The organism is Streptomyces sp. NPDC085944 (genome assembly GCF_040686295.1).
In the GTDB taxonomy this organism is placed as follows: domain Bacteria; phylum Actinomycetota; class Actinomycetes; order Streptomycetales; family Streptomycetaceae; genus Streptomyces; species Streptomyces salinarius.
On sequence record NZ_JBFBJX010000001.1, the window covers coordinates 416,483 to 471,900 of the forward strand.

The window sequence follows — 55,418 nt, forward strand, 5'->3', positions numbered from 1 at the left end:
GAAAGGCCCCCACCGTGGCCGCCAAGCCAGTGGACCGGCGAGCCAAGCGCCTCGTCGTGCTGGTCTCCGGATCCGGCACCAACCTCCAGGCGCTCCTCGACGAGGTCGCCGCCACCGGCGCCGAGACCTACGGTGCCGAGATCGTGGCCGTCGGCGCCGACCGCGACGGCATCGAGGGACTCGCCCGCGCCGAGCGCGCCGGGGTGCCGACCTTCGTCCGCAAGGTCAGGGACTACGGGACCCGCGAGGAGTGGGACGCGGCGCTCGCCGAGGCCGTCGCCGCCCACGAACCGGACCTCGTCGTCTCGGCCGGGTTCATGAAGATCGTGGGGAAGGAGTTCCTCGCGCGGTTCGGCGGGCGGTTCGTCAACACCCACCCCGCCCTCCTCCCCAGTTTCCCGGGGGCCCACGGCGTGCGGGACGCGCTCGCGTACGGCGCCAGGGTCACCGGCTGCACCGTCCACTTCGTCGACGACGGCGTCGACACCGGGCCGATCATCGCGCAGGGCGTGGTGGAGGTCCGGGACGAGGACTACGAAGACGAAGGTGTCGCTCTGCACGAGCGCATCAAGGAAGTCGAGCGAAGGCTGCTCGTCGATGTCGTGGGGCGGCTCGCCCGCAACGGCTATCGCATTGAGGGACGAAAGGTAGTTATCCAGTGACCGCCACCGCCGGAAGCAACAAGCGGGCCATCCGTCGCGCACTCGTCAGCGTCTACGACAAGACCGGGCTGGAGGAGCTGGCCCGCGGGCTGCACGAGGCGGGCGTCGAACTCGTCTCCACCGGGTCGACCGCCGGGCGGATCGCCGCCGCCGGCGTCCCCGTCACCAAGGTCGAAGAGCTGACCGGCTTCCCCGAGTGCCTGGACGGCCGGGTCAAGACCCTGCACCCCAAGGTGCACGCCGGCATCCTCGCCGACCTGCGCCTGGACAGCCACCGGCAGCAGCTCGACGAGCTGGGCGTGGCCCCGTTCGACCTGGTCGTGGTCAACCTCTACCCGTTCCGCGAGACCGTCGCCTCGGGCGCCACCGCCGACGAGTGCGTCGAGCAGATCGACATCGGCGGCCCCTCCATGGTGCGCGCCGCCGCCAAGAACCACCCCTCGGTCGCCGTCGTCACCAGCCCCGCCCGGTACGCCGACGTGCTCTCGGCGGTCAAGGACGGCGGCTTCGACCTGGCGGCCCGCAAGCGCCTGGCCGCCGAGGCCTTCCAGCACACCGCCGCCTACGACGTGGCCGTCGCCTCCTGGTTCGCCGCCGAGTACGCCCCCGTCGACGAGTCCGGGTTCCCCGACTTCCTCGGCGCCACCTACGAGCGCGCCCACACCCTGCGCTACGGCGAGAACCCGCACCAGCCCGCCGCGCTCTACACCTCCCCCGAGGGCGGCGGTCTCGCGCAGGCCGAGCAGCTGCACGGCAAGGAGATGTCGTACAACAACTACACGGACACGGACGCCGCCCGCCGTGCCGCGTACGACCACGCCGAGCCCTGTGTCGCGATCATCAAGCACGCCAACCCCTGCGGCATCGCCGTCGGCGCGGACGTCGCCGAGGCGCACCGCAAGGCGCACGCCTGCGACCCGCTGTCCGCGTTCGGCGGCGTCATCGCGGTCAACCGCCCGGTCTCCAAGGAGATGGCCGAGCAGGTCGCCGAGATCTTCACCGAGGTCATCGTGGCGCCGGACTACGAGGACGGCGCCCTGGAAGCCCTCACCAAGAAGAAGAACATCCGCGTCCTGCGCGCTCCCGAGGCGCCCACCGCCCCGGTCGAGGTCAAGCCCATCGACGGCGGCGCCCTCCTCCAGGTCACCGACCGCCTCCAGGCCGAGGGCGACGACCCGGCGACCTGGACCCTCGCGACCGGCGAGGCCCTGTCCGAGGCGGAACTGGCCGAGCTGTCCTTCGCCTGGAAGGCCTGCCGGGCCGTCAAGTCCAACGCGATCCTGCTCGCCAAGGACGGCGCCTCCGTCGGCGTCGGCATGGGCCAGGTCAACCGGGTCGACTCCGCCAAGCTCGCGGTGGAGCGGGCGGGCGCCGAGCGCGCGCAGGGGGCGTACGCCGCCTCCGACGCGTTCTTCCCCTTCCCGGACGGCCTGGAGATCCTCACCGCGGCCGGTGTGAAGGCCGTGGTCCAGCCCGGCGGTTCGGTCCGCGACGAACTGGTCGTCGAGGCGGCGAAGAAGGCCGGCGTCACGATGTACTTCACGGGGACGCGGCACTTCTTCCACTGAGCGGCAGGTACCTGGCGGCCCCGTACATGGAGTCGTCCCCCTCCCCCGATGCCCCTCGGGGTCAGCACTCCCCAGTCCGACAAGGGGCAGCGTACGGGGGGCGGGTGAGGGCAGCCCAAGCATGCGGATACCCCGGCGGGTCGGTGACCCGGCACGGCGAAACGGCGGCCTGCGGCCCCTCCGAGGAGGGAACCGGAGGCCGCCGGAGAGCGGGCCCGGGGAGCGGGTCACGCCGGTGTGCGGGCCCGGGCGAGCGGGTCAGCAGGGGCGCAGCGACCAGATCGGGTCCCAGGTCGCCCGGCCCGCCTCGTAGGCCGTCGACGTCCAGCGGACGCTGCCGTCCCTGTTGAAGAACTTGGCGACCGTGCCCGGCGTCTGGTTGTTGGTGAACGGGCCGTCGCCGGTCCAGTTGGTCAGGTTCCACGTCTGGCACTTGTAGAAGTCGAACTTCGTGCCGTTGACGATCATGCACAGGTGGCCGTAGCCGCAGGCCAGGTCGCGGGCGCCCAGGGTCTTGGGTGCGTCCGTCACGGTCAGGCCCTCGTACTCGACCGCGTCGGCGGTCACGCGCAGGGGCTGCGGGCTGTCGGCCAGCACCTGGCCGGCCTTCTGCTGGAGGCCGGTCACCCGGGTGCCGTCCGGGCCGTCGGCGGCCGTGGCCGCCACCGTGGAGGTCGCGGCCAGGGCCGTGGCCGCGACGAGGAGAGCTGCGGGCTTGACGATGTTCATCGTTGTTCCCCCGTGAACGTCGGAGTCGTACCGGTCGCACCGCCGAAGCGGTGTGCTCACACCGTCCCCCGGACGACCGCCGCGCGGTACCTCGGAATTCTCAGGGTCACTTCCCGCCCCGGGGGGTGTACTCCTTGAGGCGGTGAGCGACGCGGTCGGCGTAGTCGCGGTACTTCGGGGGAACCCCGCCCGCGTCGTTCACCTTCCGGTACGACGTCCGGTACGCGACGGCGACCAGCACCCGGCGGTCGCCCGGCAGGCCGGCGTCGAGGCGGGGCGTGATCCAGCACAGGTAACGGCCCATCGCCGGGATGGACTCGGCGGGCGGGAACGGCGGCTCGGGCACGGTCTCGCCCGGGGTGCCGTCCTCGTTCATCCACCAGCGCAGCACGCTCGGCGTCCAGCGGGCGATGCCGTACTCGTCCTTGGCCGGGTCGGCGAGATCCGGGTCGAAGTCGCTCTCGACCTTCAGCATGGCCGCGATCAGCGCCGGGCTGACCTCATCGTGTCCGCAGTCGTGCGCCGTCTCCACGATCAGCAGGCGGTAGGCGGGCGGCACACCCCGGTCGGTGCGCAGCTCGGCCGCGCCGTAGGAGGCGGCGGCGACGGCGCTCGCGGTGCCGCCGGGACGCGCGCCCGCGCCGGGCTCCCGGCCGTCGCCGGCCCAGCGGGAGAGGCCGTACCCGAGCGCGGCGACGGCGAGAAGTCCCGCGGCCGCGCCGGCCAGGGCCCGGCGCCGGGGGCGGGCCCGGGGCCACAGCGACGCCCTCGCCGGGCCGCCCGCGTTCCCCGTCGCGTCCGTCACCCGGCGCAGCAGGGCGTCGGTGCCGATCCGGTCGGCGTGCGTACGGGTCAGGCACGCCCGTACGACCTCCCGCCACGGCGACGGCAGTTCGGGGGACAGCCGCAGCTCGTGGGCGCCGCGGGAGTAGGCGACGGCGGCGTCGCGGCGGGCCGTCGGGGTGCCGCCCGGCAGCGGGAAGGACCCGGTGAGCACCAGGTGGGCCAGGACGCCGAACGCCCAGACGTCGGCCGAGGGGCGGATCCGGCGGCCGCGTTCGCCGATCTCGGACCACATCAGCTCGGGTGGGGTGTAGTCGGGGGTGGAGAAGGCGGGTGTGTAGGCGTGGGTGCCTTCCAGTTGGGCGGCCATGTTGAAGTCGGCGAGCCGTACCGAACCGTCTTTCATCAGCAGTACGTTGGCCGGTTTCAGGTCGCCGTGCACCCAGCCCGCCCGGTGCAGCTGGTGCAGGCCCTCGCAGACCTGCGCGAGCAGGACGGGCCCGGCCGGCGGGCGGGGCGTCGCGGCGAGCAGCGCGGACAGCGAACCCTCGGCCCGCTCCAGGACGAGCACGGTGGCGCCGTCGAGCCGGGGGCGGCCGGGGTCGTCGACGGTGAGGGTCTCGTACATCCGGATCAGCCGGGGCCGCCGCAGCCGGCGGAGCAGCCCGACCTCGCGCTCGATCAGGTCCCGCAAGTGCGACAGCTGCCGAGGGGTGCCGGTACCCGTGGGCAGGAACTTCAGTGCCGCCGTCTCCGGCGGGCCCGGCCCGGCGTCCACCCGGCGGGCCGCGTACACGCTGCCGAAGGCGCCGGTCGCGATCGGCTCGCGCACCTCCCAGCCGCCCACCCGGTACCCCCGGGGCACCGGAACGGCGTACGGCTCGGTCATCGCAGCGCCTGTCCGGACGGCGCCGCGAGGACCACCAGGTCGTCCTCGCGGACCAGGTCGAAGCGGAGCGCCAGGGAGACCAGCGACTCCTTCTTGCCGTTCAGCCGGGGACCGGGCTCGGCGCTCTCCGGGCCCGGCTTCAGCCGTAACTTCACGGCGAGGTAGTCGATGTTCCACTGCACCGACGTACGCGAGGCGGCCGGCCAGGCCGGGCGGAGCCGTTCGACGACCTGGTCCACGGTCGGCAGTGGCGCGTGCGGCGCCCCGCGCAGCCTCGGCTCGCACAGCGCGGCCAGCACCGCGAAGTACCGCTTGGTGCGGTCGACGGAGAAGGCCGGGGCGGTCGGCTCGCCGTCGGTGCCGTCCTCGCCGCGCAGATAGTCGTGGCGCGGCGCCCACACCTCGAGGGGCAGCAGGTCGCCCGCGGCGGGCAGCACGATCCGCGAGAACTCGAACGGCACCGGGGCGTCGAGGCGGCCCGGCGCCACCTTGATGTGCTCGCCGGCGCCCTCCGGGTTCTCCACCACGTAGGTCTGGTGGGCGGAGAGGTTGCTCACGGTCCAGAAGGTGCCGTGCGCCGTGATCTCACCCGCTCTGCGGGACACCCCGTCGTGCCCGATCAGCAGCCCGCCCTCGGGCACGGACCGCCCGAAGACGAGGCGTTCGCCGGGCGCGAGCCGGTACTGGGTGCTGGCGTTGTCGTCCCCCGTGGTCGGCGGAGGTACCACGATGATGCTGTACAAGGTGCGTCTCCCCGTGCCTGACGGCTACCCAGGCCAGACTAGGGCGACGCACCAGGGCCGTGCCCCCCTCGTACGGGTGAGACACGGCCCTGCGTGGTGATTGGCGCGAAAGCGCTCCGTGCCGGTCAGTAACGGGGGCGCTTGAACCAGGCCGCGCCCTTCGCGTTGCCCACGAACACGGCGATCAGGATGCCGAACACGAGGTGGACGATGCCCGCGATGGTGAACGGGTACAGGGCGAGGATCGCGGTGAGGATGCCGAAGACCAGGGCGGTCACGCGCAGGCCGTTGCCGCCCGAGTTGAACTTGGCGGCCAGGAACGCCGCCCAGACGCCCCAGACCAGCGCCAGGACCATGAAGCCCCACAGGACACCCGTCGGGTAGTCGGCCAGCTCCTCGAACGCGGCGTCGTCCTTGGCCTGGTCCACGGCCGCTGCCGAGATGCCGAACAGTGCCGTGCCGATGACCTGGAAGCCCACCATGATCCAGAGCAGCACTCGCGCGGTGTTGACCGTACCGGGCATGGTCGTGGGAGCGGCACCGTACGGCTGCTGCACGGGTGGAGCCTGCGGGTAGCCGTAGCCGGGCTGGCCCTGCTGCGGCTGCTGCTCGGGGTAGCCGTAGTTCGGCTGCTGGCCACCCTGCGGCGGGCCGTAGGGGTTGTTCGGATCGCCGAAACTCATGGCGGGTCTTCCTCCGTCGCTGTCAAGTGCGGGGACGACGCGCGGCTGACTCGGAGGAAGTTGTTCGAAGCGGTTCGTCCCCCCGGTACGGCCCCGCGGCACTGTGCTGCCCAATCGTTCTTGACCGAACTCTTACTTGTCCAGCCCGTCCGCGATGCGTTGTGCAAGTGCAACACCGCCGATCATGATCGGACAGGGCCGGACGTGTCCCGTGGCGTCCCGAAGCGTCCCCTCGCGGTGCCCGCATGCCGACCTGATTGGAACCCGGGGCCGGTCATCCGCGAGGATGGGGGCATGACCGCCCAGATTCTCGATGGCAAGGCCACCGCAGCTGCGATCAAGTCCGAACTGACCGCCCGCGTGGCGGCGCTGAAGGAGAGGGGTGTCACACCCGGTCTCGGCACCGTCCTGGTCGGCGACGACCCGGGCAGCCAGAAGTACGTCGCAGGCAAGCACCGCGACTGCGCCCAGGTCGGTATCGCCTCCATCCAGCGCGAACTGCCCGCGACGGCCACGCAGGAGGAGATCGAGGCGGTCGTCCGCGAGCTGAACGAGGACCCGGCCTGCACCGGGTACATCGTCCAGCTGCCGCTGCCCCGGGGCATCGACGAGAACCGCATCCTCGAACTGATGGATCCGGACAAGGACGCGGACGGCCTGCACCCGATGAACCTGGGCCGCCTCGTCCTGAACGAGCCGGCGCCGCTGCCCTGCACCCCCAACGGCATCCTCACCCTGCTGCGCCGCTACGGCGTCGAGATCAAGGGCGCCGAGGTCGTGGTCGTCGGCCGCGGTGTCACCATCGGCCGCCCGATGCCGCTGCTGCTCACCCGGCGCAGCGAGAACGCCACGGTGACCCAGTGCCACACCGGCACCCGGGACCTGGCCGCCCACCTCAAGCGCGCGGACATCGTCATCGCCGCGGCCGGCTCCCCGCACCTGGTGCGGCCCGAGGACGTCAAGCCCGGCGCGGCGGTCCTCGACGTCGGCGTCTCCCGCAACGCCGAGGGCAAGATCATGGGCGACGTGCACCCCGGTGTGGCCGAGGTGGCCGCCTGGATCTCCCCGAACCCCGGCGGCGTCGGCCCCATGACGCGGGCCCAGCTGCTCGTCAACGTGGTGGAGGCGGCGGAGCGCAGTGCCGGCTGAGGACACCAACTCACCCGAACGGCGGGGCGACACGGGGACCCCGGCCCCGGAGGCAGCGGCGTCCGCGCGGACCTCGGACGGCGCCGGGGCCGCGGCAGCCTCCGCGGGTGCCACGCGCGAGGACGAGCTCACCGTCCGTGACCCCGTCAGCGCGCCCGACGCCAAGGGGCGGCCGCTGCGTGTCACCCGCCGCTTCCCGCTCTTCACGCGTGACACGGCGCGTCCCGAGGGCGGCGGCCGGGCCGCGGCCCGCGACGCCCCGGCACCCGCCCGGCAGTGGCCGGTGCTCGCGGTGGTGCTGCTGGTCGGCATCGGCCTGCTGCTGACCGCGCTGGACGTCTTCCGCTGGGGGACGCTGCTCGTCGGTGCCGCGCTGCTGGCGGGCGCCGCGCTGCGCTGGGTGGTGCCCGACGTCGGCATGCTCGCCGTGCGCTCCCGTTTCACGGACATCACGACCTATGGCGTCCTCGGCCTCTCCATCGTCCTGCTGGCGCTGATGGCCCAGCCGAAGCCGGTGCTGGAGATCCCGTTCCTCAAGGACACCCTGCACTTCACGGTCAGCTAGCGCCGGGCGCCCTCCCGGCACGACGGCCCGTCCTCACCCCCGTGGAAGGACGGGCCGTCGCCGGGACCAACCCTCCTGCACGGGGAACGCCCCGTTCAACGCCTGTCAGGGCGCTGTGGCACGGAAGTGACCGTTCCGCTACTCCGCTACGCGGCTCGTTCCCGGGGTTCCGTACCGGGCGGGGCGACGCCGGTGGGACACTGGACCACGGGTCGGTGGCGTGCGACTGTGCACGCTCACGGCCTCTGTGCTCCTGTGCGCCCCCACCCCGGGAACTGAGATCCTGACCGGGCGCATCCCTGTGGGTAGCCAGAACCAGGTGCCGCGCGCCGGACTCCGCACGCGGCCACCAGCGGGGGAACGACCAGCACGTCACCGGGGGAAGAGGGGGAAGCAGTGCCTCGTTGGAAGGCCTTGCCGGATGAACTCGATCCGCAGATCAGGGAGTTCACCAGCCAGTTGCGTCGGCTCGTGGACCGCAGCGAGCTGAGCGTCGCGTCGGTGGCCGACGCCACGGGCTACAGCAAGACGTCCTGGGAGCGCTATCTGAACGGCCGCCTGCTGGCGCCCAAGGGTGCCATCGTGGCCCTGGCCGAGGTGACGCGGACCAATCCGGTCCACCTGACCACCATGTGGGAGCTGGCCGAGCGTGCCTGGAGCCGCTCGGAGATGCGCCACGACATGACCATGGAGGCCATCCGGATCTCCCAGGCGCGTGCCGCGCTCGGTGAACTGGGCATGCCCGCGGCCAAGTCCGGCAACTCCGCGGCCAAGTCGGGCGGCGGCGACCGGAGCGGCGGCGCGACCGGCGGGGGAGGCCGGACCGGCCGCCACGGCGGTGGAGCCGCGGCCGCGTCCGGGATCGCCGGCCCCGCCGGGGTGTCGCCCACGCTGCCGCCGACGGTGCCGGCCCAGCCGACCGCCGCCGACAGCCCCGACTCGGTCCTCGGCGCGGTCCGGGGCGGCGGCGGCCCCGGTGCCTGCGCCCCGCCCCCCGGCGGAGCGACCGAGGGCAACTCGTGGGGGCTCGCCGGATACCGGGGGCCCGCACCGACCGGCGACCGCACGGCCCGGCCCCGGATCGGTACCGCAGCGGCGGCGAGGCCGGTCGGGCCCGGCGAGACCAGCGTGCTCGGCCCGGTCGCCGGCCCTGCGGGCACCGGCCCGTCGGGCACCCACGGTGAGCCCCCGCACGGCGGCCGCCCCCGTTCGTCCGGCCGGCCCCCGGGCGGTGGCAACAAGCGGATGACGACGCTCGTCGCGGGCGTCGTCGGCGTGCTCGTCGTGATCGCGGGCGCCTTCTTCCTCCTGAAGGACGGCGGCGGCAAGGAGAACGAGGGCGCCAAGCCCTCCCCGTCGCCCACCGTGAGCAGCGAACCGAAGCTGCCGCCCGGCGTGAAGTGCGGCGGCGACGCCTGCACCGGCAAGGACCCGGAGGTCATGGGCTGCGGCGGCGACCTGGTGACCACCGGGGCGACCGCCGTCGTCGGCACGGCCTCCGTCGAGGTGCGGTACAGCAAGGTGTGCGGCGCCGCGTGGGCCCGTGTCACCCAGGCCGCGCAGGGCGACGAGATCCGGGTGAACGCCGGCGGTGCGAACGAGCAGCGGGCCACGGTCGGCAACGCCGGGGACACCGTCGCGTACACCGCGATGGTCGCCGTGGACTCCGCGGCCGACGCCACCGCCTGCGCGACGCTGGCGTCGGGCACGCAGGGGTGCACCAAGTAGCCGGGCACCCGGGCAGCGGGCAGGAGGCGCAGGCGCCGGGCACCCGGGCGGTGCGGGGGGCAGGGCAGCGAGGAGGGGGGCAAGGCGGCGCGAGGGGGCGGACCGAGAAAACTTCGCCCTCGGCAGGCATGCCCCGCGGCGTCACGGGCACGCGAGAAGCACCCCCCACGGGAGTCCGGCAACGGTATCCCCGAGCGGCGGTCGCCTTCGTCCCCCCTCTCCCGGACAGGCGGCCGCCTCTTCTTCGCGGAGATCCCGTTCGAGTTCCCCGTCCTGCTCGGCCGTCCTGTGGGCCGGGCCACACCGACCCGGACGTGCCGGACACCACGGGCGCGATAGCCTGACGGCTGGATCGATCTCTTGATACCAAGAGATCGATCAAACGCCCGGGGCCGGGACGCCCCACCCGCCAGCTGTCATACGGAGAACGCCATGACTCGCACTCCCGTGAACGTCACCGTCACCGGCGCGGCCGGCCAGATCGGTTACGCCCTGCTCTTCCGCATCGCCTCCGGCCAGCTGCTCGGCGCGGACGTGCCGGTCAAGCTGCGCCTCCTGGAGATCACCCCGGCGCTCAAGGCCGCCGAGGGCACCGCGATGGAGCTGGACGACTGCGCGTTCCCGCTGCTCCGGGGCATCGAGATCACCGACGACCCGAACGTGGCCTTCGACGGCGCCAACGTCGCCCTCCTCGTCGGCGCCCGTCCCCGCACCAAGGGCATGGAGCGCGGCGACCTCCTCGAGGCCAACGGCGGCATCTTCAAGCCGCAGGGCCAGGCCATCAACGACCACGCCGCGGACGACATCAAGGTCCTCGTCGTCGGCAACCCGGCCAACACCAACGCCCTGATCGCCCAGGCCGCCGCCCCGGACGTACCGGCCGAGCGCTTCACCGCCATGACCCGACTGGACCACAACCGCGCGCTGACCCAGCTCGCGAAGAAGACGGGCTCGACGGTCGCCGACATCAAGCGCCTGACCATCTGGGGCAACCACTCCGCCACCCAGTACCCGGACATCTTCCACGCCACCGTCGCCGGCAAGAACGCCGCCGAGACCGTGAACGACGAGAAGTGGCTGGCCGACGAGTTCATCCCGACCGTCGCCAAGCGCGGCGCCGCCATCATCGAGGCCCGCGGCGCCTCCTCGGCCGCCTCCGCCGCCAACGCCGCCATCGACCACGTGTACACCTGGGTCAACGGCACCGCCGAGGGCGACTGGACCTCCATGGGCATCCCGTCGGACGGCTCCTACGGCGTCCCGGAGGGCATCATCTCCTCCTTCCCGGTCACCACGAAGGACGGCTCGTACGAGATCGTCCAGGGCCTGGAGATCAACGAGTTCTCCCGCGCCCGTATCGACGCCTCCGTCAAGGAGCTGTCGGAGGAGCGCGAGGCGGTCCGCGGTCTCGGACTCATCTGAGCCGACCCCCGACGCCCGCACGGGCCCCGTTCCGGTTCAGACCGGGACGGGGCCCGCGCCCGTTTCCGGAGCCCGCGAAGTCCCGTTTCGCCCCTTTCCTTCGTGATGCGCCACACTTTCGGCCATCGATTCGGCATGCAATCGGGGCCGCGGGGCAGGGGCTCCCGGTCCCCGAGAGCGGCACACGGGTGACGCAGGGGGATCGATCAGGAACGGAAGGCAACACCGACCATGGCGAACAGCACGCACACCCCGGCGGAGCAGGCGCACCGGACCATCCACGCGGGAGGCGAGTGGCTCGCGGCGTCCTCCGGCGCCACGCGCGAGATCCTCGACCCCGCGGACGCCCTGCCGTTCGCCGTGGTCGCGGAGGGCGACGAGAAGGACACCGACCTCGCGGTGGCCGCCGCCCGCCGCGCCTTCGACGCGGGGGACTGGCCGCACACCCCGGTCGCCGAGCGCGCCGCCCTGCTGCGCCGCGTCGCCGACCTGCTCGTGCGCGACCGCGAGAAGCTCGGCCTGCTGGAGAGCCGCGACGCGGGCAAGACCGTCGAGGAGGGCCGCGTCGACGTCGACTGCGTCGCCGACGCCTTCCGCTACTTCGCCGACCTCGTCGCCGGTGAGGCCCCGGGCCGGGTCGTCGACGCGGGCTCGCCCGACATCCACAGCGTCGTCGTGCACGAGCCGGTGGGCGTCTGCGCGATGATCACACCCTGGAACTACCCGCTCCTCCAGGCCAGCTGGAAGATCGCCCCGGCGCTCGCCGCCGGCAACACCTTCGTGATCAAGCCCAGCGAGATCACGCCGATGACGACCGTCGCCCTGATCGACCTGCTCGTCGAGGCCGGCCTCCCCACCGGCGTCGCGGGCATCGTCACCGGCCCCGGTCACACCGTCGGCGCCCGCCTCGCCGAGCACCCCGACGTCGACCTGGTCTCCTTCACCGGCGGCCTGGCCAGCGGCACCAAGGTCGCCCAGGCCGCCGCCGTCACCGTCAAGAAGGTCGCCCTCGAACTCGGCGGCAAGAACCCCAACGTCGTCTTCGCCGACGCCTGCGAGACCGAGGAGGGCTTCGACACCGCCGTCGACCAGGCCCTCAACGCCGCCTTCATCCACAGCGGCCAGGTCTGCTCCGCCGGCGGCCGCCTCATCGTCGAGGAGTCGGTCCGCGACCGCTTCGTCGCCGAACTCGCCCGCCGTGCCCGGAAGATCCGGCTCGGCCGCGGCACCGAGGACGGTGTCGAGTGCGGCCCGCTCGTCTCCGAGCAGCAGCGTGCCAAGACCGAGGACTACGTCGCCTCCGCGCTCGCCGAGGGCGCCGAACTCCGCTGCGGCGGCAAGCGACCCGAGCCGTCGCCCCAGCGGCCGGAGTCCGGCTACTTCTACGAGCCGACCGTCCTCGACCACTGCCACCGCGAGATGCGGGTGGTACGGGAGGAGGTCTTCGGGCCGGTCCTCACCGTCGAGACCTTCCGCACCGAGGACGAGGCCGTAGCCCTCGCCAACGACACCGAGTACGGTCTGGCCGGTGCCGTCTGGACCGCCGACGCGGGACGGGCCCGCCGGGTCGCGGGCCGGCTGCGGCACGGCACCGTCTGGATCAACGACTTCCACCCCTACCTGCCGCAGGCGGAGTGGGGCGGCTTCGGCAAGAGCGGCGTCGGCCGCGAACTCGGCCCCGCCGGCCTGGCCGAGTACCGCGAGAGCAAGCACGTCTACCAGAACCTCGCGCCCAAGCCCGTCCGCTGGTTCTCGGGCTGACCCTCCCGCACCCGTTCCCCCCGTCGCACCCCGTCCCCACGCCCCACTGGAGTACCTCCATGCCCGAAACCACCCAGGTCTACGACTACGTCGTCGTCGGCGGCGGCACCGCGGGATCGGTGATCGCCTCCCGCCTCACCGAGAACCCGGACGTCACCGTCGCCGTCGTCGAAGGCGGGCCGAGCGACGTCGGCCGCGACGACGTGCTGACCCTGCGCCGCTGGATGGGCCTGCTCGGCGGCGAGCTGGACTACGACTACCCCACCACCGAGCAGCCGCACGGCAATTCGCACATCCGGCACAGCCGCGCCCGCGTCCTCGGCGGCTGCTCCTCGCACAACACCCTCATCGCCTTCAAGCCGCTGCCGTCCGACTGGGACGAGTGGGAGGCCGCCGGCGCCAAGGGCTGGGGCGCGGTGCAGATGGAGGCGTACTGGGCGCGGCTGCGCAACAACATCGTGCGGGTCGCCGACAAGGACCAGAACGCCATCGCCAAGGACTGGATCGAGGCGGCCGGGACCGCCCTCGACGTCCCCGAGGTGGTCGGCTTCAACGACAAGCCCTTCCACGAGGGCGTCGGCTTCCTCGACCTCGCCTACCACCCGGAGAACAACAAGCGCTCCTCGGCCTCCGTCGCCTACCTGCACCCCCACATCGAGGCCGGCGACCGGCCGAACCTGACGCTGCTGCTGGAGACCTGGGCGTACCGGCTGGAACTGGACGGCAACCGCGCCACCGGTGTCCGGGTGCGTACCGCGGACGACGGTGAGCAGCTGATCAGTGCCCGTCGCGAGGTCGTGGTCTGCGCCGGCGCGGTCGACTCGCCGCGACTGCTGATGCTGTCCGGCATCGGGCCGCGCCAGGACCTCGAAGCGCTGGGCATCCCGGTCGTGCACGACCTGCCGGGCGTCGGCGAGAACCTCCAGGACCATCCCGAGTCGGTCATCGTGTGGGAGACGGAACGGCCGTTGCCGGAGAACTCCGCGATGGACTCCGACGCTGCGCTGTTCGTGCGCCGCGATGCCACGCAGGATCTGCCCGATCTGATGTTCCACTTCTACCAGATCCCGTTCACCGACAACCCCGAGCGGCTCGGCTACCAACGGCCCCCGCACGGTGTGTCGATGACGCCGAACATCCCCAAGTCCCGCGCCCGCGGCCGGCTGTACCTGAAGAGCGCCGACCCGAACGACAAGCCCGCCCTCGACTTCCGGTACTTCACCGACGAGGACGGCTACGACGCCCAGACGCTCGTCGACGGTGTGAAGATCGCCCGGGAGATCGCGCGGACCGAACCGTTCGCGAGCTGGCTGAAGCGGGAAGTGTTCCCGGGACCCGACGTCACCGACGACGATCGGCTCAGCGAGCTGCTGCGCAAGGCGCACCACACCGTCTACCACCCGGCGGGCACCTGCCGGATGGGCGCCGCCGACGACCGCCTCGCCGTCGTGGATCCCGAACTCAGGGTCCGTGGCCTGGAGGGCGTGCGAGTCGTCGACGCCTCCGTCTTTCCGACCCTGCCCTCCGTGAACCCGATGACCGGCGTGCTGATGGTCGGCGAGAAGGCGGCTGAACTGCTGGCCGACTCCAGTGAAGGGAACCAGATCTGATGAGCGGCACACCCATGACCGAGAAACCCGGATCCGGGGCCGAACCCGGCAAGGACACGGCGCCCGTGGACCCGGCGGGGCAGCCGCCCGTCTTCGGCGTGCGCAACCTGTGGAAGGTCTTCGGCCCGAAGGCCGAGCGGGTTCCCGGCAACCCGGAGTTCGCCGGGCTCTCCCAGACCGAGCTGCGCACCCGCACCGGCTGTACGGCGGCCGTCCGGGACGTCTCCTTCGATGTGCGCAAGGGCGAGGTCTTCGTCGTCATGGGCCTGTCCGGCTCGGGCAAGTCCACTCTCGTGCGCTGTCTGACGCGGCTCATCGAGCCGACGTCCGGCACGCTGGAGATCGACGGCGAGGACGTCATCGCCATGGACAGGAGCCGGCTGCGCGAGCTGCGCCGGCACCGTGCCGCCATGGTGTTCCAGCACTTCGGCCTGCTGCCGCACCGCTCCGTCCTGGACAACGTCGCCTACGGCCTGGAGATCCAGGGCATGCCCAAGGAGCAGCGGCGCGCCCGGGCCATGGAGATGGTCGCCAAGGTCGGTCTGGAGGGCCTGGAGCAGCGCCGGCCGGTCCAGCTCTCCGGCGGTCAGCAGCAGCGCGTGGGCCTGGCCCGGGCACTCGCCTCCGACCCCGAGGTGCTGCTCTTCGACGAGCCGTTCAGCGCGCTCGACCCGCTGATCCGGCGGGACATGCAGGAGGAGGTCATCCGCCTGCACGACGAGGAGGGCCGCACCATGGTCTTCATCACCCACGACCTCAGCGAGGCCCTGCGCGTCGGCGACCGTATCGCCCTGATGCGGGACGGCGAGATCGTGCAGCTCGGCACCCCCGAGGAGATCGTCGGCTCGCCCGTCGACGACTACGTCCGCGACTTCGTGCGTGACGTGCCGCGCGAGCAGGTCATCACCGTCCGTACGGCCATGCGCCCCGGCGGCTGCGGCGGCCCCGACCACCCCGGCGCCCTCACGCCCGACACGGTCGTCGTCGACGCCGTCGAAACCGTCGCCCGCACCGGCCGGCCCGCCTGCGTCGTGGAGGCCGGCGAGTGCCTGGGCCAGGTCGACCAGGTGGCCCTGCTGCGGGTCGTGGCCGGACTGGACCGCGAGGAGGTGGCCGCGTGATAGACGACATACGCAGGCCCGCCTTTCGAGGCCGGGGGTGGAGCGCGTGAGTGCCGTCGTCACCCCCGCCCCGCCGGTCGATCAGGCGAAGGACCCCGTCTCCGCCGAGCCGAGTTCGGTGCTGCGCCGCCCTCTGGTGCGCCGACTGCTGCCGCTGGGAGTCGCCGCCGCCGTCCTCATACCGCTGGCGGCCGTCCTGTGGGGCAGCGGGACCTGGCCGTCCGAGCTGACCGTCGACGTCAAGACGCCGCTGGACGACGCCTACACCTGGGTCGTGACCAACCGGGAGACCAACCCGGTGTTCCTCTACTTCCTGCTGCACCTGAGCAACTGGTCCGACAGCTCGGTCACCTGGATGACCGACCTGCTGGAGACCGTCGGGTGGTTCCCGGTGATCGTGGCCGCCGTGCTGCTGTCCTGGCGGATCGGCGGTCTGCGGGACCGGCGCGGGCTGAGGCTGGCGGGCGTCACACTCGCCGCGTTCGCGGTGTGCGGTGTGCTCGGCATGTGGGAAGCCACCATGGAGACCCTCGCCCTCATGGCCGTCGCGGTCGCGGTCTCCGCCGTGATCGGCGCACTGCTGGGACTCGGCGCCGGCCTGTCGGACCGCTTCGAGCGGATCCTGCGGCCGGTCCTGGACACCATGCAGATCATGCCGGCGTTCGCGTACCTGCTGCCGCTGGTGCTGCTGTTCGGCATCGGCGTACCGTCCGCGCTGATCGCGACGATCATCTACGCGGCGCCGCCGATGGCGCGTCTGACCTCGCTCGGCCTGCGCGGCGCCGACCCGTCCGTCATGGAGGCGGCGAAGTCGCTGGGCACGAGCCCGGTGCAGCGGCTGCTGACCGCGCGGCTGCCGCTGGCTCGCAAGGAGGTCCTGCTGGGCCTGAACCAGACGATCATGATGGCGCTGTCGATGGTCACCATCGCCGCCGTGATCGGCTCGGGCGGCCTCGGTGAGGAGGTGTTCCGCGCGCTGTCCACCGTCGACGTCGGCGGGGCGCTCGCCGCGGGCATCCCGATCGTGCTGCTGGCCATCTGGCTGGACCGCAGCACCGCCGTCGCCGGCGAGCGGCTCGGCGAGGGCGCGGCCCCGTCCGGGTCCTCCTGGCTGCACGGCTGGCGCGCCTGGACCGCGGTGGCAGGCTTCGGTGCCGTGCTGGGCACGGCCGGCTGGCAGCTTCTGATCGCCAAGTGGCCCGAGGAGTGGGAGCTGAACATCGCCCCGCCCGTCAACGACGCGGTCGGCTGGTTCACCGGCCACCTGGCCGAGGGCGTGCCCGTGCTGGGCGGCACCCGGACCTGGGCGGACAACTTCACCATCTGGATCCTCGACCCGCTTCGGGACGGCCTGACCGGTGTGCCGTGGTGGCTGCTGGTCCTGCTGGCCGCCGGGCTCGCCCTGCTCGCCGGCGGCTGGGGCGCGATGGCGACCGCGGGTCTGTCGATGGCCGGTGTCGGCGTGATCGGCGTGTGGACCAACTCCCTGGACACCCTGTCGCAGGCGATCGCGGGCGTCGTCGTCACGCTCGTGCTCGGGTTCCTGATCGGGGTGGCGGCGGCCCGCGTACCGCTGCTGGAACGCATGCTGCGGCCCGTCCTGGACACCATGCAGACCCTGCCGCAGTTCATCTACCTGATCCCGGTGGTGGCCCTGTTCAACGTGGGCCGTTCCGCCGCCGTCGCCGCGGCCGTGCTGTACGCGCTGCCCGCCGTCGTCCGGATCACCGTGCAGGGCCTGAAGCAGATTGACGCCGCGACGCTGGAGGCGTCCCGCTCCATGGGCGCGTCCGCCTTCCAGCAGATCCGCCAGGTGCAGGTGCCGCTGGCCCGGCCCGCGCTGATGCTCGCGCTCAACCAGGGTGTCGTGCTGGTGCTCGCCATGGTCATCGTCGGCGGTTTCGTCGGCTCCGGCGCGCTCGGCTACGACGTCGTCTACGGCCTGCAGAAGAGCCAGCTCGGCGTCGGCCTCTCCGCCGGTGTCGCGATCGTGCTGCTGGGGCTCGTCCTGGACCGCGCGACACAGCGGCCGGGCCTGAAGAGCGGCACGCACTAGGCCGGCCCGCACGCCCGTCCCCCGTCCCCAACCCGGCTCAGCTCCCCGCAGGAACATCCTGCCTGTCCGAAACGAGAGACACGCTCACATGAAGAACGCCATGAAGAACAGAAAGCACCTCCTGCGTGCCGCCACCGCGACCGCCGTCGTCCTCGGCGTCACCGGCCTGAGCGCCTGCAGCGCCGCCAAGACGGACTCCTCGTCCTCGTCGGGCGGCAGCTCCGACCCGGTCAACATCGCCGTACCGTCCTGGGTCGGCGCCGAGGCCAACGCGGCCGTCGCCAAGTACCTCCTCGAGAACGAACTCGACACGAAGGTCGAACTCACCCAGCTCGACGAGTCGGTCGCGTTCGACGCGCTCAACAGTGGCAAGTCCGACGCCATCCTGGAGGACTGGGGCGGCGCGCCGAAGAAGGTGAAGCTGTACGTCGACAGCAAGAAGTCCGTCGTCGAGGGCGGCGACCTCGGCGTGGTCGGTCACATCGGCTGGTTCGTGCCGAAGTACCTCGTGGACGAGCACCCGGAGCTGAAGACCTGGGAGGGCCTCAACAAGAACAAGAACCTGTTCAAGACCGCGGAGAGCGGCGACAAGGGGCAGCTCCTGGAGGGCTCGCCGTCGTACACCACCAACGACGACGCGCTCATCAAGAACCTCAAGCTGGACTTCAAGACGGTCTACGCCGGTTCCGAGGCCGCGCAGATCACCCAGATCAAGGAGGACTACAAGGCGAAGAAGCCGTTCATCAGCTACTGGTGGACGCCGCAGTGGCTCAACTCGCAGGTCGACCTCGTCGAGGTGAAGCTGCCCGAGTACGAGGAGGGCTGCGACTCCGACCCGGCCAAGATCGACTGCGGTTACGCCCAGACACCGCTGAAGAAGTACTTCAGTGCCGACTTCGTGAAGAACAACGAGAAGGCGGCCCAGTTCCTGAAGAACTTCAACTGGTCGGCCGACCAGCAGAACGAGGTCGCCGCGATGATCGCCGACAAGAAGATGAGTTCGCAGAAGGCGGCAGCGGCCTGGGTCAAGGCCAACCCGGACGTCTGGAAGGCTTGGCTGCCGAAGTAGGCGGGCGCCCGGGCCGAAGCAGGCGCCTTGGGCCCGAAGAGGGCCGCTTCGCGGGGCGGTGAGCCTATGTCCGGAGTCTCGTGGCGACCTGGCGCACCGCCCGCTCCGCGTGCCGCTGGAGTCCCGGCCCGTAGGTGATCCGGGTGGCCCCGAGTCCGCCGAGTTCGGCGGGCGAGGGGCCCCGGCCGGGACGTGCGAACACGTTCATCGGCCCCCGGATCCCGGCCCGCAGCCGCGGCAGTACGGCGACGGGGGCGGCGATCGGGTACACGCAGTCGGCGCCCGCGGCGACGTAGGCCGCCGCCCGCTCGATCGCCGCCTCCGGGGCGTCGTCGCCCCTGATGAACGTGTCGATCCGGGCGTTCAGGAACAGCCGGCCGCCGGCCGCCTCCCGCACCCCGGCCAGCCACTCGGCGTGCTCCTGCGGGTCCTTGAGCCCCGCGTCGGTGGAGTCCTCCAGGTTGCAGCCGACGGCGCCCGCCTCGAGGAGCCGTTCCACCAGCTCCTTCGGCGCCAGCCCGTACCCGCCCTCGACGTCCGCCGACACGGGGACGTCCTCCACGGCGCGCACGATCCGGGCGACCGCCGCGAACATCTCGTCCGCCGGGGTCGCCCCGTCCTCGTACCCGAGCGAGGCCGCCACCCCGGCGCTCGGCGTCGCGAGCGCCGGGAAGCCGGCCGCGGCGAACACCCGGGCGCTCGCCGCGTCCCAGGGGCCGGGCAGCACGAGCGGATCGTCCGCGGCCCGCCCGTGGTGCAGCGCACGGAACCGCTCGACGCCGTCCGGCCCAGTCACCACTCCGTGCTTCTCGCGGGAATGCGGCGGGCCACCATCAGCCGGTTCCAGGTGTTGATCGTCGCTGTCAGCGCCAGCAGGTGGGCCAGCTCCGCCTCCTCGAAGTGGGCCGCGGCCTGCTCGTACACCTCGTCCGGCACGAAGCCCTCCGTCAGCACCGTCACCGCCTCGGTCAGCGCCAGCGCCGCCCGCTCCCGGGCGTCGAAGACGTCACCGGCCTCCTCCCAGGCGGCGAGCAGGTCCAGCCGCCGCTCGCTGACCCCCAGTTGGCGGGCGAGTCCGAGATGCATGTCCAGGCAGAAGGCGCAGTGGTTGAGCTGCGAGGCCCGGATCTGCACCAGCTCCGCCAGGCCCGCGTCCCCCAGCCCCCGCTTGGCGGCGGCGCCCACCGCCCGCAGCGCGGAGCGGACGCGGTCGTCCAGACGGGTCGTACGGGCCGTCATCCGTGCTGCCCCGGGCGGTAGTGGCCCGGCGTCATGCGGCAGGTCACGCCGAAGCGGTTCCAGGTGTTGATCACCGCGATGGCGGAGATCAGCTGCGCCAGCTCGGCCTCCTCGAAGTGGGCCGCGGCCTGCTCGTACACCTCGTCCGGCACGAAACCGTCCGTCAGGACGGTGACCGCCTCGGTCAGCCCGATCGCCGCCAGCTCCTTGTCCGTGTAGAAGTGCGGCGACTCCTCCCACGCGCCGAGCTGCACGATCCGCTCCACGCTCTCCCCGGCCGCGAGTGCGTCCTTGGTGTGCATGTCGAGGCAGAAGGCGCAGTGGTTGAGCTGCGAGGCGCGGATCTTCACCAGCTCGTACAGCTTCGGGTCCAGCCCCCGCCGGGCGGCGGTGTCGAGCCGGAGCATCGCCTTGTAGACGTCGGGGGCGTGCTGGGACCAGTTCAGCCGGACGGGCGGCTCGGCGGCGTAGCCCGTTGCCTGCGTGCCGTCAGTGGTCGTCTCGTCAGTGGTCGTCGTCATGCCGTCGAGCCTAGAAACGAAGCAGCCCACCAGTATGGTCCATTCCCATGGCGAATCCCTGGGCCACTCTCGGCATCGACCTCCACCTGGAACCGGCCGGTCCCGGCCTGCGCCGCGGCCTGACCGACGCCCTGCGCGAGGCCGTCCGCACCGGCCGCCTTACCCCCGGCACCCGGCTGCCCTCCTCCCGCACCCTCGCCGCCGACCTCGGCCTCGCCCGCAACACCGTCGCCGACGCCTACGCCGACCTGGTCGCCGAGGGCTGGCTCACCGCTCGCCAGGGCTCCGGCACCCGTGTCGCCGACCGCGCCGTCGTACCGCCCGCCGACACCGCCCCCCGCTCCCGCGCACCGGCCCGCCCCGTCTACGACCTGCGCCCGGGCAACCCCGACCTCGCCTCCTTCCCGCGCGCCGAGTGGCTCAGGGCCGCCCGCCGCGCCCTCACCGCCGCCCCCAACGACGCCCTCGGCTACGGCGACCCGCGCGGTCGCCCCGAGCTGCGCGGCGCCCTGGCCGACTACCTCGCCCGGGCCCGCGGCGTGCGCGCCGACGCCGAACGCGTGCTGGTCTGCGGCGGCTTCGCCCACGGCCTGACGCTGCTCGCCACCGTGCTGCGGGCCCGCGGCGTGCACACCGTCGCCGTCGAGTCGTACGGCCTGCACGTCCACCGCGACCTGCTGACCGCCGCCGGACTGCGCACCGTCCCGCTGCCGCTGGACGCGCACGGCACCGACCCCGACGTGCCCCCGGGCACCGGCGCCGTGCTGCTCACCCCGGCCCACCAGTTCCCGCTCGGCATGCCCCTGCACCCCGACCGGCGGACGGCCGTCGTCGACTGGGCGCGGCGCACCGGCGGCCTGGTCCTGGAGGACGACTACGACGGCGAGTTCCGCTACGACCGCCAGCCCGTCGGCGCCCTCCAGGGTCTCGACCCCGACCGCGTCGTCCACCTCGGCACCGCGAGCAAGTCCCTCGCCCCCGGCCTGCGGCTGGCCTGGATGGTGCTGCCGCCCGGCCTCGCCGACGACCTGACGGCCGCCCGCGGCGGCCTGGACACCAGCGGAGTCATGGACCAGCTGACCCTGGCCGAGTTCCTGACCTCCGGTGCCTACGACCGCCACGTCCGCTCCGCCCGCCTGCGCTACCGCCGCCGTCGCGACGCCCTGGTCGCCCACGTCGCCGCCCACAACCCCGAGGTGCGGGTGACCGGCATCGCGGCCGGCCTGCACGCCGTACTGCGACTGCCGCCCGGCACCGAGCAGTCGGTCGTCCGCGCGGCGGCCTGGCAGGGCCTCGGGCTGTACGGCCTGTCGGTCTTCCGCCACCCCGACGCCACCGCCGACCCGATGGACGCCGTCGTCGTCGGCTACGGCACCCCGCCCGACCACGCCTGGGCGGGGGCCCTGGAAGCGCTGGGCCGCACCCTGCCGTAGAGTCCGAACCCGTTGTCGGCCGTACACTCGATCAGTCCAACTGACGTACGGAAAGCAGAAGAACGCACAACGGGGGAGTTGCGGACATGGCGGAGACCCGGAGACGGCTGCGGTCGAGCACCGTGGTGCTCGGCGGCATGGGCGTGCTCGCGGCGGCCCTCAGCGCCTGCGGTTCGGACCCGGACCGCCGCTGCGTGGACCGCGACAGTTACGACTACCTCAACGGCTACAAGGTCGTCGCCGACAAGAACTGCACGTCGGGCTCCTCCGGCAGCAGCTCGTCCGGCGGTTCGTACGGCAACGGCGGCAAGAAGAAGGGCTCGTCGAAGTCCGTGGGCGACGCCGACTGGTACTACGACGCCGACGTCAGCAACGGCTGGGCCGACTACGGCACCTTCAGCCGGTCCGAGGCCGTCGACCGGGGCGGCTTCGGCTGCTCCGGCTCCGGCAGCGGCGGCGGCTGAGCCCGGCCGTGGAACGCCGCACCACCGACCCCCGCCCCGGCTGGCAGCAGACCGTCGAGGAACAGGGGCTGATCTACCCCCTGACCCGCTACCCCGACGACTCCCTGCGTCCCTACTGGGACGAGAGCGCCTACTACGTCTTCTCCCTGCCCGAGGTCGAGGCGCTGGAGGAGGTCGTCGAGGAACTGCACCGCATGTGCCTCGCGGCCGCCGAGCACATCGTCACCGCGGACCGCTTCGCCGACCTCGGCATCACCGACCCGCGCGTCGTCCGCGCCGTCACCGAGGCCTGGCACCGCCGCGCCGAACTCCCCTCCGTCTACGCCCGCTTCGACCTGCGCTACGACGGCACCGGCCCCGCCAAGCTCCTGGAGTACAACGCCGACACCCCGACCTCCCTCGTGGAGGCGGCGTCCCCGCAGTGGTTCTGGATGGAGGAGCGCTTCCCCGGCGCCGACCAGTGGAACAGCCTCCACGAGCGGCTCGTGGAGGCCTGGAAGAAGCAGGCCGCGCTGCTGCCGCCCGGCAACCCCCTGTACTTCGCGCACTCCTCGGACGACGAACTCGGCGAGGACCTGATGACGGTCGCCTACCTCAAGGAGACCGCTGAACAGGCCGGCCTGGAGACCGACTGGATCTCCATGGAGGAGATCGGCTGGGACCGCCTCTCCGGCCGCTTCGTCGACAACAGGCTGCGCTTCATCCGCAGCCTCTTCAAGCTCTACCCCTGGGAGTGGCTCACCACCGACCGCTTCGCCGGCCACGTCCTGGACACCCTCGACAACGGCGGCGGCACCGGCAGCACCCTGTGGATCGAGCCCGCCTGGAAGATGCTGCTCAGCAACAAGGCCCTGCTGGCCGTCCTCTGGGAGCTGTACCCCGGCCACTCGAACCTCCTCCCGGCCCACCTGGACGGCCCGCGCGACCTCGCCACGACCACGGGCTGGGTCGCCAAGCCCCTCCTCGGCCGCGAGGGCGCCGGCGTCACGATCCACGAACCGGGCACCGACCCGGCCCCCCGCCCCGAACCCTGCTGCTACCAGGAGCTGGCCCCGCTGCCCGACTTCGAGGGCAACCGCGTCGTCCTGGGCGCCTGGGTGGTGGAGAACGAGTCGGCGGGCCTGGGCATCAGGGAGTCCTCGGGCCTGATCACGGACGAGTACGCCCGCTTCCTGCCCCACGTGATCTTGTAGAGGGCCCCGCAGGGGCCTGTCAGGGGCGCGGGGCCGTGACAGGTGCGGCTCCGCCGCGTGGGCGCGACCAGCCCCGACGCGCCCGCAGCCCGCGAAGGACAAGAGCCACGCAGACGCTTCCGCATCACGGACACCCACGGCACGTCCCCACCCCACCCGGTACCCTGGCCCCGGGCCGTGACTGGCGCGCAGGGATGGGTCCAACCATCGGGGAGCGGCCCGACGAGAACACGTGCCGTGCGCCTGGGCCGACCTGAACGCTGCCTGCAACGTCCGGAGGACCCCCGTGCCCGCAGAGATCTCTCCCGAGTCCACCGCCTACCGCGCCGCGCTCGACGTCATCCGAACCGTCGAGCCCCGCGTCGCGGACGCCATCGGCCAGGAGGTCGCCGACCAGCGCGAGATGCTCAAGCTGATCGCCTCGGAGAACTACGCCTCCCCGGCCACCCTCCTCGCGATGGGCAACTGGTTCAGCGACAAGTACGCCGAGGGCACCGTCGGCCGGCGCTTCTACGCCGGCTGCCGCAACGTCGACACCGTCGAGTCCCTCGCCGCCGAGCACGCCCGGGAGCTGTTCGGCGCCCGCCACGCCTACGTCCAGCCGCACTCCGGCATCGACGCCAACCTGGTCGCCTTCTGGGCCGTCCTCGGCGCCCGCGTCGAGGTGCCCTTCCTGGAGCAGGCCGGCGCCCGCCAGGTCAACGACCTCACCGACGCCGACTGGGCCGAGCTGCGCCGGGCCTTCGGCAACCAGCGGATGCTCGGCATGTCCCTGGACGCCGGCGGCCACCTCACCCACGGCTTCCGCCCGAACATCTCCGGCAAGATGTTCGACCAGCGCTCCTACGGCACCGACCCCGCCACCGGTCTCATCGACTACGAGGCGCTGCGTGCCTCCGCCCGCGAGTTCAAGCCGCTGATCCTCGTCGCGGGCTACTCCGCGTACCCCCGGCTGGTGAACTTCCGGATCATGCGCGAGATCGCCGACGAGGTCGGCGCGACCCTCATGGTCGACATGGCGCACTTCGCCGGCCTGGTCGCGGGCAAGGTCCTGACCGGCGACTTCGACCCGGTCCCGCACGCCCAGATCGTGACGACGACCACGCACAAGTCGCTGCGCGGCCCGCGCGGCGGCATGGTCCTGTGCGACGACTCCCTCAAGGACCAGGTCGACCGCGGCTGCCCGATGGTCCTCGGCGGCCCGCTCCCGCACGTCATGGCCGCCAAGGCCGTCGCCCTCGCCGAGGCCCGGCAGCCCGCGTTCCAGGACTACGCGCGGCGCATCGTCGACAACGCCCGCGCGCTCGCCGAGGGCCTGACCAAGCGCGGCGCCACCCTGGTGACCGGCGGCACGGACAACCACCTCAACCTGATCGACGTGGCGTCCTCCTACGGCCTCACCGGCCGCCAGGCCGAGGCCGCCCTGCTCGACTCCGGCATCGTCACCAACCGCAACGCCATCCCGGCCGACCCGAACGGCGCCTGGTACACCTCGGGCATCCGCATCGGCACCCCGGCGCTGACCACGCGCGGTCTCGGCACGGCGGAGATGGACGAGGTCGCGGGCCTGATCGACCGCGTCCTGACCACCACCGAGCCCGGCACCACCAAGTCCGGCGCCCCGTCCAAGGCCTCCCACGTCCTCGACGCGAAGGTCGCCGACGAGATCGCGCAGCGCGCGACCGACCTGGTGTCCGGCTTCCCGCTGTACCCGGAGATCGACCTCGGCTGACGCTCGCCGGGCTCTAGAGGTCGATCAGCTCCTGACGAGGCTCCCCGCGCGGCGGTCCGGCACGGTACCGGTCCGCCGCGCGGCGTATCAGCAGCGTCCCCGCGACCCCCGTCCCGAGCCCGGCGGCGGCCGCCCACCACACCCCGTGCCACCCGTCGTCGTCCCCGTCGGCGCCCGTGCCGTCGGCGGTGAAGAAGCCCTCGTCGGTCATCTGCTCGTAGGCGCGCCGCGACGCCCGGTGCCAGCGGATGTCGTCGTCCGCCAGGTCCGGCGCCAGGTCCGAGCGAACCCACGGGGTGCCGTCCCCGGCCAGGAAGAACTGGTCCTGACGCAGCATCGCCACGTCGCCGCCGGGCGCCCGCCGCGTCTGCGGCCAGCCCCCGACGCCGGTCAGCCCCCACAGCACCGTGAACCGCACCGGGGGCCGCCGGCCCTCCGTCCAGGCCTCCGGGACCCGCTCCGAGCCCGTGTAAGCCGGGTCGAGCAGCCACCGCAGCCGGTCGAAGTCGGACTCGCCCGCGTGCCAGGACGCGGTGCGCCCGTCGCCCGCCCACACGACCACGGCCACGTCCGGCTCGTCGACGGCCCGGGCCCCGTCCGCCGCGGCGGCCCCCGTCACGCCCGCCCACCACAGCGCCGCGGCCCCCGCCGCCGCGCGCACCCAGCGTCGCCCCACCGCGCCCCCTCCCGCCCGTTCCCACCCTTGTTACACCCCTGGGCACGGAATGGAGCCCCCCTGTTCCGAACCCGTGCCCGACCGCCCCCGCAAGCCTGAGAGAATGGTGAACATGGCCAACGAACGTCCCCGCGTGCTCTCCGGTATCCAGCCGACCTCCGGCTCGTTCCACCTCGGCAACTACCTCGGCGCCGTCCGCCAGTGGGTCGACATGCAGGACACCCACGACGCGTTCTACATGGTCGTCGACCTGCACGCGATCACGGTCCCGCAGGACCCGAAGGAGCTGCGGCACAACACCCGCGTCGCCGCCGCCCAGCTCCTCGCGGCCGGTCTCGACCCGGACCGCTGCACCCTGTTCGTGCAGAGCCACGTCCCCGAGCACGCCCAGCTCGGCTGGCTGATGAACTGCATCACCGGCTTCGGCGAGGCGTCCCGGATGACGCAGTTCAAGGACAAGTCCGCCAAGCAGGGCAACGACCGCACCACCGTCGGCCTGTTCACGTACCCGATGCTGATGGTCGCCGACATCCTGCTCTACCAGGCCGACCAGGTCCCCGTCGGCGAGGACCAGCGCCAGCACCTGGAGCTGACCCGCGACCTCGCGGACCGCTTCAACCAGACCTACGGCGACGCCTTCACCGTCCCGAGCGCCTACATCCTCAAGGAGACGGCGAAGATCTACGACCTTCAGGACCCGACCGCCAAGATGAGCAAGTCGGCGGCCACCCCGAAGGGCCTGATCAACCTGCTGGACGAGCCGAAGGCCACCGCGAAGAAGGTGAAGAGCGCGGTCACGGACACCGACACCGTCGTCCGCTTCGACCGCGAGACCAAGCCCGGCGTCAGCAACCTGCTGACGATCTACTCCACCCTCACCGGCGCCGAGATCGCCGAGCTGGAGCGGAAGTACGAGGGCAAGGGCTACGGCGCGCTGAAGACGGACCTCGCCGACGTCGTCGTGGAGTTCGTCACCCCCTTCCGCGAGCGCACCCAGCAGTACCTGGACGACCCGGAGACGCTCGACGCGATCCTCGCCAAGGGCGCGGAGAAGGCCCGGGCCGTCGCCGCGGAGACCCTCGCCCGGGCGTACGACGCGGTGGGCTTCCTGCCCGCCAAGCACTGACCCGCGCCACCGCCCGCCGCACCGCCGGCGACCTCGCCCGGGGCACCCGACCGGGCACCGTCCGTGCGCCCCGGCATGCCGCCGTAGCGCTGCACATCACTCCGGTTGCGCCTGCCCAGGGCACGGCCGTGGCCGTACAGTCGATATCCGGATGTCCGGCCGAAGGACACACAACGACAGGAGACGAAGTGGGGACCGTAACGATCGGCGTGTCGATCGCGGTCCCGGAGCCTCACGGCAGCAAGCTCCAGCAGCTGCGCGCGGGCTTCGGCGACGCCGCTGCTCACGGCATCCCCACGCACGTCACCCTGCTGCCGCCGACCGAGGTCGACGGCGCCGCGCTGCCCGCGGTCGAGGCGCACCTGGCGGAGGTGGCGGCCCGCGGCCGGCCCTTCCCGATGCGGCTGTCCGGCACCGGGACCTTCCGCCCGCTCTCGCCCGTCGTCTACGTCCAGGTGGTCGAGGGCGCGGCGGCCTGCTCCTGGCTGCAGAAGCGGGTGCGGGACGCCTCCGGTCCGGTCCCGCGCGAACTGCAGTTCCCTTACCACCCGCACGTCACCGTCGCGCACGGCATCGACGAGGCGGCGATGGACCGCGCCTACGAGGAGCTGTCCGACTACGAGGCCCAGTGGCCCTGCACCGGCTTCGGGCTGTACGAGCAGGGCGCCGACGCCGTGTGGCGCAAGCTGCGCGAGTTCCCCTTCGGCAGCACCACCGTGCCCCCGCAGGCCGGCCGCGTGGAGACCGGCTCCCTGCCCGCCCGGTAGCCGGGAGGGCAGGGGCCGCGCGCCTCACACCGGCAGCCGCCGGAACACCGAGCGCGGCAGGTGCCGCACCGCCGACATCACCATCCGCAGCGCCCCCGGCACCCACACCGTCTCCGAGCGCCGCCGCAGCCCCAGCTCGATCGCGGTGGCCACCGCCTCGGGCGTCGTGGCGAGCGGCGCCTCCTGCATCCCCTCGGTCATCCGCGACCGCACGAACCCGGGCCGTACGACCATGACGTGCACGCCCGTGCCGTGCAGCGCGTCGCCCAGACCCTGTGCGAAGGCGTCCAGGCCGGCCTTGCTGGAGCCGTAGATGAAGTTGGCGCGGCGGGCCCGCTCCCCGGCCACGGAGGAGAGCACCACCAGCGAGCCGTGCCCCTGCGCCTGCAGCGAACGGGCGGCGACCAGCCCGGCCGAGACCGCCCCGGTGTAGTTGGTCTGCGCGACCCGCACGGCGTTCAGCGGCTCGCGCTCGTCGTGCGCCTGGTCGCCCAGGATGCCGAAGGCCAGCAGCACCAGGTCGATGTCGCCCTCGGCGAACACCTTGCCGAGCGCCGCCTCGTGGGACTCCGGGTCCAGCGCGTCGAAGGCGACGGTGCGCACCTCGGCACCGAGGCCCCGCAACTGCTCGGCGGCCGTGTCCAGGGCGGGGGAGGGGCGCCCGGCCAGCCACACCGTGCGGGTGCGGCGGGCCACCAGGCGGCGCGCGGTGGCGAGCGCGATCTCGGACGTACCTCCGAGGACGAGGAGGGACTGGGGGAGGCCGAAGGCGTCCTTCACGGCTGCTCCAGAGGGGTCGGTGGGGGCAGGGGCGTCACAGGGCGAGGCGGCGGGCCAGGTCGGAGACGAACACCCCGCGCGGGTCCAGCTCCGCGCGCAGGGCGCGGAAGTCGTCCAGGCGGGGGTACATCGCGGCGAGCAGCTCAGGCCTCAGCCGGGAGTCCTTGGCGAGGTAGACCCGGCCGCCCGCCCCCGCGACCTCCTCGTCCAGCTCGTCCAGGAAGGCCCCGAGGCCCGGCAGGCCCGCCGGAATGTCGAGGGCGAGGGTCCAGCCGGGCACGGGGAAGGAGAGCCAGCCCGGGTCGGCCGCGCCGAAGCGCTTGAGGACGGCCAGGAACGACGGGCAGCGGCGCGCGGAGATGCGCCGCACGATCGAGCGCAGCGCCTCCTCCCGGCCGTGCCCGACGACGAACTGGTACTGCACGAAGCCGCCCCGGCCGTAGACCCGGTTCCAGTGCGGGACGCCGTCCAGCGGGTGGAAGAAGGTGGAGATCCGCTGGAGCCGGCCCCGGCTCACCCGGGGGGCCTTGCGGTACCAGAGCTCGTTGAACAGGCCCACCGTCGTCCGGCTGAGCAGCCCGCCCGGCAGGAAGTCGGGGGTCGCGGGCAGGCGCGAGGTGCGGAGGGCCAGCGGCTCGCGCCGGGCGCGCGAGCGGGCCGGCAGCCCGTCCAGTGCGGACAGCGGTGCGTGGTCGCCGCGGGTGAGCACCGCGCGCCCGGTCGCCCGGCCGCGCGCGAGGAGGTCGATCCAGGCGACCGAGTAGCGGTAGCGGTGATCGGTGGCGGTCAGCCGGGCCATCAGGTCGTCCAGGTCGCCGGCCCGCTCCGTGTCCACGGACATCAGCGCCGTCTCGACCGGCTGGAGCCGCAGTGTCGCGGTGAGGATCACCCCGGTCAGCCCCATGCCGCCCGCGGTCGCGTCGAACAGGGCCGTGCCCGGGGCGACGGTGCGGACCCGGCCGTCGGCGGTGAGCAGCTCCAGGGAGACCACGTGCCGCGAGAAGGAACCCGACACATGGTGGTTCTTGCCGTGGATGTCCGCGCCGATCGCCCCGCCGACCGTCACGTAGCGGGTGCCGGGCGTCACCGGCACGAACCAGCCCAGCGGCAGCAGGACCTCCATCAGCCGGTGCAGCGAGACCCCCGCGTCGCACAGCACGGTGCCGCCGGCGACGTCGACCGCGTGCACGCGGTCCAGCGCCGTCATGTCGAGCACGGCACCCCCGGCGTTCTGCGCCGCGTCCCCGTACGCCCGCCCCAGGCCCCGCGCGATGCCGCCGCGCACCCCGCACTCCCGGACGGCGACGGCGGCCTCCTCGTACGTCCGCGGACGGACGACGAGCGCACCGGTGGGCGCCGTACGGCCCCAGCCGGTGACGGTGTCCCAGTCGGCGTCGGGGCCCCGGTCGGTGTCGCGAACGGTGTCGGCAGACATGGCGGTGACCGTATCGCCCCACCCATGCCTGAGTGAATGATTAGTTCCAAAACATTCTGAGCATCCCTGAAACGGGTGATTAATGGTATGTCGCTCCGGCGTGCCCGACTTCCCGTGCCGCGGGCGTGGACAGTGAGTCCACATGGACGACCTCGACGACATGGACCACCGGATCGTCACCGCGCTCAGGGCCTGCGGCACCGACCCGCGCGTCGCGGGCGCGGCGCGTGCCCTGTCCCGGGCCGGGGAGCACGGCGCGCTGTGGCTCGCGGCGGGCCTCACCGCGGCCGCCGTGGACGCGCCCCGGCGCACCGCCTGGCTGCGCGGCACCGCGCTCACCGGGGGTGCCCACGTCGTCAGCATGGGCGTGAAGCGGGTCGTACGCCGCCCCCGGCCCACGCACGTCGTCCCCCTGGTGCGCACCGCGGGCCGGCACTCCTTCCCCAGCTCCCACGCCACCTCGGCCACCGCGGCCGCCGTCGTCTTCGGAGCGCTCGGAGTGCGCGCCGCCTGGCCGCTCGCCGCCGCCGTGTGCGCCTCCCGGCTGGTCGTCGGCGTCCACTACCCCTCCGACGTCGCGGCGGGCGCCGCTTTGGGCGCGCTCACGGCCCGCCTCGGCGCCGACTGGATGCGCGGAGGCTCCCGTTGACCGACACGGCCGTCACCGACACCGCCGTCCTGCGCCCACGCGCCCCGGAACAGGGGAGGGAACCCGCACCGCGCCGCGGGGGCGGCGTCCTCGCCGGGCTGCTGCGCACCGCACGCCCCCGGCAGTGGATCAAGAACGTCCTGGTCGTCGCCGCCCCGGCCGCGGCCGGCGAGCTGTTCTCCGTCCACGCCCTGGTCCGGCTCGCGCTGGTCTTCGTCCTGTTCACCGCCTGCGCCGCCGCCGTCTACCTCGTCAACGACGCCCGCGACGCCGAGGCCGACCGCGCCCACCCCGTCAAACGGCACCGCCCCGTCGCCGCCGGCCAGGTCCCCGTCCCGCTCGCCCACGCCGTCGGCGGCGTCCTCGGCGTCCTCGCGCCCGTCGCCGCGGCCTGGCTGTGCCCCCCGCCCGTCGCGGCCCTGCTCACCGCCTACCTGGTGATGCAACTGGCGTACTGCGTCAGCCTCAAGCACGTCCTGGTGGTCGATCTCGCCGTCGTCACCACCGGCTTCCTGATGCGGGCCATGATCGGCGGACTCGCGCTCGGCATCCCGCTGTCGCGCTGGTTCCTCATCACCACCGGCTTCGGCGCCCTGTTCATGGTCGCCGCCAAGCGCTACTCCGAGGCCGTGCAGATGGCGGGGAAGGAGGGCGCCACGCGCGCGTTGCTCACCGAGTACACCACCGGCTACCTCCGCTTCGTCTGGCAGCTCGCCGCCGGCGTCGCCGTCCTCGGCTACTGCCTGTGGGCCATGGAGGAGGGCGGCGTCCCGCACACCAGCGTGCTGCCCTGGCGCCAGCTCTCCATGATCGCCTTCGTTCTCGCCGTCCTGCGCTACGCCGTCTTCGCCGACCGCGGCACCGCGGGCGAGCCCGAGGACGTCGTCCTGCGCGACCGCGCCCTCGCGCTGATCGGCGTGGTCTGGCTCGCGATGTACGGCCTGGCGGTGGCCAATTGGTAGCCGACCGACGCGAACTGCTGGGCTTCGCCTCGGCCGGGCTGCTCGCCTACGCCGTCGACCTCGCCCTCTTCACCTGCCTGCGCGGCCCGGCCGGCCTCGACCCGCTCACCGCCAAGGCCCTCTCCTTCGTCGCCGGCTGCTCCGTCGCCTACGCGGGCAACGCGCTGGGCACCTACCGCCACCTCGGCCGCCCCCGCGGCCTGCGCCCCTGCGCGGTGTTCTTCGCCGTGAACGCCGCCGGCGCCGCCGTACAGCTGCTCTGCCTGGCCGTCAGCCACTACGGCCTCGGCCTCACCTCGCAACGCGCCGACACGGTCTCCGGCGCCGGGATCGGCATGGTGCTGGGCACGATCCTGCGCTTCTGGGGCACAAGAACACTGGTCTTCCGGCCCGGCGACGCACCGGAAGGCCGGACGAGATCATGGAACGGGACGAGCGGGGGCAGGGTCGGATCATGGACTGGCTGAAGAAGCTCCCCGTCGTGGGACCCTGGATCGCGCGCCTGATGATCACGCACGCGTGGCGCTCGTACGAACGCCTCGACCGGGTGAAGTGGTCGCGGCTGGCCGCCGCCATGACCTTCACCAGCTTCGTCGCGCTCTTCCCGCTGCTCAGCCTCGCCGCCGCCGTCGCCGCCGCCACGCTCAGCAAGCAGCAGCAGGACAAGCTCCAGGACAAGCTCGCCGACCAGATTCCCGGCATCTCCGACCAGCTGAACATCCAGGGCCTCGTCGACAACGCCGGCACCGTCGGCGTGATCTCCGCGCTCCTGCTGCTGTTCACCGGCATGGGGTGGATCGAGGCCACCAGGGGCTGTCTGCGGGCCGTGTGGGAACTGCCCGACGAGGAGGAGAACCCGGTCCTGCACCGGGCCAAGGACGCGGGTGTCCTCGTCGGCCTCGGCGGCGCGCTGCTGATCACCGTCGGCATCTCCACCGTCGCCTCGGCGCTGGTCGGCTGGATCATCCGCACCATCGGCCTCGCCCAGGGCGGTGTCGGCGGCGTCCTCCTCTACGTCGCCGCCTTCGCCGTCGCCGTCCTCGCCGACTTCCTCCTGCTGCTGTACGTCCTGACCCTGCTCCCCGGCGTCCAGCCCGCCCGCCGCCGCCTGGTGGTGGCGGCGCTGATCGGCGCGATCGGCTTCGAACTGCTCAAGCTGCTGCTCAGCGGCTACATCCAGGGCGTCGCCGCGAAGAGCATGTACGGCGCCTTCGGCGTCCCCGTCGCGCTGCTGCTGTGGATCAACTTCACCGCCAAGCTGGTGCTGTTCTGCGCCTCCTGGACGGCGACGGGCAGCAAGGAGCAGGAGGTGGGCGAGGAGGACGCCGGGGACGACGGCGGCCCGGGCGGTCCGGACGTCAGGGACGGGTCCGGCGGCGGACCAGGTCCGGCAGCGGCCACTTCCGGTTGATCAGGAACGCGCCGCCCGCGAGCAGCACCAGCACCCCGGCGGCGATGCCGGCCGCGACCCCGACCCCGCCGGAGCCGTCCGCGGCCTGGGCACCCGCCACCGGCTTCGTGCCTGCCGCACCCTTCCCGGTACCCCCGGCCTCCCCGGAGGCCTCCGCCGACGGGCTCGCCTGAGCGGCGCTCCTCGGGGCCACCAGCTGCCCCACCGGCCGCGCCTTGCCGGCCGCCTTGAACCCCCAGTCGAACAGGCGGGCGGTCTCCTTGTAGACCTCGTTGTGCTCGTCCTTCGCCGGGTTCATCACGGTGACGAGCAGCACCCGGCCGTCGCGCTCGGCGACACCCGTGAAGGTGGCGCCCGCGTTGGTGGTGTTGCCGTTCTTCACGCCCGCGATGCCCGGGTAGACGTCGACGTCGTAGTCGCCGGCCAGGAGCCGGTTGGTGTTCTGGATCTCGAAGGGCTTGCGGGTCGTCTTCCCCTTCTTGTCCTTCTTCGTCTCGCCCGGGAACTTCGCCCGGACGGTCGAGGCGTACTCGCGGAAGTCCTTCTTCTGCAGCCCCGAACGCGCGAACAGCGTCAGGTCGTACGCCGAGGACACCTGTCCCGGCATGTCGTAGCCGTCGGGGCTGACCGCGTGGGTGTCGAGCGCCTGCAGCTCCTCGGCGTGCGCGTTCATGTCCGCGACGGTCTGCTCCACGCCGCCGTTCATGGCGGACAGCACGTGCACCGCGTCGTTGCCGGAGCGCAGGAAGACCCCGAGCCACAGGTCGTGGACGGTGTAGGTCTCCTCCTCCTTGACGCCGACCAGGCTGGACCCGGCGCCGATGCCCGCGAGGTCGGACACCTCGACCTTGTGCTTCGCGGTCTTCGGCCACTTCGGCAGCAGCGTGTCCGCGAACAGCATCTTCAGGGTGCTCGCCGGGGCCAGCCGCCAGTGCGCGTTGTGCGCCGCCAGCACGTCGCCCGACTCGGCGTCCGCCACGATCCACGACCGGGCGGTGAGGTCCTTCGGCAGTACGGGCGCCCCGCCCGCCGGCTCCACCTGCGTCCCGGGCCTGCCGAGCCGCGCGCCGCCGACCGTCGACATCGACGCCGGCGGAGTGGCCGACGGACTCGCCGACGGGCTCGGGGCGGCGAGCGCGGTGGGGGAGAGGAGGACGAGAGCGGTCAGGGCGGCGGAGGTGACCGTCAGGGATCGCCTGAGGGCCTTCTTGGGAGCGGGCACGAGCGGAAACGTACCCCCAGTGATCGCGTCGTTCCCACCCCCCTCCCCACCCCGCGCACGGATCCGGACGGCGTGCGGCGATACTGGAACCATGCCGTGCTCGTCCGGGGGACAACCCCCGGACCCCCGGCCGGTCTCGGGTGTACGGCTTTGTGAGGAAAGGTCCGTTTTTGTGAAACTCAGCCGCCCCGTCTCCTGGTTCCTGCTCGCTTTCGGGGTGTGGAGCTGGATCATCTGGATCACTTTCGTCAAAAACCTGGTCAAGGACGGCAGCGGGCTCGCCTTCGAGGACGGCGACCCCACGGCGTACTTCTGGGTGCACCTGCTGCTCGCGATCGTCTCCTTCGTATGGGGGACGGTCGTCGGAGTCATCGGGTTGCGCGGCGTGCGCGCTCTGCGCCGAACGTCATAGGCGTCGAGGACGTCACAACCGAGGGGATACGACGGCATGGTGGTCGTCTTCGTGCTGGTCGCGTTGGTGATGGTGGGCGTCCTGGTGACGGCCAACTGGTACGTGTGGCGGCGCCTGTTCCGTGACACGACCAGCGCCCCGGGCCCGGTGCGCCGGGTCGGCGCGGCGGTGATCGCCGGGGGCTGGCTGCTGGCCGTCGGCGCGCTGGTCGCCGAGCGCGCGGGCGCCCCGTTCTGGCTCCAGCGGGTGCTGGCCTGGCCCGGCTTCCTGTGGCTGGCCCTGTCGATCTACCTGCTGCTCGCGGTGCTCGCGGGCGAGGTCGTCCGGCCGCCGCTGCGGCGGTACCTGGAGCGCAGGGCGGCCGCACGGCGCACGCAGGGCGCGGAGCAGGCCGCCGCGTCCCCGGTCGCGGACACGGAGCGCATACCGGCCGGGACGGCCCCGCCGAAGGAGCAGCCCGAGGCGTCCGGGACGCCCGGGACACCGGGCCCGGGGTCCGAGGACGCGCCCCCGAGCCCCCTGGCCGTCCCCTCCCGCCGCCTCTTCGTCTCCCGCGTGGTCGCCGGTGCCGCCGCGGCGGCGGCCGCCGGCACGGTCGGCTACGGCACGTACGGCGTGCTGAACGGCCCGAGCGTGAAGCGCGTGACCGTGCCGCTGGCCAAGCTCCCGCGCGCGGCGCACGGTTTCCGCATCGCCGTCGTCAGCGACATCCACCTGGGGCCGGTGCTCGGCCGGGGCTTCGCGCAGAAGGTCGTCGACACCATCAACTCCACGCAGCCCGACCTGATCGCCGTCGTCGGCGACCTGGTCGACGGCAGCGTGAAGGACCTCGGCCCGGCCGCCGCCCCGCTGGCCCGGCTCGAGGCGCGGCACGGCGCGTACTTCGTCACCGGCAACCACGAGTACTTCTCCGGCGCCGAACAGTGGGTCGCCGAGGTGCGGCGGCTGGGGCTGCTCCCGCTGGAGAACGCCCGTACCGAGCTGCCCCACTTCGACCTCGCCGGCGTCAACGACGTGGCGGGCGAGGACGAGGGCCAGGGCCCCGACTACGACAGGGCGCTCGGCGACCGGGACCGCTCCCGCGCCTGCGTGCTCCTCGCCCACCAGCCGGTGCAGATCCACGACGCCGTCGACCACGGCGTCGACCTCCAGCTCTCCGGCCACACCCACGGCGGCCAGCTCTGGCCCGGCAACCTCATCGCCGGCGCCGCCAACCCGACGCTGGCCGGCCTGGAGCGCTACGGCGACACCCAGCTGTACGTCAGCCGCGGAGCGGGCGCCTGGGGCCCGCCCACGCGCGTGGGGGCGCCCTCGGACATCACGGTGATCGAGCTGGCGTCCCGTCAGGCCTGAGGACCGGCGTCCCGCGTCGGCTTCTTCGCGGGGTCCGGCATCACCCTCGTCATCCCGGGCAGGAAGTCCGTGAACAGCTCGTGCACCTCGCGCACCAGCGGGCGCAGCACCCGGAAACGGGCCAGCACGACGCCCCGCGCGGTGAGCCGGGCGCCGCGTTCGGCGAGGCGGTAGCTGCGCTCGCGGCCCTCGGTGCGGTCGAAGATCCAGTACAGGACGAGGCCCATCTGGGAGAGCCACATCAGCTCCGGCAGGACGTCCCGCAGCTCCTCGGGCACCTTGGTCCTCGCCCCGGCGAGCACCGCGCGGTGGATGCTGATGGCCTCCACGCGCGCGTGCTCCGACTCCGGGGAGAAGGGGCTGAGCGGGCTGTCCGGGTCGGCGGCGTTCTTGAAGAACTGCACCGCGAACTCGTGGTACGGCGTGGCGATGTCCAGCCAGACCTTCAGCACGCCCGCCAGCCGGGCCTCCAGGTCGGTCTCCCTGGCGAGCACCTCGCGGACCGCCGCCTGGTGCTCGGCGGCGATCCGGTCGTAGAAGCCCTGGATCAGGTGTTCCTTGCCGGCGAAGTAGTAGTACGCGTTGCCGACGGAGACCCCGGCCTCCTGGGCGATGGCCCGCATCGTGGTCCGGTCGTAGCCGCGTTCCTGGAACAGCCGCATGGCCGTCTCCAGGATCAGCGCGCGGGTCTGCTCGGACTTGCTGAGGTGGGCACCGTCGTCGGCGCCGTCGTGGGTCGCAGGCACGGGTCCAGAGCCTATCCAGTGGCGCAGGCGCCGTCGTCGCAGCCCGGCCCCGCGTAGATCCACCCGAGGCCCGGCTCGTAGACCCAGCCGTCGGCCCGGCGGTACCCGTTGCCACCCCACTGCCGGTGCCCCGCGCGCCACTTGGCGGCGGCCAGGACGGCTCCCCGGGCCAGCAGGGCGCCCTTGGGCGTGCTGAGCCGGTGGGCGAGCCTGCGGTAGCGGCGCAGCGCCCACAGGACGACGACCCAGGCGGCGGCGCCCCGGTAGACCTGCCCGGCGTCGCCCACGGCGGTGACCTCGTCGAGGGTGGCCCCGTGGTCGAGCCCGGGGAAGCGCCTGCGCGCCTCCTGGGACGCGGCCGGGACCAGCTCCAGCGGCACCAGCCGGGGCTGGCGCAGCAGCCAGTCCCGTACGTGGGTGCACAGGGCGCACTCGGCGTCGTAGAGGACGGTGAGCCGGCGCACCGGGGCGCCGGCCGTCGTCCCGGGAGCGGGAGCCATCGGCTCAGGCCCCGGTCGTCGGGGCCACCCAGCCCTGCGGCGGGACCGGGGGCAGCTGCTCCCGCTCCATCATCCCGCGGCGCCGGATCTTGTTCAGGACGTACACGTTGCCCAGGTGCATCACGCCGAGCACCAGCAGCACCACGCCGAGCTTGGTCGAGAGCGCCTCGAAGATGCCGCGGGTGTCGGCGATCGTGTCGTCGCCGCTCAGGTAGAGGGCGACGAAGCCGAGGTTGACCAGGTAGAAGCCGACCACCAGGAGGTGGTTGACGGCGTCGGCGAGCTTCTCGTTGCCGTGCAGGACGTCGGCGAGGAAGACCCGTCCGTTGCGGCTGAGCGTGCGGGCCACCCAGACGGTCAGGCCGATGCTGACGACCAGGTAGATGACGTAGGCGATGACGGTGCGGTCCATGCCCCACCCCTTCTTGAACGCGTTCAAAACGCTGACAGGGCTGACTCTAGACCTGTTTTTGAACACGTTCAAGCGAGCGTTCCGCTCAGGGGCGGCGGCCCAGCTCCGGGCGCTTGGAGTAGTCGGTGAGGCCGATGACGTTGCCCCACGGGTCGGCGAACTCGACGGTCCAGCCGGTGGCCACGGGGAACGGCTCGTCGAGCGGCGGCACCCCGGCCTCGCGCAGCGTCCGGGCGGCCAGACGGGCGTCGGTGACCTCCAGCCACACCCGCGCGGAGGGCCACATCGGCGGCTGCCGGCCGAACTCCTCCTCCACCCGCAGCAACAGCCCCGGTGTCTCGGCGCCGACCTTCAGCAGCGCGATCCCGGCCTCGTCGAGCCGGTAGGCGACCGGGAACCCGGCCCGCTCGTAGAACCCGACGGCCTCACCGAGGTCCCCGACGGGCAGCAGTACGTTGTCGAACCCGAGCAGTTCGTACGACTCGTCATCTGACATGGCGTCAGGCTAGGACGATCGTCGCCCGGAGCGGCTGATTGTCAGCCCTCGCCGGGCGCGCTCTTCGTCCGTCCGGCGGCAAGGATCTCGCCGACGTCCAACGTGACCTCGGCACCGAGCGAGTCGGGCAGGGTGACCGTCTCGCCGGGGGAGTGGACGCGGTGGGTGGAGTAGTCGGCGCAGTCCGGGTCGGTGAGGACGTGCAGGCGCTGGTGCTTGCGGTCGACGATCACGTAGACGGGCACCATGGCGGCGGCGTAGGCGGTGACCTTCGTCTTCAGGTCGTTCCTCCAGTTGCTGGAGGTGACCTCCAGGACGAGGCGGAAGCAGACCGGGTCGTAGCAGTTGTTCTCGATGAGGCGGTCGCGGAAGTCGGCGTCCACGACGGCAAGGTCCGGGATCGCGTAGTCCTCCGCATCGGTGGGTAGCCAGATGCCGAAGTTCTGGATCACCTTCGATTCCGTGCCATGAAGGCCCGCGGCCGCGAAGGGCAGGATGAGGTCGGTCAGGACTTCGCCGTGCGGGCCGTGCGGTGGCGGGGTCACGAGGAGCTGGCCTCCGATGATCTCGACGCGGTAGCCCGGGAGCCGGTCCATGATGCGGTTCGCCTCCGCGATCAGCGGAAGGTCGCCATGGGGCAGCTCGACGGATGCTGCGGACATCGCGTGCCTCCTAGGGGCTGGTGTCGAGGCCATCATCGTAGGACGGAGGGTAGCCGTACGGCCCGTTGCGGACGGGTTCACCCGACGGTGTGGCATATGCCAGAGGGCCCCGTTTCCAGGGGAAACGGGGCCCTCACAGCCGTCAACCGGCGTACACCGACGGTGTCAGAAGCGGCGCGTGATCAGCGCTCGCTTCACCTCCGCGATGGCCTTGGTGACCTCGATGCCGCGCGGGCAGGCGTCCGTGCAGTTGAAGGTCGTGCGGCAGCGCCACACGCCGTCGCGGTCGTTCAGGATCTCCAGCCGCTGCTCGCCGGCCTCGTCGCGCGAGTCGAAGATGAAGCGGTGGGCGTTGACGATCGCGGCCGGGCCGAAGTACTGGCCGTCGTTCCAGAACACCGGGCACGAGGACGTGCACGCGGCGCACAGGATGCACTTGGTGGTGTCGTCGAAGCGCTCGCGGTCCTCGGCCGTCTGGAAGCGCTCACGCGTCGGCTCGTTGGTGTCCTTCGTGATCAGGAAGGGCATCACGTCCCGGTACGCCTGGAAGAACGGCTCCATGTCGACGACCAGGTCCTTGAGGACCGTCAGACCCTTGATGGGCTCGACCGTGATCGGCTTCTCGGGGCTGAGGTCCTTGATCAGCGTCTTGCACGCCAGGCGGTTCTTGCCGTTGATCCGCATGGCGTCCGAGCCGCAGATGCCGTGCGCGCAGGAACGGCGGAAGGTCAGGCTTCCGTCCAGGTCCCACTTGATCTTGTGCAGCGCGTCGAGGACGCGCTCCTTCGGGTCGATCTCCAGCTGGAAGTCTTCCCAGGTCGCCTCGGCCGAGACCTCCGGGTTGAACCGGCGGACGCGGAAGGTGACCGTGATGTACGGGGAGTCGGCGAAGCCCGGCTCGGGGGCCGAGTCGTTCTTCTCCATGACAGGGGTAGCCATCAGTACTTACGCTCCATCGGCTGGTAGCGGGTCTGGACGACCGGCTTGTAGTCGAGCCGGATGGACTCGGCGCCGTCGTCGCCCACCTCGCGGTACGCCATGGTGTGGCGCATGAAGTTGACGTCGTCGCGGTTGGGGAAGTCCTCGCGGTAGTGACCGCCGCGCGACTCCTTGCGGGCGAGGGCGGAGACCGCCATGACCTCGGCCAGGTCGAGCAGGTTGCCCAGCTCGACGGCCTCCAGCAGGTCGGTGTTGAAGCGCCGGCCCTTGTCCTGGATCGACACGTTCTTGTAGCGGGCGCGCAGTTCGGCGATCTTCTCGACGGCCGTCTTGATCGTCTGCTCGGTGCGGAACACCATGACGTTGGCGTCCATGGTCTCCTGCAGCTCGCGGCGGATCGTCGCCACCCGTTCGGTGCCGGTGGACGAGCGCAGCCGCTCGATCTGCTCGACGACCAGGGACTCCGGGTCCTCGGGCAGCTCGACGAAGTCGGCCTTCTGCGCGTACTCCGCGGCGGCGATGCCCGCGCGGCGGCCGAAGACGTTGATGTCGAGCAGCGAGTTGGTGCCCAGGCGGTTCGCGCCGTGCACGGACACGCAGGCGACCTCGCCGGCCGCGTACAGGCCGGGGACGACGGTGGTGTTGTCCGCGAGGACCTCACCCTCGACGTTGGTCGGGATGCCGCCCATGGCGTAGTGCGCGGTCGGCTGGATCGGGATCGGGTCCGTGTAGGGCTCGATGCCGAGGTAGGTCCGCGCGAACTCCGTGATGTCGGGCAGCTTGGCGTCCAGCTGCTCCGGCGGGAGGTGGGTGAGGTCCAGGTAGACGTGGTCGCCCTCGGGGCCGCAGCCGCGGCCCTCGCGGATCTCGGTGTAGATGGACCGGGAGACGACGTCACGGGACGCGAGGTCCTTCATGACCGGCGCGTACTTCTCCATGAAGCGCTCGCCGTCCTTGTTGCGGAGGATGCCGCCCTCACCGCGGGCGCCCTCCGTCAGCAGGATGCCCATCCGCCAGATGCCGGTCGGGTGGAACTGGAAGAACTCCATGTCCTCCAGCGGCAGCCCGCGCCGGTACACGGCCGCCTGGCCGTCACCGGTGAGCGTGTGCGCGTTGGAGGTCACCTTGAAGAACTTGCCGGTGCCGCCGGAGGCGTAGATCACGGCCTTCGCCTGGAAGACGTGGATCTCGCCGGTCGCCAGCTCGTAGGCCACCACGCCGGCGGACCTCTTGACGCCGTCGACCTCGGTGATCAGCTGGTCCAGGACGTAGAACTCGTTGAAGAACTCCACGCCCTCCTTGACGCAGTTCTGGTACAGCGTCTGGAGGATCATGTGACCGGTGCGGTCGGCCGCGTAGCAGGAGCGGCGGACCGGGGCCTCGCCGTGGTTGCGGCTGTGACCGCCGAAGCGGCGCTGGTCGATGGTGCCGTTCGGGGTCCGGTTGAACGGCAGGCCCATCTTCTCCAGGTCGAGGACCGAGTCGATGGCCTCCTTCGCCAGGATCTCGGCGGCGTCCTGGTCGACCAGGTAGTCACCGCCCTTGACCGTGTCGAAGGTGTGCCACTCCCAGTTGTCCTCCTCCACGTTGGCCAGCGCGGCGGCCATGCCGCCCTGCGCGGCGCCCGTGTGGGACCGGGTGGGGTAGAGCTTCGTCAGCACGGCGGTGCGGCTGCGCTTGGTCGACTCGATGGCCGCGCGCATGCCGGCGCCACCGGCGCCGACGATGACGGTGTCGTACTTGTGTACCTTCATGATTTTCGCAGCCCCGTGCCTAGCGGATGTTCGGGTCGAAGGTGAAGATCACCAGCGTGCCCAGCAGGATGGTGAACACCGTGGCGGTGTAGAGCAGGCCCTTGAGCCACAGACGGGTGTTCGCGCGCTCCGCGTAGTCGTTGATGACCGTGCGCAGGCCGTTCGCGCCGTGCAGCATCGCGAGCCAGAGCATCAACAGGTCCCAGACCTGCCAGAACGGCGAGGCCCAGCGGCCCGCCACGAAGGCGAAGCCGATCTTGGAGACGCCGCCGTCGAGGACCAGCTGGATCAGCAGGTGGCCGAGGACCAGGACGACCAGCACGACGCCGGACAGGCGCATGAAGAGCCACGCGGCCATCTCGAAGTTGCCGCGCGTGGACTTCGGGGACTTCTTGGTCCGCTTGCGGGGCGGCTCGATCAGCGGCGCCGGGTTGTCCACGGTGTAGACGGAGGCGCCGGCACCCTCGACGGGCCCGATGCCGGAGGCGGTGGTTTCAGTGGTGGACATACGCGTCAGCTCCCGAACAGTTCACGAGCGGCGTGGCCGAGGACGGGGTAGATCGCCCCGAGCATCAGCACGACCCACAGGGCGACGACGGTCCAGAGCATCTGCTTCTGGTAGCGGGCGCCCTTGACCCAGAAGTCGACGGCGATGACACGCAGGCCGTTGAGCGCGTGGAAGAGGATGGCGGCCACGAGGCCGTATTCCAGCAGCGCGACGATCGGCGTCTTGTACGTGGCCACGACGGTGTCGTAGGCCTCGGGGGACACCCGTACGAGAGAGGTGTCCAGCACGTGAACGAACAGGAAGAAGAAGATGAGGACGCCGGTGACTCGGTGAGCCACCCAGGACCACATTCCTTCCCGGCCGCGGTACAGCGTTCCAGCCGGCACGGAAATTTCCTCCGGGAGCGGGGATTGGGGCCGCGCCGGCTTTCCTTGTCGGTCGGGCCCGGCCGGGTACGGTCCACCGGCCCCCAGCATGGTAGCGACGGTTGCCTGCGGCGCTTACGGGGGGCCTGCGGTTGTGATCAAACTTGCACTCAAAGGAGCAGTGGGCGTGAGCGGGGGCGGCTACGGGAGTGGGGGTTTGTCCTTGAATGCCGGGTGCGGGCCGGCTGTGGCTGGGCCGTGCCCGCGCGGCGGAGCCGCACATGTCTCAGCCCCGCGCCCCTTGGAGGGCGTTGCTCAGTCGTGTCTTCGCCAGCTGTCGGAGTTCCTCCGCCGTCACCAGGCGCTCCTCGTCCGGATCGTTTGCCAAACGTGACCGGATGGCTGCCAGGACGTGGTTGAGGGCCTCGTCCGGGGACAGGCCGTCCAGGCAGATGACGAACACGTGTCCGAAGCGGGACTCGTAGGCCGCGGTGGCCGCGCTGAGGGCCGTGTGGGCCGCCGCGTAGGTGTCCTCGGGGAGGGCGGGCAGCGTTTCCGCGGCCAGGGCCTCGGTCAGGTCGGCCGGGGAGAGGTCGTAGGACGCCTCGTCCGCCGCCGCCAGGAGGGCGGGGAGGTCCGGGTAGGGGCGGTGGGCGGTGAGGCGGTGGGCCCAGGCGTGGCTGTGCAGGCAGGCGAGGAGGGTTGGGGCGGCCTCCTCGGCGGGGGCCGTGTTGAAGCGCTCCAGCGGGGAGGCCGTTGCCGGTGTGGCGCGTGTTTGCACCGGTACCGGTATGGCCACTCGGCGGGGGAGGTCTGGGAGACGGTACGCAGGCAGCGTGTGTCCTCGTGGGCTTCACGTGTGTGTCGGCAGGGGATTGTGCGAAAGATGTGGCGTCACGTTATCGAGTGACGGCAACACGTGTCCGTCCGCTGCCCGAATTTCACCCGAACGGGAGAGTTTCAGAACATGTGGTGGACGCATGACGGCAACGACGGCCCTAGGTTGGCACTGTGAGCCAGCACGGAGGCCGGACACCGGCACGCCAGGCGAGACAGCGGGCTGTGATCGCCGGCGCGGTGGTCGCCGCGCTCGGCGTGGGAGTCGGTCTGTGGGTCACGGACGGCGGCGACGGCGACGGCGGCGGGGAAGACTCCGCGACCCGCTCGGGCGAGGCGGCAGCGCCCAGCCCCAGCCGGTCCTATCCGCTCTCCAAGGAGCCACGCACCATACCCGCCGTGCGCGAGCACACCGCGGCCCGCGGCCCCGGCTGGCAGCCCGTGAAGGGCAACCGGGTCGTCGTCGCCGACGCCGGCCTCGCCGACGAGGGCAAGCAGATCGCCGGCGAGCTGGGGATGACGTACGCGGGGAAGAAGGACGACGAACGGGACGGGGACCTGCTGCTCGACGTCAAGGCCGACAAGGGCGCGAACCCGGAGGCGTACACCATGACCGTGCGCGACGGCCGCGTCACCGTCACCGGGCCCGCCGAGGCCGGCGTCTACTACGGCACCCGCACCCTGAAGCAGGAGGTGGCCGGCGGCGGCACCGCGCCGGAGGGCGTGGTGAAGGACGCGCCGGCCAAACCGAAGCGGGGCTTCTCGCTCGACATCGCCCGCAAGCACTACAGCGCCGACTGGATCAAGGACCGGATACGCGAGCTGGGCGACCTCAAGTTCAACGAACTGGGCCTGCACTTCTCCGACGACCAGGCCTTCCGCATCGAGTCCGACTCGCACCCCGAGATCGTCTCCGACGACCACCTCACCAAGGCCGAGATGAAGGAGATCATCGATCTCGCCTCCTCGCGCCACATCACCGTCGTCCCCGAGATCGACTCGCCCGGCCACCTCGGCGCCGTGATCGCCGCCCACCCCGACCTGCAGCTGCGCAACGCGCGGGGCACGCCCACCCGCGGCGCCATCGACATCTCCAAGCCGGAGGCCGCGAAGATCGTCGACGACCTGCTGAACGAGTACGCCGACCTCTTCCCCGGCTCCCAGTTCCACCTGGGCGCCGACGAGTACCAGGCCCTCGTGGTGCCGAACCCGGAGGCGTCCTACCCGACGCTGGCCGCCGCCGCCCGCAAGGCCTACGGCTCCGACGGCACCGTCGCCGACCTCACCACCGGCTGGCTCAACGGCCGCGCCAAGACGGTCATGGCCCACGACCGCACCCCGCGCGCGTGGAACGACGGCTTCTTCAAGGACACGTCCGTCGCGCCGCTCAAGGAGATCAAGGTCGCCTACTGGACCGGCAAGGAGATCGGCGCCCGGCCGCCCGCCGAGTACCTGAGGGAGGGCCGCCAGGTCCTCAACTACAACGACGAGTTCCTCTACTACGTGCTCGGCCAGCCGCAGACCTTCGTCTACCCGACCGGCGAGCGCATCTACGAGCAGTGGACCCCGCGCGTCCTGCGCGGCACGACGGCCGTCGCCGCCGAGTACGACGACCAGATCCTCGGCGGCAGCTTCGCCGTCTGGGGGGACATCCCGAGCGCCCAGACCCAGGCCCAGGTCGCCGACGGCATCCGGCTGCCGCTGGCCGCGACGGTGCAGAAGCTGTGGGACGCCGGCGCGCCCGAGCTGTCCTGGGCGGAGTTCAAGGCGCTGGCGGGCCGCCTCGACTGACGCCGTCCGCCCCGGCCCGCGGTCCCGGGCGGCGCGCCGATTGACCGATCCTGCTGCCAACGCCCGTACGGCTGTGGTGGTCTTCTGACCGAGCCGAACCGACACACCGGGGGGACCGGGACATGGGCTACTGGGGGTACTTCGTGGTCGGCCGCGCCGAGCGGCCGCTCGCGGAGCTGGAGGCGCTGGCCGGCGCCGGGGACATGACGCTGCGCCAGAGCGCGCCGGGCAGGTGGCAGGTGTGGGAGTTCCCGGGCGGCGACGGAGACGTCGGGAACATGAACGACCTGGCCGGGCAGACCGGCGCGCCCGCGCTGTTCGGATACGTGATGGACAGCGACTGCGTGGTCGTGGAGGCGGCGGCGCCCGAGAGCGGCGCGTGGACGACCTGCCTGGCGCGGACCGCCATGGCCGGGTACCTGGGCGCCGAGCGGGACGGGCTCACCCTGGAGGACTACTTCCTGGAGCCCCGCGACGCCGCCGAACGCGCCGTCGCCTGGGCCGCGGAGGCGGGGTGCGCCGCGAACGCCGGGGAGCTGGCCGAGGTGCTGGCGGACGATCCGGGTCCCGGTGCGGGCGCGAGTGCGGAGGCAGGGGCGGAGGCGGGGGCGGGGGCGGGTGGGGCGCCCGGCCCCGGGGCCGACTCCGGTCCGGTGGCCGAAAACCTCTTCTTCCGGTTCCTCGACCGGCTGGGCGTCGTGCCGCTGTGACACTCCCGGTCCGTCGCACGCAGTAAGGGGCAGTGCGGGCCCCGCGGCGCTGAGCGGGGCGAAGCGGCAGGAACAGGGAGGCACCCGATGAGCCTGGTGGAACTGATCGCGCGGGCCGACGCACGCGGACTCGCCGCGAGCGGGCTGGCTTGTTTGGACCGCTGCGTCCCGCTCCTCGACGGCGACGACGAGGCCCTCAGACCCCTGTGGGCGACCCTCGCCGACGACACCGGCGCCGAGGCCGGCCCCGACTGGGCCGCGAGCCTGGCACAGGTGCGGGACAAGCTCGCCGGCCCCGACGCCACCGGCGAGGACGAGGCCGTGGTCCTGGCCCGCCGCATGCTGGAGGCCGCGCCTGCCGAGTGCTCCGGCCCGGCGATGCGGACGTGGGCCGACGCCTGTTCCGTCGCCTCGCTCCGGATCCACCGGCTCCTCGACCCAGCGGCGGACACCGCCCCGGAGGCCGACGTCCCCCGCGACGGCGGCACGCGGGGACTGCCCCCGCTCGTCGCCGCCGAACTGCGCCGCCAGGCCGGCGTCCTGGAACTGCTCGCCGAGCGCGGCGCCGCCGGGCTGCGTCCGGCCCTGGAGGTCTCCACGGAGGGGCGCCGGGTGCTGCGCGCCGTGGTCTCCCGCCGGGCCCGGGGACGGGGCTGACCCCGGGCCCGACGCCGGTGTCCTGTGACCGTCGTGCGGGGAACGCGCGGGGGCGGTGCGGCGGACGTGGGGGAGCCGGGGCGGTCCTGTACCGGTTGCGGAACGGCCGGTTCGCGTGTGTGACGCAAGCGCGTCCCGCGACGCTTTAGCCCATGTGACGACTATGACCAGGGGATTGACCGGCGGATCGGCGAGCGGACCGACGAGCACGCAGCAGCCCCGCCCGGCGGCCGCCGCGAGGCCGGTGCGGTGGGCGGCGGACGCGGTGGCCACCATGCGCGAGGGCGCCCGGCTGCGCCTGGACTACTCGGCCGAGAGCCTGTGGCGCGTCGACCGGGTGATCGACGGCATCCGGCGCGAGGGACCGCCGTACGCCGCCGTGGAGGCGGCGCTGCGCGGACTCGGCGCCTACGCCGGTGAGGTGATCGTGCGTCAGTCGGGCGGCGAGTGGTGGACGACCGGAGGGGACCACTGGGTCCGTACGCCGGACGGCCGCCTGTGGGACCCGATGGACGAGGCCCGCCGCTGCTTCGCCGGTGACGGGTCGCTGCGCCTGCTGTGCCGGGACGCCACGGCGGGCCCGTGACGCCCGGCCGGGACCAGCGGGACTGCCGGCGTTCCCTGTGACACTTCTGTGCGCGCGGACGCTGATGACCTTGGGGGGCGGGCTCACCCGAGCGCGCGCAGGACTCGGTACGGACGAGGACGGTTCTTGGGCCAGCGAGGGGAACCCCGCCGCGTGCAGGCGCACGACGGGGAACTGGGCGCGGCGGTCGCGCGGGCCCAGGACGGTGACGAGGCCGCCTTCGCGGTCGCCTACCGGTTCGTGCAGCCGGGCCTGCTGGGCTATCTGCGCGGGCTGGTCGGGGACGACGCTGAGGACGTGGCGGCGGACGCGTGGCTGGAGATAGCCCGCGACCTGCGGCGCTTCCGGGGTGACGGGGCCGGCTTCCGGGGCTGGACGGCGACGATCGCCCGGCACCGGGCCCTGGACCACCTGCGCCGCCAGAAGGTGCGGCCCCGGCCGACGGCGCTGGAGCAGGACGTGCTGGACCTGCCCGGCCCGCACTCCACGCACGACCAGGCCCTGGAGACGCTCTCCACCCGGACCGCGCTGAACCTCGTCGCGGGGCTGCCGCCGGACCAGGCCGAGGCCGTACTGCTACGGGTCGTCGTCGGTCTCGACGGGCCGTCCGCCGCCCGCGTGCTCGGCAAGCGGCCCGGCGCGGTGCGCACGGCGACCTACCGGGGGCTGAAGCGGCTGGCACGGCAGCTGGGCGCCGACGGTGTGACGGATGACGGTCCCAGGACGCTGGGGGAGTCGACATGAGGGGTGCCGAGGACGGCGGCCCGGCGGAGCGAGCGGGAGCGGAGACGGACATGGGCGCACGGCACGGGGAGGGCCGCGACGTCGGCCCCCGGCCCGCCCCCGGCGACGCCCCCGGCACGGAGGCGCTGCTCGCCGCCGCGCTGCGCGGGGAGGGCATCGACGCCGAGGGCGAGCGGCGCGCCGTGGCCGCCTTCCGGGCCGTACGGGACGCCGAACCCGGCCGGGCCGCGCGCACCCGGCGGCGGGACGACTGGCGGCCACGGACCGGGCGGCACCCGGGACGCTCGCTGAAGACCGCGCTCTCCGTCCTGCTGGCGAGTCTCACCCTGGGCGGCGTCGCCTACGCGGCCATCGGCGGGGGCGGCTCCGCCGCGGACGACGGCGACCCGGACCGTACCCGCCCGCCCGCCGCCACCGACGACGACTCGGTCCGGCCGGTCGCCACCCCGCCGGTCACCCCGCCGGACCCCGCCGCCCCGGGCCGCGCGACCACACCCCCCGGCGGCTCCACCTCCCCGGGGACCTCCACGGCCCCCGGTGTCTCCACGCCGCCGGACCGCCCGGCCACCGGCCGGGACACCGAGGCCCACTGCCGCGCCTACGAGCGAGTGGCGGACAGCGGCAAGGCACTCGAGGCCACGACCTGGCAGCGGCTGGTCGCGGCGGCGGGCGGCGCGGACCGCGTCGAGGCCTTCTGCGCCGAGCAGCTCGCCCGGCCGACCGGGCAGGAGTCGTCGGCCGACGCCGGGAACGGCTCCGACGGGAACGACGCGGGCAACGGCCGTGCGGGCGACACCGGCGCGGGGGTCGGCGCCGACGGGACCGTCGGCGAAGGAGGCGTCGGCGTGGAGACCGGTGGCAGCGCCCCGGTGCAGGTGCCGGATCTCCCGTAGCCCCCACCAGGAGCGATCGCGGCGGCCAAGGCAACGGCCGGGGCCGCCACCCCCCACAGGAGAGGCCCCGGCCGTCGCGCGGTACGGGCCGCGCGGCGGCCCGTACTCCCTTCAGCGCCGCGACTGCGTTTTCTGTCACACCTCACCGCGTCACGGGTTAGTTGCATCTTGTACGGCAATGCGAGGTGGACATGGACGAGTGGCGGTTTCACGACGTAACGTGCCATTCGCGCCGATCAGCGGGGGGCTCGCTCCCGCGACGGGTTGCGGGAGACCGCCGCGACCATCAAGGGAGAAACCACGAGGGCGAGGACCACGTCCGCCAGAGCGGCGCCGGTTCAGGCGCAGAAAGGCTTCTCGGTGCTGGGGGACGACGCGGAGCTGACCGCCGCGGTGCGTGCGGCACAGGCCGGGGACGAGACCGCGTTCCGGACCGTCTACCGCGCCGTGCATCCGCGACTGCTGGGATACGTGCGCACGCTCGTCGGTGATCACGACGCCGAGGACGTCGCCTCCGAGGCCTGGCTGCAGATAGCCCGCGACCTGGAACGGTTCGACGGCGACGCCGACCGGTTCCGCGGCTGGGCCGCCCGCATCGCCCGCAACCGCGCGCTCGACCACATCCGCATGCGCGGCCGCCGGCCGGTGATCGGCGGCGACGAGACGGAGCTGACCGGCAAGCCCGCCGAGTCCGACACCGCCGGTGAGGCCATGGAGGCCCTGGCCACCGGCAGTACCCTCTCCCTCATCGCCCGGCTGCCCCAGGACCAGGCCGAGGCGGTCGTCCTGCGCGTGGTCGTGGGCCTCGACGCCAAGAGCGCCGCCGAGACGCTGGGCAAGCGGCCCGGTGCCGTCCGCACGGCGGCGCACCGTGGCCTGAAGCGCCTGGCCGAGCTGCTCGGCGGTGATCCGGAATCGGGCGGCGGGCTCGACGCCCTGCCGCCGCAGCGAGAACCGCGCGGCCGCGCGGTGACGTCCGCGAGTGTGACGCATACGCGTGCGCGGACGCAGAAGGACATGTGATGGCCGACGAGCAGGACAAGTGGCTGGACCGCGAAACGGCGGAACTCTTGCTGCGCGGAGAGCCACTGGAGGGGCTGGAGAGCACCGACCCGGCGACCCGCGACCGGGCCGCCCGGCTCGTCGCGGCCCTCGGCGAGCTGTCCGCCCCACCGGCGCCGACCGGCGAGGAACTCCCCGGCGAGGCCGCGGCGCTGGCCGCCTTCCGCAAGGTGCGCGCCGAGCGGGCCGACGCGGCGGCGGACGCGCCGGGCACCCTCGGGCACGGCACCGCCTCCGGGCCCTTGGACGCCGGTTTCGTCCGCATCGGCCCGCGCGGTGACGGCGCCCGTCGGGCGCGCCGGAGCCGCCCCCTGCGCCTCGGGCTGGCCGCCGCGCTCACCGTCGGCATGGTCGGCGGCGTGGCGGTGGCGGCCGGAACCGGAGTGCTGCCGACGCCGTTCGACGGCAGCGAACCGGAACCCGCCGCGACCGTCTCGGCCGCCGCCTCCCCCGACCGTCCGCTCGGCCCGCCCTCACCGCTGGACGGCGTGCAGGGCGGGTCGCGGCCCGGCGCCGCCTCGGGCACGCCCGGCGGGGACACGGCCCGGGACGGAGGCGGGGCCGAAGACCGCGACGCCGACGACCGGGACTCGGACGGCTCCGACGGACGGCGGTCGGACCTCACCGCGGCCTGCCGCAAGGTCCGCGACGGCCGGCAACTCGACGCCGCCCACCGACGCGCGCTGAAGGAGGCGGCCGGGGGAGCGTCTCGGGTCGCGAAGTACTGCGGCAGCCTCCTTGCCGGAACCGGCGGCGGCACCGGCGGCCGGGACGGCCGAGAGCACGGCGATTCCGCAAAGGCGACCCACGAGGGCGAGCTCCGCAAGGACACCGGCGACGACCGGAGCGGCAGGGGCGACGAAGACGACAGGGACGGCAAGGGAGACAAGGGCAAGGGCGGCAAGAAGGGCGACGCCGGCCAGGGCGGCCACGGAAACCGGGACGACGCCGGAGACGACGGCGGCAGAAGCGGTCACGGCGGCAACGGCGATGACGACGACGCCGACACAGCCCCGCCCGCCCGGGGCCCCCACGGCCCGCACGCCCCGTCGGCCTACGAGCCCCGGCCGCAGCAGCCGCCCGCCTACGCACCCCACGCCGCGCACTCCGCGACCCTCGCCTGACCTGCTGTTTCGTTCCTGCCGAAGATTTCCCCGCCGAGGGTGTGACACTTTCGGACGCCGGGACGCAGTAATGAGTGAGCCGACTGGTCATCGGCTTCCTGCACCGAGCCGGGGTTCCCCCCGTACCCGCGGCTCGTGCACCTCGGCGCGGGCGGGACACGTTCCCCCGGTCCCGCCCGCGCCCCATTCACCGCACGGCGCTCCCGGCGTCCCGCCGTCTCACCGGTGCACGACGACCTTGTCGCCGTTCCTCACCTGCGCGTACAGATCCGCGATCGCCCCCTCGTCCCGCACGTTGACGCAGCCGTGCGAGGCACCCGCGTAACCGCGGGCCGCGAAGTCGTAGGAGTAGTGCACGGCCTGGCCGCCGCTGAAGAACATGGCGTACGGCATGGCCGAGTCGTAGAGCGTCGAGACGTGGTGGCGGGACTTCCAGTAGACCTGGAAGACGCCCTCCCGGGTCGGTGTGCGCTGCGAGCCGAAACGCACGGACATCGTCGACACGGTCCGCCCGTCGATCATCCAGCGCAGCGTCCGGCTCGACTTGCTGATGCACAGCACCCGGCCCCTCGTGCAGCGCGGGTCGGGCGCGGCGGCGGGCTGGCCGCCCATCAGGTACAGCTCCCACTTGCCCGGCTCGTGCGACATCCCCAGCAGCCGCTGCCAGGTGACGGTGTCCGTCCGGCCGGTCCGCGGCAGCCCGCGCTTGCCCTGGAAGCCGCTGACGGCGCGCTCGGTCAGGTCGTCGTACGTCCCGGTCGGCCCGTCCACGAGCCACTCGACCTGCCGCAGCCGGGCCTGCAGCTCACGGACGTCCCGGCCCGTGTCGCCCCGCTTCCACAGCACCCTGGCCGGCTTCGGAGCGCCGGTGGACGGCGCACCCGACGCCCCCCGGCCCCGGGGTGGCGCGCTCGGCGACCGTCGTTTCCCGGACGGCGTGCTCCTCGCCGGGGCCCCGGTGGTGACGTCTATGCGCACCGGTGCCTGCCCCTCGCCGTCCGGCCCGGTGGTCCGCACGGTGCAGCCGCCCGCCACCAGGACCGCCCCCAGGGCGACGGCGACCGCCCGTCCCGTGTTCCCCATCCCCGTCATACGCATCACGGCCCCCCGTCGTCTCACGGCCCCGCACCGACGTCCCTTCAGTTGTTCCCGCGGATGACGCGCGGCGAACGGCGCGGCATCGTTGTGACCGGGACCGCACCGAGGTTGTGAGGAAGGTCCCAGCGTGGGCCACTCCACCGGGTGCACGCGCGCGGATACAGTCCGTCGAAGTGCCGGACTGTACCGGCGGGTAAACGGCGGGCAGTTCGAGCAGTACGAAGCAGCACGCAGTACGAAGCGGTACGAACATGTGCTCAGCGGGAGGCATCACACCATGACGCGCGAGTCCGAGTCCGGGCTGCCCATCGAACCGGTCTACGGGCCCGACGCCCTGACGGACTGGGACGCGGCCGAGAAGCTGGGCGAGCCCGGGAAATACCCCTTCACGCGGGGTGTCTACCCGTCGATGTACACGGGCCGTCCGTGGACGATGCGCCAGTACGCCGGTTTCGGCACGGCGACGGAGTCCAACGCCCGCTACAAGCAGCTCATCGCCAACGGCACCATGGGCCTGTCGGTCGCCTTCGACCTGCCCACCCAGATGGGCCACGACTCCGACGCGCCGATCGCCAGCGGCGAGGTCGGCAAGGTCGGCGTCGCCATCGACTCCCTCGACGACATGCGCGTGCTGTTCGGCGGGATCCCGCTGGACAAGGTCTCCACGTCGATGACGATCAACGCCCCGGCCTCCCTGCTGCTCCTGCTCTACCAACTCGTCGCCGAGGAGCAGGGCGTGAGCGCGGACAAGCTCACCGGCACGATCCAGAACGACGTGCTGAAGGAGTACATCGCGCGCGGGACGTACATCTTCCCGCCCAAGCCCTCCCTCCGCCTGATCGCGGACATCTTCAAGTACTGCAGGGCCGAGATCCCGAAGTGGAACACCATCTCGATCTCCGGCTACCACATGGCGGAGGCGGGTGCCTCGCCCGCGCAGGAGATCGCGTTCACCCTCGCGGACGGCATCGAGTACGTGCGCACCGCGGTCGCGGCCGGCATGGACGTGGACGACTTCGCGCCCCGCCTGTCCTTCTTCTTCGTGGCGCGCACGACGATCCTGGAGGAGGTCGCCAAGTTCCGCGCGGCCCGCCGGATCTGGGCGCGGGTGATGAAGGAGGAGTTCGGCGCCAAGAATCCCAAGTCGCTGATGCTGCGCTTCCACACCCAGACCGCCGGCGTGCAGCTGACCGCCCAGCAGCCCGAGGTGAATTTGGTCCGCGTCGCGGTGCAGGGCCTGGGCGCGGTCCTCGGGGGCACGCAGTCCCTGCACACCAACTCCTTCGACGAGGCCATCGCGCTGCCCACCGACAAGAGCGCGCGCCTTGCCCTGCGCACCCAGCAGGTCCTCGCCTACGAGACGGACGTGACGGCGACCGTCGACCCGTTCGCCGGTTCCTACGTCGTCGAGCGGATGACCGACGACGTGGAGGCGGCGGCGCTGGAGCTGATGGGCAAGGTCGAGGACCTCGGCGGCGCGGTCAACGCCATCGAGCACGGCTTCCAGAAGAGCGAGATCGAGCGCTCCGCCTACCGCATCGCCCAGGAGACCGACTCCGGCGAGCGGGTCGTGGTCGGCGTCAACCGCTTCCAGCTCGACGAGGAGGAGCCGTACGAGCCGCTCCGCGTCGACCCCGCCATCGAGGCCCAGCAGGCCGACCGCCTGGCCGGGCTCCGCGCGGAGCGCGACCAGGCGGCGGTGGACTCGGCGCTGGCGGCCCTCAAGAAGGCGGCCGAGGGCGAGGACAACGTCCTCTACCCGATGAAGGACGCCCTGCGCGCCCGCGCGACGGTGGGCGAGGTGTGCAACGCGCTGCGGGAGGTGTGGGGGACGTATGTGCCCTCGGACGCGTTCTGAGGGCGGCTGAGCTGGGGCGTTACCTCGAATGGGTGATCGGGGGCGAAAAGTGCGCGTTCCTGGTTAGGCTCGTGGAGGGTGTTCCCGTAAGGAGGGTGCCGTGGCTGTCATGATGCACGAGTCGTCGCTTGCCGATGCTGCTGACCATCTCTGGGAGGAGCTGCCCGGCCACCGGGTAGAGATCCTCAACGGGAGCATCGTTGTGACACCGCCGCCGGACGGTCCGCACCAGGAGTCGCTGACCTGGCTCATCGAGGAGTTCTCCCGGGTCGGGGCCAGGCAAGCGGGGCTCAGATACCTCGGCGGTATCGGGTTGTGGCTGCCGACGGGTCCCGACGACTACGCGGTGCCCGACTTCTCCGTGGTCGACGACGTCTACAGGGACGCGGTCGTGGAGAAGAACTGCCACGCGTCGCACGTCTTCCGGCTGGTCCTGGAAGTGACGTCCACCAACTGGTCCAATGACACTGCCATCAAGGTGGGGACGTACGCCAAGGCAGGCATCCCGGTCTACGCCATCGTCGACCGCCACCACGACGAGGTCCTCCTCTACACCGCCCCCGCCGACGGCAAGTACCCCGCCCCCCAGCGCTTCAAGCGAGGTCAGGACGTCCCCGTGCCCGAATCCGTGGGCGTCAGCCTCACCCTCTCCGTCGACACCCTCCTCGACGGCGACGGCTGACCCGGACGGGAACCGGCTCGGGCCTCAGCCGCCCAGCCCGAACCGGTCCAGGTACTCGCCCAGCCCCTCCGGGGTGTCCCCGGCCCACCCGACGTACCCGTCCGGCCGTACGAGGAACAGCCCCGTCCCGTACGCCCCGTGCGCGCCCCCGCGCACCACCGGTACCGTCGGCCCCACCACACCGTCGGGCGCGTCGGCGCCCAGCGCCAGCAGCGTCCAGTGCGGCCCCCGGAAGGCGTCGAAGAGCCGGACCCCGTCCACCCGGCCGTCGGGCGCGCGGTCCCCGGCCCGTACCGCGTCCTCGCCCACGGCGCCCCGGGTCTCCTCAGTCAGCGACGAGTCCCGGTACCCGATGCCCAGCTGCCGGGTCGCCCCGCCGCGCCGCACCTCGCCGCGGTGGACGGCGGTCGACAGGTCCAGCATCTGCGCGGCGATCGGGCGCCGCTCCTCCTCGTAGCTGTCCAGCAGCCCGGCGGGGGCGCTGCCCGACAGCACCGCGCCCAGCTTCCAGCCCAGGTTGTAGGCGTCCTGGACGCTGGTGTTCAGGCCCTGCCCGCCCGCGGGTGAGTGGATGTGCGCCGCGTCGCCGGCGATGAAGACCCGGCCCGCGCGGAAACGGTCGGCCAGGGCCGCCCGCGGCCGGAAGTCGGAGACCCAGCGGACCTCGGTCACGTCCTCGGCGGCCAGGTGCGAGCGCTCCGCGACGACCTTGCGGACGCCGTCCGCGGAGGTGTCCACGTCGGCGCCCTCCGGGAATCGTGCCATCACCTGGAAGTCCTCGGTGCCGGCCAGGGGGCATACGGCGAGGAGCTCGGCGCCGTCGCCCGGCGGGAAGACGTGCCAGTTGTCGCGGTCCAGGCCGTTGATCCGGACGTCCGCCACCAGCGTCGGGCTCGGGTCGACGGTCTCGCCGGTCATGCCGATGCCCAGCGCCCGGCGCACCGCGGAGCGGCCGCCGTCCGCGGCGACCAGACAGCGGGCGCGCACCGTCCCGCCCGAGGCGAGGTGTGCGGTGACACCGCTCGCGTCCTGCGCGACGCCGACGACCTCGCGGTGGAAGGCGACCTCGCCGCCCAGCTCC

At 72.6% G+C, this 55,418-nt stretch carries 56 protein-coding genes and 1 riboswitch (1 of these 57 cut by a window edge); of the genes, 33 read left to right on the forward strand and 23 right to left on the reverse strand.

Annotation, left to right across the window (positions count from 1 at the left end; translation table 11 throughout):
- Window positions 1–14 precede the first annotated feature (14 nt).
- Window positions 15–662, forward strand: coding sequence for a phosphoribosylglycinamide formyltransferase (purN, locus tag AB0P07_RS02050; protein WP_365543731.1), 648 nt, complete (start codon window positions 15–17; stop codon window positions 660–662).
- Window positions 659–2,230, forward strand: a complete 1,572-nt coding sequence (gene purH, locus AB0P07_RS02055) for a bifunctional phosphoribosylaminoimidazolecarboxamide formyltransferase/IMP cyclohydrolase (RefSeq protein WP_365543734.1) — start codon at window positions 659–661, stop codon at window positions 2,228–2,230. Before purN ends, purH begins: the two co-directional genes overlap by 4 nt.
- 258 nt (window positions 2,231–2,488) lie before the next feature.
- Here purH and AB0P07_RS02060 read toward each other — a convergent pair whose 3' ends face one another.
- From AB0P07_RS02060 to AB0P07_RS02075, 4 genes are all read right to left on the reverse strand, one after another.
- Window positions 2,489–2,959, reverse strand: a complete 471-nt coding sequence (locus tag AB0P07_RS02060; protein ID WP_365543737.1) for a hypothetical protein — start codon at window positions 2,957–2,959, stop codon at window positions 2,489–2,491.
- 106 nt (window positions 2,960–3,065) lie between these two features.
- A complete protein-coding gene (locus tag AB0P07_RS02065) occupies window positions 3,066–4,631 on the reverse strand; it encodes a protein kinase (RefSeq protein ID WP_365543739.1) in 1,566 nt (521 codons plus the stop codon).
- A complete protein-coding gene (locus AB0P07_RS02070) occupies window positions 4,628–5,374 on the reverse strand; it encodes an FHA domain-containing protein (RefSeq protein ID WP_365543742.1) in 747 nt (248 codons plus the stop codon). The genes AB0P07_RS02065 and AB0P07_RS02070 overlap by 4 nt, the downstream gene beginning before the upstream one ends.
- Before the next feature lie 125 nt (window positions 5,375–5,499).
- A complete protein-coding gene (locus AB0P07_RS02075) occupies window positions 5,500–6,057 on the reverse strand; it encodes a hypothetical protein (protein WP_365543745.1) in 558 nt (185 codons plus the stop codon).
- A 294-nt stretch (window positions 6,058–6,351) separates the two neighbouring features.
- Here AB0P07_RS02075 and AB0P07_RS02080 point away from each other — a divergent pair, with 294 nt between their 5' ends.
- The 9 genes from AB0P07_RS02080 (at window position 6,352) to AB0P07_RS02120 (ending at window position 18,538) form a co-directional block, all read left to right on the forward strand.
- Window positions 6,352–7,206, forward strand: coding sequence for a bifunctional methylenetetrahydrofolate dehydrogenase/methenyltetrahydrofolate cyclohydrolase (locus tag AB0P07_RS02080; protein ID WP_003974148.1), 855 nt, complete (start codon window positions 6,352–6,354; stop codon window positions 7,204–7,206).
- Window positions 7,196–7,771 (forward strand): DUF3017 domain-containing protein, encoded by a 576-nt coding sequence (locus AB0P07_RS02085; protein ID WP_365543748.1) that lies wholly within the window; start codon window positions 7,196–7,198, stop codon window positions 7,769–7,771. The genes AB0P07_RS02080 and AB0P07_RS02085 overlap by 11 nt, the downstream gene beginning before the upstream one ends.
- Window positions 7,772–8,185: 414 nt before the next feature.
- The gene (locus AB0P07_RS02090) at window positions 8,186–9,499 is read left to right on the forward strand and encodes a DUF2690 domain-containing protein (protein ID WP_365543751.1); all 1,314 of its coding nucleotides are present in this window, start codon (window positions 8,186–8,188) and stop codon (window positions 9,497–9,499) included.
- Window positions 9,500–9,931: 432 nt separating this feature from the next.
- Window positions 9,932–10,921 carry a malate dehydrogenase gene (locus AB0P07_RS02095; protein ID WP_365543753.1) on the forward strand — a complete coding sequence of 330 codons (990 nt, stop codon included), beginning with the start codon at window positions 9,932–9,934 and terminating at the stop codon, window positions 10,919–10,921.
- A gap of 231 nt (window positions 10,922–11,152) precedes the next feature.
- Complete coding sequence (locus tag AB0P07_RS02100) at window positions 11,153–12,682, forward strand: aldehyde dehydrogenase family protein (RefSeq protein WP_365543756.1); 1,530 nt, start codon at window positions 11,153–11,155, stop codon at window positions 12,680–12,682.
- Between the two features lie 59 nt (window positions 12,683–12,741).
- A complete protein-coding gene (locus AB0P07_RS02105) occupies window positions 12,742–14,292 on the forward strand; it encodes a GMC oxidoreductase (RefSeq protein ID WP_365543758.1) in 1,551 nt (516 codons plus the stop codon).
- Complete coding sequence (locus AB0P07_RS02110) at window positions 14,292–15,413, forward strand: glycine betaine/L-proline ABC transporter ATP-binding protein (protein WP_365543761.1); 1,122 nt, start codon at window positions 14,292–14,294, stop codon at window positions 15,411–15,413. The genes AB0P07_RS02105 and AB0P07_RS02110 overlap by 1 nt, the downstream gene beginning before the upstream one ends.
- A gap of 118 nt (window positions 15,414–15,531) precedes the next feature.
- A complete protein-coding gene (locus tag AB0P07_RS02115) occupies window positions 15,532–17,469 on the forward strand; it encodes an ABC transporter permease subunit (protein WP_365544509.1) in 1,938 nt (645 codons plus the stop codon).
- Between the two features lie 100 nt (window positions 17,470–17,569).
- Window positions 17,570–18,538, forward strand: coding sequence for an ABC transporter substrate-binding protein (locus AB0P07_RS02120; protein WP_365543763.1), 969 nt, complete (start codon window positions 17,570–17,572; stop codon window positions 18,536–18,538).
- A gap of 64 nt (window positions 18,539–18,602) precedes the next feature.
- Here the strand turns inward: AB0P07_RS02120 and AB0P07_RS02125 are convergent, their stop codons facing one another.
- The 3 genes from AB0P07_RS02125 to AB0P07_RS02135 are packed head-to-tail and all read right to left on the reverse strand — an operon-like array spanning window position 18,603 to window position 20,298.
- Window positions 18,603–19,337 (reverse strand): isocitrate lyase/phosphoenolpyruvate mutase family protein, encoded by a 735-nt coding sequence (locus AB0P07_RS02125; protein ID WP_365543766.1) that lies wholly within the window; start codon window positions 19,335–19,337, stop codon window positions 18,603–18,605.
- The gene (locus AB0P07_RS02130) at window positions 19,331–19,777 is read right to left on the reverse strand and encodes a carboxymuconolactone decarboxylase family protein (protein ID WP_365543769.1); all 447 of its coding nucleotides are present in this window, start codon (window positions 19,775–19,777) and stop codon (window positions 19,331–19,333) included. The genes AB0P07_RS02125 and AB0P07_RS02130 overlap by 7 nt, the downstream gene beginning before the upstream one ends.
- Entirely contained in the window at window positions 19,774–20,298 is a 525-nt protein-coding gene (locus tag AB0P07_RS02135; RefSeq protein WP_365543772.1) for a carboxymuconolactone decarboxylase family protein, read from the reverse strand. The genes AB0P07_RS02130 and AB0P07_RS02135 overlap by 4 nt, the downstream gene beginning before the upstream one ends.
- A gap of 47 nt (window positions 20,299–20,345) precedes the next feature.
- Between AB0P07_RS02135 and AB0P07_RS02140 the strand changes: the two genes are divergently transcribed.
- The 4 genes from AB0P07_RS02140 (at window position 20,346) to AB0P07_RS02155 (ending at window position 25,120) form a co-directional block, all read left to right on the forward strand.
- Complete coding sequence (locus AB0P07_RS02140; protein WP_365543775.1) at window positions 20,346–21,731, forward strand: PLP-dependent aminotransferase family protein; 1,386 nt, start codon at window positions 20,346–20,348, stop codon at window positions 21,729–21,731.
- Window positions 21,732–21,817: 86 nt separating this feature from the next.
- Window positions 21,818–22,195: a hypothetical protein gene (locus tag AB0P07_RS02145; RefSeq protein WP_365543778.1), complete on the forward strand. Its 378-nt coding sequence runs from the start codon at window positions 21,818–21,820 to the stop codon at window positions 22,193–22,195.
- A gap of 8 nt (window positions 22,196–22,203) precedes the next feature.
- Entirely contained in the window at window positions 22,204–23,388 is a 1,185-nt protein-coding gene (locus AB0P07_RS02150) for a glutathionylspermidine synthase family protein (protein ID WP_365543781.1), read from the forward strand.
- A 167-nt stretch (window positions 23,389–23,555) separates the two neighbouring features.
- Window positions 23,556–23,644, forward strand: a riboswitch (ZMP/ZTP riboswitch).
- 30 nt (window positions 23,645–23,674) lie between these two features.
- Window positions 23,675–25,120: a glycine hydroxymethyltransferase gene (locus AB0P07_RS02155; RefSeq protein WP_365543784.1), complete on the forward strand. Its 1,446-nt coding sequence runs from the start codon at window positions 23,675–23,677 to the stop codon at window positions 25,118–25,120.
- A gap of 13 nt (window positions 25,121–25,133) precedes the next feature.
- Here the strand turns inward: AB0P07_RS02155 and AB0P07_RS02160 are convergent, their stop codons facing one another.
- Entirely contained in the window at window positions 25,134–25,796 is a 663-nt protein-coding gene (locus tag AB0P07_RS02160; protein WP_365543787.1) for a hypothetical protein, read from the reverse strand.
- Between the two features lie 112 nt (window positions 25,797–25,908).
- On the opposite strand from AB0P07_RS02160, the gene trpS reads away from it, so the two are divergent.
- A complete protein-coding gene (gene trpS / locus AB0P07_RS02165; protein WP_365543790.1) occupies window positions 25,909–26,922 on the forward strand; it encodes a tryptophan--tRNA ligase in 1,014 nt (337 codons plus the stop codon).
- A 188-nt stretch (window positions 26,923–27,110) separates the two neighbouring features.
- A complete protein-coding gene (locus AB0P07_RS02170) occupies window positions 27,111–27,689 on the forward strand; it encodes a 2'-5' RNA ligase family protein (protein WP_365543793.1) in 579 nt (192 codons plus the stop codon).
- Between the two features lie 24 nt (window positions 27,690–27,713).
- On the opposite strand, the gene AB0P07_RS02175 is transcribed toward AB0P07_RS02170, so the two are convergent.
- Window positions 27,714–28,469: a decaprenylphospho-beta-D-erythro-pentofuranosid-2-ulose 2-reductase gene (locus AB0P07_RS02175; protein ID WP_365543796.1), complete on the reverse strand. Its 756-nt coding sequence runs from the start codon at window positions 28,467–28,469 to the stop codon at window positions 27,714–27,716.
- A gap of 34 nt (window positions 28,470–28,503) precedes the next feature.
- A complete protein-coding gene (locus AB0P07_RS02180) occupies window positions 28,504–29,904 on the reverse strand; it encodes an FAD-binding oxidoreductase (RefSeq protein WP_365543799.1) in 1,401 nt (466 codons plus the stop codon).
- 142 nt (window positions 29,905–30,046) lie between these two features.
- Between AB0P07_RS02180 and AB0P07_RS02185 the strand changes: the two genes are divergently transcribed.
- The 4 genes from AB0P07_RS02185 to AB0P07_RS02200 are packed head-to-tail and all read left to right on the forward strand — an operon-like array spanning window position 30,047 to window position 32,926.
- Complete coding sequence (locus tag AB0P07_RS02185; RefSeq protein ID WP_365543802.1) at window positions 30,047–30,553, forward strand: phosphatase PAP2 family protein; 507 nt, start codon at window positions 30,047–30,049, stop codon at window positions 30,551–30,553.
- Window positions 30,550–31,515: a decaprenyl-phosphate phosphoribosyltransferase gene (locus tag AB0P07_RS02190; protein ID WP_365543805.1), complete on the forward strand. Its 966-nt coding sequence runs from the start codon at window positions 30,550–30,552 to the stop codon at window positions 31,513–31,515. The genes AB0P07_RS02185 and AB0P07_RS02190 overlap by 4 nt, the downstream gene beginning before the upstream one ends.
- Entirely contained in the window at window positions 31,509–31,982 is a 474-nt protein-coding gene (locus tag AB0P07_RS02195) for a GtrA family protein (protein WP_365543808.1), read from the forward strand. Before AB0P07_RS02190 ends, AB0P07_RS02195 begins: the two co-directional genes overlap by 7 nt.
- A complete protein-coding gene (locus tag AB0P07_RS02200; protein ID WP_365543810.1) occupies window positions 31,970–32,926 on the forward strand; it encodes a YihY/virulence factor BrkB family protein in 957 nt (318 codons plus the stop codon). Before AB0P07_RS02195 ends, AB0P07_RS02200 begins: the two co-directional genes overlap by 13 nt.
- Here the strand turns inward: AB0P07_RS02200 and AB0P07_RS02205 are convergent.
- Window positions 32,874–34,148 (reverse strand): D-alanyl-D-alanine carboxypeptidase, encoded by a 1,275-nt coding sequence (locus tag AB0P07_RS02205; protein WP_365543813.1) that lies wholly within the window; start codon window positions 34,146–34,148, stop codon window positions 32,874–32,876. The genes AB0P07_RS02200 and AB0P07_RS02205 overlap by 53 nt on opposite strands.
- Before the next feature lie 172 nt (window positions 34,149–34,320).
- On the opposite strand from AB0P07_RS02205, the gene AB0P07_RS02210 reads away from it, so the two are divergent.
- Window positions 34,321–34,560 carry a hypothetical protein gene (locus AB0P07_RS02210; RefSeq protein ID WP_356292925.1) on the forward strand — a complete coding sequence of 80 codons (240 nt, stop codon included), beginning with the start codon at window positions 34,321–34,323 and terminating at the stop codon, window positions 34,558–34,560.
- Between the two features lie 36 nt (window positions 34,561–34,596).
- Window positions 34,597–35,913, forward strand: a complete 1,317-nt coding sequence (locus AB0P07_RS02215) for a metallophosphoesterase (protein ID WP_365543816.1) — start codon at window positions 34,597–34,599, stop codon at window positions 35,911–35,913.
- Here the strand turns inward: AB0P07_RS02215 and AB0P07_RS02220 are convergent.
- The 10 genes from AB0P07_RS02220 to AB0P07_RS02265 all read right to left on the reverse strand — a co-directional run bounded on the left by AB0P07_RS02220 (window position 35,904) and on the right by AB0P07_RS02265 (window position 43,076).
- Window positions 35,904–36,659: a TetR family transcriptional regulator gene (locus tag AB0P07_RS02220; RefSeq protein WP_365543819.1), complete on the reverse strand. Its 756-nt coding sequence runs from the start codon at window positions 36,657–36,659 to the stop codon at window positions 35,904–35,906. The two genes, AB0P07_RS02215 and AB0P07_RS02220, sit on opposite strands and share 10 nt — an antisense overlap.
- Window positions 36,660–36,670: 11 nt before the next feature.
- Window positions 36,671–37,159 carry a DCC1-like thiol-disulfide oxidoreductase family protein gene (locus AB0P07_RS02225; RefSeq protein WP_365543822.1) on the reverse strand — a complete coding sequence of 163 codons (489 nt, stop codon included), beginning with the start codon at window positions 37,157–37,159 and terminating at the stop codon, window positions 36,671–36,673.
- 4 nt (window positions 37,160–37,163) lie between these two features.
- On the reverse strand, window positions 37,164–37,571 hold the full coding sequence (locus tag AB0P07_RS02230; RefSeq protein WP_125629126.1) for a hypothetical protein: 408 nt from the start codon (window positions 37,569–37,571) through the stop codon (window positions 37,164–37,166).
- An 85-nt stretch (window positions 37,572–37,656) separates the two neighbouring features.
- Complete coding sequence (locus tag AB0P07_RS02235) at window positions 37,657–38,067, reverse strand: VOC family protein (protein WP_061442913.1); 411 nt, start codon at window positions 38,065–38,067, stop codon at window positions 37,657–37,659.
- Window positions 38,068–38,108: 41 nt separating this feature from the next.
- Window positions 38,109–38,729: a Uma2 family endonuclease gene (locus AB0P07_RS02240; protein ID WP_365543825.1), complete on the reverse strand. Its 621-nt coding sequence runs from the start codon at window positions 38,727–38,729 to the stop codon at window positions 38,109–38,111.
- Between the two features lie 165 nt (window positions 38,730–38,894).
- Complete coding sequence (locus AB0P07_RS02245; RefSeq protein WP_365543828.1) at window positions 38,895–39,668, reverse strand: succinate dehydrogenase iron-sulfur subunit; 774 nt, start codon at window positions 39,666–39,668, stop codon at window positions 38,895–38,897.
- On the reverse strand, window positions 39,668–41,422 hold the full coding sequence (sdhA, locus tag AB0P07_RS02250) for a succinate dehydrogenase flavoprotein subunit (RefSeq protein ID WP_365543831.1): 1,755 nt from the start codon (window positions 41,420–41,422) through the stop codon (window positions 39,668–39,670). The genes AB0P07_RS02245 and sdhA overlap by 1 nt, the downstream gene beginning before the upstream one ends.
- 19 nt (window positions 41,423–41,441) lie before the next feature.
- On the reverse strand, window positions 41,442–41,930 hold the full coding sequence (locus AB0P07_RS02255) for a succinate dehydrogenase hydrophobic membrane anchor subunit (protein WP_102931451.1): 489 nt from the start codon (window positions 41,928–41,930) through the stop codon (window positions 41,442–41,444).
- A 5-nt stretch (window positions 41,931–41,935) separates the two neighbouring features.
- Window positions 41,936–42,316, reverse strand: a complete 381-nt coding sequence (gene sdhC, locus AB0P07_RS02260) for a succinate dehydrogenase, cytochrome b556 subunit (protein WP_133887798.1) — start codon at window positions 42,314–42,316, stop codon at window positions 41,936–41,938.
- A 265-nt stretch (window positions 42,317–42,581) separates the two neighbouring features.
- A complete protein-coding gene (locus tag AB0P07_RS02265) occupies window positions 42,582–43,076 on the reverse strand; it encodes a 2-oxo-4-hydroxy-4-carboxy-5-ureidoimidazoline decarboxylase (RefSeq protein ID WP_365543835.1) in 495 nt (164 codons plus the stop codon).
- A gap of 230 nt (window positions 43,077–43,306) precedes the next feature.
- Here AB0P07_RS02265 and AB0P07_RS02270 point away from each other — a divergent pair, with 230 nt between their 5' ends.
- The 8 genes from AB0P07_RS02270 to AB0P07_RS02305 all read left to right on the forward strand — a co-directional run bounded on the left by AB0P07_RS02270 (window position 43,307) and on the right by AB0P07_RS02305 (window position 50,699).
- A complete protein-coding gene (locus AB0P07_RS02270; RefSeq protein ID WP_365543838.1) occupies window positions 43,307–44,923 on the forward strand; it encodes a glycoside hydrolase family 20 protein in 1,617 nt (538 codons plus the stop codon).
- 122 nt (window positions 44,924–45,045) lie between these two features.
- The gene (locus tag AB0P07_RS02275) at window positions 45,046–45,633 is read left to right on the forward strand and encodes a hypothetical protein (protein ID WP_365543840.1); all 588 of its coding nucleotides are present in this window, start codon (window positions 45,046–45,048) and stop codon (window positions 45,631–45,633) included.
- Window positions 45,634–45,720: 87 nt separating this feature from the next.
- Window positions 45,721–46,290 carry a hypothetical protein gene (locus tag AB0P07_RS02280; RefSeq protein WP_125629120.1) on the forward strand — a complete coding sequence of 190 codons (570 nt, stop codon included), beginning with the start codon at window positions 45,721–45,723 and terminating at the stop codon, window positions 46,288–46,290.
- Between the two features lie 163 nt (window positions 46,291–46,453).
- Window positions 46,454–46,876 carry a hypothetical protein gene (locus tag AB0P07_RS02285; RefSeq protein ID WP_365543844.1) on the forward strand — a complete coding sequence of 141 codons (423 nt, stop codon included), beginning with the start codon at window positions 46,454–46,456 and terminating at the stop codon, window positions 46,874–46,876.
- Window positions 46,877–47,002: 126 nt separating this feature from the next.
- On the forward strand, window positions 47,003–47,620 hold the full coding sequence (locus AB0P07_RS02290) for an RNA polymerase sigma factor (protein WP_164411690.1): 618 nt from the start codon (window positions 47,003–47,005) through the stop codon (window positions 47,618–47,620).
- Window positions 47,617–48,513, forward strand: coding sequence for a hypothetical protein (locus tag AB0P07_RS02295; protein ID WP_365543848.1), 897 nt, complete (start codon window positions 47,617–47,619; stop codon window positions 48,511–48,513). Before AB0P07_RS02290 ends, AB0P07_RS02295 begins: the two co-directional genes overlap by 4 nt.
- A gap of 360 nt (window positions 48,514–48,873) precedes the next feature.
- Window positions 48,874–49,536, forward strand: coding sequence for an RNA polymerase sigma factor (locus AB0P07_RS02300; protein WP_365543851.1), 663 nt, complete (start codon window positions 48,874–48,876; stop codon window positions 49,534–49,536).
- Window positions 49,536–50,699 carry a hypothetical protein gene (locus AB0P07_RS02305; RefSeq protein ID WP_365543854.1) on the forward strand — a complete coding sequence of 388 codons (1,164 nt, stop codon included), beginning with the start codon at window positions 49,536–49,538 and terminating at the stop codon, window positions 50,697–50,699. The genes AB0P07_RS02300 and AB0P07_RS02305 overlap by 1 nt, the downstream gene beginning before the upstream one ends.
- Before the next feature lie 219 nt (window positions 50,700–50,918).
- Here AB0P07_RS02305 and AB0P07_RS02310 read toward each other — a convergent pair whose 3' ends face one another.
- On the reverse strand, window positions 50,919–51,797 hold the full coding sequence (locus AB0P07_RS02310) for a L,D-transpeptidase family protein (protein WP_365543856.1): 879 nt from the start codon (window positions 51,795–51,797) through the stop codon (window positions 50,919–50,921).
- Window positions 51,798–52,074: 277 nt separating this feature from the next.
- Between AB0P07_RS02310 and AB0P07_RS02315 the strand changes: the two genes are divergently transcribed.
- Together AB0P07_RS02315 and AB0P07_RS02320 are read left to right on the forward strand one after the other, a co-directional pair.
- A complete protein-coding gene (locus tag AB0P07_RS02315; protein ID WP_365543858.1) occupies window positions 52,075–53,655 on the forward strand; it encodes a methylmalonyl-CoA mutase family protein in 1,581 nt (526 codons plus the stop codon).
- Window positions 53,656–53,764: 109 nt separating this feature from the next.
- Window positions 53,765–54,337 (forward strand): Uma2 family endonuclease, encoded by a 573-nt coding sequence (locus AB0P07_RS02320; RefSeq protein WP_365544512.1) that lies wholly within the window; start codon window positions 53,765–53,767, stop codon window positions 54,335–54,337.
- A 24-nt stretch (window positions 54,338–54,361) separates the two neighbouring features.
- On the opposite strand, the gene AB0P07_RS02325 is transcribed toward AB0P07_RS02320, so the two are convergent.
- On the reverse strand, window positions 54,362–55,418 hold the 3' portion of the coding sequence (locus tag AB0P07_RS02325) for an FAD-dependent oxidoreductase (protein ID WP_365544515.1). Its footprint extends 386 nt past the window's final position; the window shows 1,057 of its 1,443 coding nt (coding positions 387–1,443); its start codon lies beyond the right edge, outside the window; the stop codon is at window positions 54,362–54,364.

What these genes read in the sequence shown, in the direction of transcription:
- AB0P07_RS02180 (WP_365543799.1), bottom strand. Translation starts at nt 29,904, where the DNA reads ATGTCTGCCGACACCGTTCGCGACACCGACCGGGGCCCCGACGCCGAC.
- trpS (WP_365543790.1), top strand. Translation starts at nt 25,909, where the DNA reads ATGGCCAACGAACGTCCCCGCGTGCTCTCCGGTATCCAGCCGACCTCC.
- AB0P07_RS02080 (WP_003974148.1), top strand. Translation starts at nt 6,352, where the DNA reads ATGACCGCCCAGATTCTCGATGGCAAGGCCACCGCAGCTGCGATCAAG.
- AB0P07_RS02255 (WP_102931451.1), bottom strand. Translation starts at nt 41,930, where the DNA reads ATGTCCACCACTGAAACCACCGCCTCCGGCATCGGGCCCGTCGAGGGT.
- AB0P07_RS02185 (WP_365543802.1), top strand. Translation starts at nt 30,047, where the DNA reads ATGGACGACCTCGACGACATGGACCACCGGATCGTCACCGCGCTCAGG.
- AB0P07_RS02135 (WP_365543772.1), bottom strand. Translation starts at nt 20,298, where the DNA reads ATGACGACGACCACTGACGAGACGACCACTGACGGCACGCAGGCAACG.
- AB0P07_RS02095 (WP_365543753.1), top strand. Translation starts at nt 9,932, where the DNA reads ATGACTCGCACTCCCGTGAACGTCACCGTCACCGGCGCGGCCGGCCAG.
- AB0P07_RS02315 (WP_365543858.1), top strand. Translation starts at nt 52,075, where the DNA reads ATGACGCGCGAGTCCGAGTCCGGGCTGCCCATCGAACCGGTCTACGGG.
- AB0P07_RS02215 (WP_365543816.1), top strand. Translation starts at nt 34,597, where the DNA reads ATGGTGGTCGTCTTCGTGCTGGTCGCGTTGGTGATGGTGGGCGTCCTG.
- AB0P07_RS02285 (WP_365543844.1), top strand. Translation starts at nt 46,454, where the DNA reads ATGACCAGGGGATTGACCGGCGGATCGGCGAGCGGACCGACGAGCACG.
- sdhA (WP_365543831.1), bottom strand. Translation starts at nt 41,422, where the DNA reads ATGAAGGTACACAAGTACGACACCGTCATCGTCGGCGCCGGTGGCGCC.
- AB0P07_RS02310 (WP_365543856.1), bottom strand. Translation starts at nt 51,797, where the DNA reads ATGCGTATGACGGGGATGGGGAACACGGGACGGGCGGTCGCCGTCGCC.
- AB0P07_RS02065 (WP_365543739.1), bottom strand. Translation starts at nt 4,631, where the DNA reads ATGACCGAGCCGTACGCCGTTCCGGTGCCCCGGGGGTACCGGGTGGGC.
- AB0P07_RS02240 (WP_365543825.1), bottom strand. Translation starts at nt 38,729, where the DNA reads ATGTCCGCAGCATCCGTCGAGCTGCCCCATGGCGACCTTCCGCTGATC.
- AB0P07_RS02200 (WP_365543810.1), top strand. Translation starts at nt 31,970, where the DNA reads ATGGACTGGCTGAAGAAGCTCCCCGTCGTGGGACCCTGGATCGCGCGC.
- AB0P07_RS02245 (WP_365543828.1), bottom strand. Translation starts at nt 39,668, where the DNA reads ATGGCTACCCCTGTCATGGAGAAGAACGACTCGGCCCCCGAGCCGGGC.
- AB0P07_RS02140 (WP_365543775.1), top strand. Translation starts at nt 20,346, where the DNA reads ATGGCGAATCCCTGGGCCACTCTCGGCATCGACCTCCACCTGGAACCG.
- AB0P07_RS02230 (WP_125629126.1), bottom strand. Translation starts at nt 37,571, where the DNA reads ATGGACCGCACCGTCATCGCCTACGTCATCTACCTGGTCGTCAGCATC.
- AB0P07_RS02280 (WP_125629120.1), top strand. Translation starts at nt 45,721, where the DNA reads ATGAGCCTGGTGGAACTGATCGCGCGGGCCGACGCACGCGGACTCGCC.
- AB0P07_RS02110 (WP_365543761.1), top strand. Translation starts at nt 14,292, where the DNA reads ATGAGCGGCACACCCATGACCGAGAAACCCGGATCCGGGGCCGAACCC.
- AB0P07_RS02225 (WP_365543822.1), bottom strand. Translation starts at nt 37,159, where the DNA reads ATGGCTCCCGCTCCCGGGACGACGGCCGGCGCCCCGGTGCGCCGGCTC.
- AB0P07_RS02075 (WP_365543745.1), bottom strand. Translation starts at nt 6,057, where the DNA reads ATGAGTTTCGGCGATCCGAACAACCCCTACGGCCCGCCGCAGGGTGGC.
- AB0P07_RS02295 (WP_365543848.1), top strand. Translation starts at nt 47,617, where the DNA reads ATGAGGGGTGCCGAGGACGGCGGCCCGGCGGAGCGAGCGGGAGCGGAG.
- AB0P07_RS02120 (WP_365543763.1), top strand. Translation starts at nt 17,570, where the DNA reads ATGAAGAACAGAAAGCACCTCCTGCGTGCCGCCACCGCGACCGCCGTC.
- AB0P07_RS02320 (WP_365544512.1), top strand. Translation starts at nt 53,765, where the DNA reads ATGATGCACGAGTCGTCGCTTGCCGATGCTGCTGACCATCTCTGGGAG.
- AB0P07_RS02105 (WP_365543758.1), top strand. Translation starts at nt 12,742, where the DNA reads ATGCCCGAAACCACCCAGGTCTACGACTACGTCGTCGTCGGCGGCGGC.
- AB0P07_RS02100 (WP_365543756.1), top strand. Translation starts at nt 11,153, where the DNA reads ATGGCGAACAGCACGCACACCCCGGCGGAGCAGGCGCACCGGACCATC.
- AB0P07_RS02130 (WP_365543769.1), bottom strand. Translation starts at nt 19,777, where the DNA reads ATGACGGCCCGTACGACCCGTCTGGACGACCGCGTCCGCTCCGCGCTG.
- AB0P07_RS02275 (WP_365543840.1), top strand. Translation starts at nt 45,046, where the DNA reads ATGGGCTACTGGGGGTACTTCGTGGTCGGCCGCGCCGAGCGGCCGCTC.
- AB0P07_RS02145 (WP_365543778.1), top strand. Translation starts at nt 21,818, where the DNA reads ATGGCGGAGACCCGGAGACGGCTGCGGTCGAGCACCGTGGTGCTCGGC.
- AB0P07_RS02060 (WP_365543737.1), bottom strand. Translation starts at nt 2,959, where the DNA reads ATGAACATCGTCAAGCCCGCAGCTCTCCTCGTCGCGGCCACGGCCCTG.
- AB0P07_RS02305 (WP_365543854.1), top strand. Translation starts at nt 49,536, where the DNA reads ATGGCCGACGAGCAGGACAAGTGGCTGGACCGCGAAACGGCGGAACTC.
- AB0P07_RS02235 (WP_061442913.1), bottom strand. Translation starts at nt 38,067, where the DNA reads ATGTCAGATGACGAGTCGTACGAACTGCTCGGGTTCGACAACGTACTG.